Origin of the sequence: Sphingobacterium sp. UBA6645, from assembly GCF_002455685.1 — a bacterium.
Taxonomy (GTDB): domain Bacteria; phylum Bacteroidota; class Bacteroidia; order Sphingobacteriales; family Sphingobacteriaceae; genus Sphingobacterium; species Sphingobacterium hotanense.
Window position 1 is genome coordinate 1 of sequence record NZ_DKLH01000039.1, and the last position, 46,902, is coordinate 46,902.

The following is a 46,902-nucleotide window of genomic DNA, read 5'->3' on the forward strand; positions in this document are numbered from 1 at the left end:
TTTAGACACCTTCTTTTTCTTATTCTTTCATTTTCACAAATGTTTGATTAAAGCAATCATAACATTGTTCATTCATTAAAAGTAAAGTGTCTTTTCTATAAACGGATGCTTTATGTTCTCCGTTATGAATCAACCATTCCATTTTTTGCGATTCAATAACTTTTCCTAGTTGCAGGTTGTATGGAATAGCCCGTTGCAGTTCGCCATCTGCATAGGTAAATATACTGTCTTTGGTTATCTGCAGGTGGATCTGTTTACCGGAAGACTCCGGTGTGGTCGTTGTACCAGCAAAGCCCCCTGTCGTTTTTATCCAACGCCAATTTCCTTCAATTTTTGGTTTTCTAGGTCCGTTTGAAGATGTGCCGCAGGCGAATATAGTGCCGAGAAGAATTAATGGGATTATATATTTCATTTCATATCCTTTCATTGATGATATGGGTAATAAGTCGTTAATCCATCGTTTTGTTTGATAGCAAGGAAGTTTAATAGGAGATTAGTTCTTAGCAATTGGTCTGGAAAAAATAAAAGCCCCACAATTTGTGAGGCTTAAATTTAGTTTGATTCAGAATTTCTACTTTACAGCGTCTATTCCGGGCGCTTTTTATGCAAACCAAGCAAGGACTTCATCCTTTGTTGGCATGGAAATGTCTAATTTCATTTTTTTGCGCATTCCGCCAAGGTCATTGAAAACCTTGTTTGGATTGGCTTCTTTCAATGCTTCGATGGTATTGAAGCCCATTTTTTGAAGAACTGGTACCCATCCTTCTGGAATTCCTAAAGCAACGTAGTCTGCTACGGCAGCAACCTTAGCTACTTTTTCAGGGCGCATTTGAGGGAAGAACAATACTTCTTGAATCGAAGGATTGTTCGTTAAGAACATAATTAATCTGTCCATTCCGATACCTAGTCCTGAAGTAGGAGGCATACCATACTCTAATGCACGTAGGAAATCTTGATCGATGAACATCGCCTCATCGTCTCCTTTTTCGGAAAGTTTCAGCTGATCTTCGAATCTTTCGCGTTGATCGATAGGGTCGTTCAGCTCAGAATATGCATTTGCAATTTCCTTACCACATACCATCAATTCAAAACGCTCCGTCAGTTCTGGATTGTCGCGGTGCTTTTTCGTCAATGGTGACATCTCGATAGGGTAGTCTGTGATGAATGTTGGTTGGATAAAGTTTCCTTCACATTTCTCGCCAAAGATTTCATCAATCAATTTACCTTTACCCATTGTTTCATTTACGGCGATTCCCATACCTTTTGCTGCTTCGCGAATCTCGTCTTCAGACTTTCCGGTAATATCGAATCCTGTGAACTGTTTGATTGCTTCCGTCATGCTTACGCGAGGATAAGGTGCTTTGAAATCAATCTTATGCTCGTTGAAAGTAGCTTGGGTCGTTCCGTTAACCGCTAATGCACAGTGCTCAAGAAGTCTTTCGGTGAAATCCATCATCCAATTGTAGTCTTTGTAAGCAACGTAGATTTCCATTGCGGTAAACTCTGGATTATGCGTGCGGTCCATACCTTCGTTACGGAAGTTCTTAGAAAACTCGTAAACACCATCAAAACCACCAACGATTAATCTCTTTAAGTAAAGTTCGTTTGCAATTCTTAGATACAATGGTATGTCAAGCGCATTGTGATGTGTAATGAACGGACGTGCAGCAGCACCACCAGGAATGGACTGAAGAATTGGAGTTTCAACCTCCATATATCCAGCGTTGTTGAAATATTCGCGCATCGCGTTAAAGAGCTTTGTGCGCTTCACAAAAATCTCTCTATTCTGTGCATTAACGATTAAATCCACATAACGCATGCGGTATCTTTGTTCTGGATCAGTAAAGGCGTCAAATGTTTTACCATCAGCTTCTTTTACGATTGGAAGAGGGCGTAAAGACTTCGTCAATACTTTTAACTCTTCTACATGTATACTGATCTCGCCAGTCTGCGTAGTGAATACATATCCTCTAATCCCTACGATATCACCGATATCAAGAAGTTTTTTGAATACTGTATTATAAAGGGTCTTATCTTCGGTAGGGCAGATGTCATCACGTTTTACATAAGCCTGGATACGTCCGGTAGAGTCTTGTAGTTCAATGAAAGAAGCACTTCCCATCACACGACGACTCATGATCCGTCCTGCAAATTGAATGTTCTTATAGTTGAGTTTATCTCTTTCGTAGTTTGCTAATATGTCTTCTGCCGTTACATTTACGACAAATTCTTCCGCAGGGAAAGGATTGATTCCGAGGTCGATCATTCCTTGAAGGTTTAGCCTGCGCTGTTGTTCTTGTTCTGATAATACGATACTCATTTTTTTCTGAAATGTGTCTGTTTTTAAAGGCCAATAAGAAAATTCAATCTTTTTGGTATTTCGAGGAAAACATACATGTTGTTTTTCGAACTTAAATTGACTGCAAAAGTAGGAAATTAGAACTACTTAATCGATATGGGAAGGCAAAAAAAGGAGATTATTATACGATCTAGCTTGTAAAATTCAAAGCAATTTGCAATTTTTGCACGTTGAGTGCTCGACGATAATAAAGCAAAGGAATTTTATTAACACTATGTGGAATGAAATTTTATGGTTTTTTGTATTTGATGAAAAAATAAATTATCTTTGCACCTCAATTGTTGAATATATAGTAATCATAAGATAAAATGAAAAAAGATTTGCATCCATCGAACTACAGATTAGTTGTTTTCAAAGACATGTCTAACGACTACGCTTTCATCACTAAATCTTGTGTTGACACAAAAGAGACCATTACTTGGGAAGATGGTACTGAATATCCATTAGTGAAATTAGAGATCTCTCACACTTCACACCCTTTTTACACTGGTAAAATGAAATTAGTTGATACAGCCGGACGTATTGATAAATTCCGTAGCCGTTACAACAAGAAATAAGTTTTATTTCCTACAAGAAATTAAAGAAGATCCCGATAACATTAGCTTATCGGGTTTTTTTATGTATTTTTATTTAATTTATGTCCTGTTCTATCGTATTATATGATAATGCCGAATGGCGGAGGCAATTGTTGCCTTTTAGCGCCACGAGGCCTGTAGGCAATCTACGTGTTGGCATATGTACGATAGATGAAAAATGGCGCCAAATCTTCGGAAAAGAGGTTGGCTATTTGACTGTAGATTATCTTCAAGATGCATTTCCGCTGATCAATTCCGATACTACATATAATCTGATTATTAAAGCTAGTGTTCTGCCTTCAGATCAATTGGCTGAGGCGATCGATAGGTTGTCTGTCGGCGAATGTTTGGTTAAGAATGGAGCGTGGATAGCAGCAAAAACAGAAGTACTTCCTGTAGGAATAGATATTACGTTTTCTGATCTTAAACCGATAAACGTTGATTTTCCAATAGAGGAAGTTTGTTACCCTGAAGACATTTATCTGCACAATAAGAAGCAATTGCTTTTCGATTTTAATTTATTGACCAAAGGAAGGAGTACCGCCAAGTTGAGCAGTAGCAATATGATCTTTGGTGAATGGATTTTTGTTGAAGAGGGTGCTCAAGTTGAAGGCGTCAGTTTAAATAGCCTGAATGGACCTATCTATATTGGAAAGCACGCGAATCTAGAAGAGGGCAGCTTTCTTAGAGGCTATGTAGGAATTGGAGATATCGCTCGGGTTAAAATGGGGTCTCGACTGTATGAGAATGTGTCGATCGGGCCTCAAAGCACAGTAGGAGGTGAGGTCAATAACTCTGTCCTTTGGGGTAACAGCGCGAAAGGACATGACGGTTATCTGGGATGTTCGGTTATTGGTGAGGGCTGCAATTTAGGCGCCGGCACAAGTAACTCAAACTTGAAGAATAACTGGAGTACAGTCAAATTATATGACTATTTTAGCGGAGGAATGCGTGATACCAAATTGCAGAAGTGTGGATTGATGATGGGGGATTATGCAATGGCAGCTATAAATTCCTCATTTAATACGGGAAGCGTGATTGGCGTCGGTGCGCAGATAGCATTGTCGAAATTTATTCCCAAATTTGTTCCAGATTTTAGTTGGTTAACCGACAAGGAGTACACCGATTATAAGTTGGATGGATTTTTAAATATGTTGCAGCGAAAGCAGGGCTCGGCAAATAGCAATCATTTAAAAGATTATGAAATAATAAAACGTGTTTTTAAGGACACAGAGAGTTTAAGAGTGCAATTAATCAACCATTAATATATAATTTATGCGTAAGAACATCGTAGCAGGAAACTGGAAAATGAACATGGATTATGAGCAGGGTGTAAGCCTTTTCTCAGAAATTGTGAACATGGTGAAAGATGAGGTCAGAGGAAATCAAGAAGTTGTGGTATGTAGTCCTTTTATCCATTTGCCGGCTTTAGCTAAATTAAGCGCTCCTGTAGCCAACGTGGCGATAGGTGCACAGAATATTCATCAAGTGGAGTCAGGTGCCTTTACAGGCGAAATATCGGCTTCTCAAGTAAAATCTACAGGTGCGAGCTATGTTATCCTAGGCCATTCAGAGCGTAGAGCTTATTTCGGTGAAACTGATGAGTTATTGGCTGAAAAAGTAGATGCTGCTTTGAAAAATGATTTGAAGCCTATATTCTGTATTGGTGAAACAAAAGAAGAGCGCGAATCGGGTTCTTTCTTCGATATCATCAAAACGCAATTGAGCAAAGGTTTATTTCATTTAAGTCCTGAAGCGTTTAAATCGGTCGTTTTAGCATATGAACCAGTTTGGGCTATCGGAACAGGATTAACGGCTAGCCCGGAGCAAGCGCAAGAAGTTCATGCTTTTATCCGCAAAACTATTGCTGAAAAGTATGGAGAAACTATTGCTGACGATACGACTATCCTTTATGGCGGAAGTGCTAATCCATCTAATGCGCAAAGCTTATTCTCACAACCGGATATTGATGGCGGTTTGATTGGCGGTGCATCTTTGAAATCTCGCGATTTCTTACAAATTATTAGTGTATTTAACGCGTAATATATGAAATACTCAGCAGTTACTTTTACGTCTTCAAGTATTGAAGATTGGCAAAAGGATTTGCTAATTTCTGAATTAGCAGAAATTGGTTTTGATACTTTCGAAGATATTGATGGAGGTTTCGAAGCCTATATCCCTTCTGCTAATTTAGATATCCAAGCTTTGGAATCTGTGTTGCTAAGCGAAGTTGATGGATTTGACCTAGACTATCAGGTAAAGGAAATTGAGGAGAAAAATTGGAACCAGATTTGGGAAAGTAACTTCAACCCGATTCTTGTCGATAATACGTGCTATGTTCGTGCAACATTTCATGAAGATCGCTCAGAGTACCCATATCAGATAATCATCGATCCTAAAATGTCATTTGGCACAGGTCATCATCAGACGACTTCCATGATGCTTTCTTTTATTCTAGAAAACGAATTCAATGGAAAAGAAGTCTTGGACATGGGCTGTGGTACAGGAATTTTAGCGATTCTTGCCTCAAAAAGAGGAGCAAAGCAATTGCTTGCTGTTGACTACGACCCAATTTGTGTCGACAGTGTGATTGAGAATGTTCAATTAAATGATGTTAGTAATATAGACGCTAAATTGGGTTCAAAGGAAGCAATTGAAGGTTTGTCTTTTGATACTATTCTTGCTAATATCAACCGGAATATTTTGCTAGATCAGTTGGATACCTATGCTGCTTGTTTGCCTAACGGAGGCGAATTATATCTTTCCGGCTTCTATGATGGAGAAGATCTCGAAATTCTCAAACAAAAGGCCGAGTCAGTTGGTTTCCAATATGTGGAAAATAAAGTCCTCGATAATTGGTGTGCAGCCAAGTTTACTAAAGCTAATTAAATGCGTATTCATTTTATTGCCATAGGCGGAAGCATTATGCATAATTTGGCTATTAACTTAGCCGAGCAAGGCCATCAGGTTAGTGGTTCTGACGATCAAATCGTGGAACCCTCTAAATCGCATTTACTGGAAGCCGGGCTGCTTCCTAAAGAATTAGGATGGTTTCCCGAGAAAGTAAGTGAGGATATCGATGCTGTCATTCTTGGGATGCATGCCGAGGAAGAAAATCCGGAGCTTAAAAGAGCTCAGGAATTAGGTCTTAAAATCTACTCGTTTCCGGAATTCGTATATGAGCAAAGTGTGGATAAAATACGCGTCGTAATCGCAGGGACGTATGGTAAGACGACCATCACAAGCATGATTATGCATGTGTTGAAGAAGCTCGGCAAGCCATTCGACTACCTAGTAGGCGCTCAATTAGAAGGATTTGATGACTTATTGCAGCTAAATCCGGACAATAATCTCATGATCATCGAGGGTGATGAATACTATGCATCCTCCGTGGATAAGCATTCTAAATTCTTAGAATATAAACCTAATATCGCATTGATTTCCGGAGTAGAGTGGGATCACTTTAAAACTGTTATCGATGAAGAAGCTTATTATAAGCAATTTGAGGACTTTATAAGAACTATTGTTCCCAAAGGTACTCTAATCTATAATAAGGACGATGAGCGGACTAGAGCGATTGTAGAGCGCACAATGGATATCAAAATAAATCGCCATGGATATAAGCTCCCTGAGTATTCTATAAACAAAGGAGTAACCTATTTAAATCATGGCGAAGATCGCATTCCGTTAAAGATTTTCGGAAAACATAACCTCTCTAATGTCGCAGGCGCTTTTACGGTGTGTGAATGGCTGGGTGTTAAGCGAGATGAGTTTTATCATGCTATCCAGGACTTCAAGAGTTCTATTCGTTATCTGGAATTTGTCGCAAGTCAGAATGGCAGTGTAGTCTACCAAGACTTCGCCCATACGCCGTCAAAATTACGTTCAAGTATTCACGCTGTCAAAGAACAGTTTCCGAATCAAGCACTCGTTACGGTTATCGAATTGAATGCTTATGATAGTCTTGATCCACACTTTATTCAAGAGTACACAAATAGTATGAATGAGTCTGATTTCGCGGCAGTTTTTGTGAATATTTCTCTTTTAAAGGAAAAAAATATAGTATTGGATAATGCTATCGAAAATTTAACTCAAGCGTTCAACCATCCTTCATTCCAAGTGATAACGCAAATAGCTGATTTAGAGCACTTTTTAGAGGGTTTTAAGTCAGCTGGGTACAATTTGCTATTTATGAGTTCAAACAATTACAATGGGGTAAATATGTCAAGCTTTGCAGACAAATTTTTAAGAAATTTTTAAGATACTTATAAAAATTTTCTAAAATTTTAATATTGGCATTTTGAAATATACTTTATTTGTTTAAATTTGATAATTACTTAATAAATAAATATTTTACATTTTACCCATGAATGCATTAGGAAAAAAAATTAGATTACTTAGACACCAGAAGGGCTGGAGTCAGGAGGATGTAGCCAAGCGATTGGATATCTCGATTCCTGCGTTTTCAAAGATTGAAACTGGAATTACCGATGTCAACCTTTCTAGGCTAAACCAAATTTCAAAGTTATTCGGATTGTCATTAGTACAACTTTTGTCTACTTCAGATCCTGAAGAAGATAAGCAAATCCAGAACGAAGTTAATGAATTACAGAAGAGATTACAGGCTCGTGAAGCTGAAGTAATTGATTTACAGAAAAAAGTAATTGATTTATACGAACAATTACACAAGAAATAATTTTTCTTTTATCAAGATTAAAGAATTGCCTTTGCTAATAGTGAAGGCAATTTTTTTTGTCCCTGTGATAATGCCAAATGCGCATAAAAAAAGCGCAATTGTTAAATTGCGCTTTACTTATGCTTTCAATAAAATTTCTATCCTAAATACGATTTTAGAATCTTGCTTCTAGAAGTATGACGTAGTCTCTGTAAAGCTTTATCTTTAATTTGACGAACGCGTTCTCTAGTTAAGCTAAATTTTTCGCCGATTTCCTCAAGTGACAATTGATGATTAGATCCTAATCCAAAGAATAGAACGATGATTTCGCGTTCTCTTTCTGTTAATGTTGCTAACGAACGTTTGATTTCTTCGGATAAAGACTCATCAATTAAAGAACTATCTGTATCTGGGTCGCTATTTTCTAAAACGTCAAGTAATGTGTTTTCTTCTCCTTGCACGAATGGAGCATCCATAGATACGTGGCGGCCAGAATTACTTAAAGTATCAGATACCTTATCCACTGTTGTTTCTAGGATATCTGCTAACTCTTCTGGTGATGGCTCACGTTCGTATTCTTGCTCAAGTTTCGAGAAGGCTTTACTAATTTTACTTAATGATCCTACTTGGTTTAACGGTAGACGAACGATACGAGATTGCTCTGCAATTGCTTGAAGAATAGATTGACGAATCCACCAAACCGCATAGGAGATAAACTTAAATCCTTTTGTTTCGTCGAAGCGTTTTGCTGCCTTAATTAAGCCTAAATTGCCCTCATTGATCAAGTCACCTAATGTTAGACCTTGATTCTGATATTGTTTTGCAACTGAAACGACAAAGCGAAGATTGGTTTTTGTTAATTTCTCTAATGCTACTTGATCACCTTCGCGGATTCTTTGTGCTAGAATAACTTCTTCTTCTGCTGAAATTAAATCTACTTTTCCAATTTCATGTAAGTATTTATCTAACGATTGGGACTCACGATTGGTGATGGATTGCGTAATTTTGAGCTGTCTCATTTAATAATATAAACCTTTCTATTCTGAAATGTTCGCAAACATAGCGAAATTTCTTCATTAAATTCTAATATAATTGTAAATTATAAACTCATAATGAGTTACTTAGCAGTGGTGAGTTGAGGTAAAACTATTCACAAAAATCATTCCAAATATTATAGTTTACCTGATACTGCAATCATAATATTACAATCTTTACTATCTAAACTTTTAATCTCACCTTTTATTATCTAGTAACTAAAACATTTTTAGGTACATTTTGTTTTGAATGTGAAACTGAAATAAACGCAAACTTATGCCAATTATGATTCACTTGGACCAGATGATGTCTAAAAAGAAAATGTCACTCAATGAATTGAGTGACAAAGTGGGAATAACGTTATCAAATCTATCCATCATAAAGAATCAGAAAGCGAAAGCTATCCGATTAAGTACGTTGGATGCGATTTGTCGGGCGCTGGAATGTCAGCCCGGGGATATCTTAGAGTTTAAGGAACAATGATAGTTTCTTCGGATTTATAACCTCTAAGAAAGTCTGCGACATGCATTCGCTTTTTCCCCTCGATTTGAATTTCATTTAATTTAATAAAGCCATCAAGGGTTGCTACCTTGAGATAAGTTTTACCATCGCTGATAAATTTTCCTGCTTCATAATTGTGCGGAATCAGTTCCTTTTCTGTTTTGTATACCTTTAAAACTTTGTTGTCCAGATGCGTAAAAGCAGTAGGATAGGGGCTTAGGCCACGAATGAAGTTGTAAACCGTAGTAGTATCTTTTTCCCAGTTAATCTGGCAATCTTCTTTAAAGATTTTCGGAGCATGTTTAATATCCGATTCATTGATAAGCCCGCTCTGCGGAATCGGATCTATTGATCCGCGCTTTATCGCATCTACGGTTTTTACGATTAACTTAGCTCCTAGGTGCATCAGATTATCATGCACTGTTCCGGCATCATCAGTTTCCTTAATCTCAACCTCGTCCGCTAATAGAATATTTCCGGTATCTATTTCATGTTGAAGCAAAAATGTGGTTACGCCAGTTTTCTTTTCACCGTTGATTACTGCATGATTAATAGGGGCAGCGCCGCGATAATTTGGCAATAACGACCCATGAACATTTACAGTACCATTTTTTGGCATGTTCCATACGATTTCAGGTAACATTCTAAAAGCTACCACAACTTGCAAGTCTGCGCGGAAAGAGCGTAGCTCCTCTATAAATTCCGGAGATCTAAGTTTCTCCGGTTGTAGAACCGGAAGATTATTTTCTACTGCAAATTGTTTGACAGCAGACTGATGTAACTTTTGACCTCTACCTGCAGGTTTGTCAGGCGCCGTCACTACTGCCACAACCTCTTCACCTGCATCTATTAAAGCTTTTAACGAGGCAACTGCAAAATCGGGGGTACCCATGAAAATTATACGCATACTAGAATCTTGATAATGTAATTTCAATTCGCATGTGAAACGAATTTTTATAACTTTGCGAAGTTACAAATTTAATTTAAGCTTGAATTTTCCATTTTTCTTAGCCAAACGAATCACACTATCTGGAAATCGTACTTTCTCGAAACTAATCGTGCGAGTAACGATTGGAGCTTTGACGCTTGCAATTTTGGCAATTATTATGGCTGTCGCGATACTGCGAGGATTCAAGGGCGAAATCACAGATAAGCAGCGCGGCTTCTTTGGTGATGTCATTATCTTAAAAAATGATCGTAACGACTCCTATGTCAATACTCCAATTTCACTTACAAAGAGTCAAATCCAAACGCTGGAGGCAGACAGTAATGTCATCAATGTATATCCTTTTGCTACCAAAGCCGGAATAATGAACGTGAAGGGCGAAGTCGAAGGCGTTCTCCTGAAAGGAATTGATCAGGATTATGATCAGGAGTTCCTTTCCAAAACGATTATAGAGGGAGAACCTATAGACTTCAAAGCAGAGAATGCCGAAAACCAATTGCTTATCTCCAGCCTTATTGCAAATCGGCTGAACCTTAAAGTAGGGGATGATTTCATTATGTATTTCATCCAAGAACCGGTTAGAAAGCGGAAATTTACTATTCGGGGGATTTATACAACAAACTCAGAAGAGTTAGATAAGATCTATGTAATCGGTTCCTTATCGTTAATTCGCAAGCTGAACAATCTTGCAGACAACGAAGTGGGCGGCTATGAAGTACGGGTAAAGGACTTCAACCAGCTAGCAAAGACAACTCAAGACGTCAATGATCAGCTTCCTATCGAATTATATGCAACGAATGTCGTAGAACAAATGCCGGATATCTTCAACTGGTTGAATATGCTCGATATGAACGACAATATCATCTTTGTGCTGATGGTCGTCGTAGCAGTCATCAATATGATATCGGCCTTATTGATCAGTATCCTTGAGCGATCACCGATGATTGGTATCTTGAAATCGCTGGGTATGCAAAATCGAAAAATTCGAACTGTATTCCTTTATAATTCGCTTTATTTAATCGGATACGGACTTTTGTTAGGTAACTTTCTTGCGATTGCACTTTATTTTTTCCAACGCAGCACACATTTCTTCAAGCTGGACCCGTCGGTTTACTACGTTTCCTTCGTGCCAATGGATATCTCCTGGCTTACAGTTATTTGGCTCAACCTGGCTTTGATCTTTATTGCGTTGATAACTCTATTTATCCCTTCTATGCTGATTAGCCGAATATCGCCAATCAAGACCATTCAGTTTAAATAGTTCAACTGCTAACGGCCTCTTTTTTCTTAAAAATTAGAATTTTCATTATCTTTCGCTAGAAAAACAATTACGACTTTTAATAGTTGTACCATAAACAAGCGAATATATATGAACAAAGTTTTTGACCACTTAGCCCATGCTTTTGAAGCGCCATTAACCAATCCCGTCCTAATATTTTCCCTTGTCTTATTCATCATTCTCTTATCACCAATCTTATTACGCCCAATTAAAGTACCGGGTATAATCGGTTTGATTATTTCAGGGATGATCATTGGACCGCATGGTCTAAATTGGCTGGAGAAAAATTCGGCGGTTGATTTATTCTCCACTATTGGATTGCTCTATATCATGTTTATTGCGGGTTTAGAGCTTGATATGAATGAGTTTAAAAAGACCAAACATAAGAGTCTGATGTTTGGATTCTTTACTTTCATCATCCCGATTTCTATTGGATTCCCGGTCTGTTATTATGTCTTGGACTACAGTCTACTTTCGAGTATCCTCATTGCGAGTATGTTCGCAACGCATACATTGGTTTCCTATCCAATCGTTAACCGCTACGGTATTTCGAAAAATGAAGCTGTCGCTATTACCATTGGTGGTACTATCCTTACGGATACTGCTGTACTGATAATTCTGGCAGTGATCAAGGGCGCCTCGCAAGGTGACATCAATAACGAGTTCTGGGTGACATTAGGCGTATCTTTCGCCATCTTCCTTTTCATAATGTTCGGTGTGATCCCGAAGATTGCCAAATGGTTCTTCGAAAAGATCGAAGGCGAAAAAACGGCGCACTACATATTTGTACTTACTGTTGTCTTCTTTGCTGCCTTCCTGGCGGAAATGGCAAACCTTGAACCAATCATCGGCGCATTCGTTGCGGGTTTAGCACTGAATAAATTGATTCCACATTCATCTGCGTTGATGAATAGAGTCGAGTTTATCGGTAATGCGATATTTATCCCATTCTTCTTGATTTCTGTGGGCATGATCGTTGATATCAGCGTGTTTACAAAGGGAGAGGGGCTAACGGTATTTTACGTGGCAGGTGTATTGACGCTAGTTGGCGTCGTGGGTAAATTCCTGGCAGCTACCGCTACTCAATGGGTGTTTAAATACAACAACAACGAGCGAAACCTTATCTTCGGTCTTAGTAATGCCCATGCGGCCGCAACACTTGCGATCATCATGGTAGGATACAACAATGACATCATCGATGAAAACGTATTGAACGGTACGATCGTCTTGATCTTAGTAAGCTGTATCATTGCATCGATTGTTACGGAGAATGCTTCCAAAAAAAGCGTCATGGCTGGTCATCAGGATCAGGAACATATGGAGCATGTAGAAGAGCACGAGGAACAAATTTTGATTCCTATTGCAAACCTCAACAATATGGAAGCGATTTTGGATTTTGCAACATTGATCAAATCTAAGAAATCACCCCACCCATTAAATATTTTAAGCGTTGTTCCTAACGATGAACAGGCTGAGCGAAATGTACATCTCGCCAGACAGAACCTTGATAAAATGGCGAAATATGCTTCAGGTTCGGAGACCGACGTTGAATTGATTACGGCAATCGATTTCAACATTGCCAACGGTATCGGGCGAGCCTCGCGTGAAGCTTTTGCAGACTGTCTTATCCTGGGTTGGCCTTCGGCAACATCTTTCGTGGAAAAAATCGTAGGTGAGAAAACCGAAAGTATCTTGAACCGGACGGATGCCAGTCTTTTTATGTGTCGCTTAGACAAACCATTTATCACAAACAAATCCATTACTATTTTTGTTCCCCCATTGGCTGAATCGGAAGTCGGTTTTGCCTACTGGATGGAAAAGATGAGTAAATTCGCACAAGAGCTTTCGCTCCCAATCAGATATGTTTGTAATTTCAGAACCAAACAAGCTATTGAAATCATGCTAGACACGCTGAAATCCAGCATTCCGGTAAGCTATGATTTATATGAAGATTGGGATAATATCTATGGATTGGCAACATTCTCAAATGCAGACTCGCTGCTTGTCTTTGTATCTTCCCGCTATGGTGAAGTATCCTATAGAGACTCGTTAGATGGTTTGGCAAAACGCGTTGGGAAGTACTACAAAAATCAGAACTTAATCTTAATCTTTCCTGCTCGTGTGGCAGATATGCATATCGATGAGTACGAAGATGTTCAAACTGCGCCTATTTTCCGCAAAATCAGCCGTGAAATTGGTAACATGTTTGGGAAAGATAAAAACTAATAAATAATGAGCGATAAAATAACGATTAGCGGTTCAGGGAAATTGAATGTCCCAGATCAGGTAAGCATACCCTTTATTATCGGAGACGGAATCGGGCCGGACATCTGGCATGCTTCTGTACGTGTTTTCGATGCAGCGATTGCCAAAGCCTATAATAACCAACGGAAGATCAACTGGTTGGAAGTCCTTGCCGGTGAAAAAGCATTCAATGAAACAGGAAACTGGTTGCCAGAGGCAACATTAGACACATTCAAAGAATATCTTGTTGGTATCAAAGGTCCTTTAACAACACCAATCGGTGGAGGAATCCGTTCATTGAATGTTGCTTTGCGCAAGGAGCTTGATCTTTATGTTTGTCAGCGTCCTACAAAATGGTACGAAGGTGTGCCTTCTCCCGTGAAGCATCCGGAAAAAGTTGATATGGTCGTATTTCGTGAGAATACGGAGGATATTTACGCGGGGATAGAATTCGCAGCAGGCACGGCGGAAGCCAGACGCATTCAAGACTTCCTTAAAGACGATCTAAGCGTAGATTATAACTTCACTAATACAACGGGAGTCGGATTAAAGTTCGTCTCAGAGGAAGTCTCAAAACGTTTGATACGAGCAGCGATCGAATTTGCTATAGCTGAAGGAAGAAAATCCATTACCATTGTACACAAGGGTAATATCATGAAATATACCGAGGGTGCCTTTAAAAATTGGGGATATCAACTTGCGGAGTCAGAATTCGGGGATAAGCTATACACTTGGAATCAATGGGAAAAGACGAAAGAGGCTAGTGGTGCCGACGCGGCTAATGCCGAACAGAAAGCAGCAGAAGCCGCAGGAAAGATAATTGTTAAAGACATTATCGCGGACAACTTCTTGCAACAGATTCTACTCGCACCTCAGGATTATGATGTGGTAGCGACGTTAAACTTAAACGGCGACTATATTTCAGATGCCTTAGCGGCGATGGTAGGTGGTATTGGTATTGCCCCAGGCGCAAATATCAATTATAAAACCGGACATGCTATTTTCGAAGCTACCCACGGAACAGCACCAAGGTTCGCCAATACGGATAGTATGAACCCTTGTTCGGTTATTCTAAGCGGGGTCATGATGTTAGATTACATGGGTTGGAGCGAAGCAGCGGATGCCATCGTACAGGCAGTTGCTGAAACCATTAAAGAAAAAACCGTCACAGTGGATTTCTATAATTTAATGGAAGACGCAACGCTTCTTAAAACAAGCGAATTTGCCAATAAAGTTATCGAAAAACTATAAAACATTGTAATATCATTCAAAAAAGCTGAACTTTAACTGGTTCAGCTTTTTTATTCTAAAAGCAGTATATAAAAGAAGCGATAAATTAGTGTCATGATCGAAATACCAAGTTTTGTTACAGCCTCAAATATCTTCTCAGAAGAAGAGATTAATACGCTTAAAAGCGTCAAGCAACTTCCCGAGGAGACAGAAATTGATGCTTATCAATACCAACCAGAAATCCAGGAGCTGCTGAATGCCTTTATCGGAGATGAATCGACCAGACTAACTCACCAACTATTAAAAGCGAAGGAATTAATTCAACGCAACGAACTCCTGAATGCATGGAAAATCATCCTCCTATAGCTTAATTCAAATTTGATTTCATATAGTAAAATTCCATAATTATCCTTAATTTGGATATCCACTGCACGTATTAATAAAAAAAATCTAACCATTTAGAATAAACGCAGCTCGATATGTATTTACAAATTGATGAGGAGAGTTTTAGAGCGGTATTTACGAAATACTATGACCGTATATATTCTGGGTTTTATAAAAAAACAGGATCCTATGAAGTCGCGCAGGACCTAACACAACAGACCTTCATCAAATTTTGGCGATATCGAGATAGTTTTACACCAGAACTTACCGTCGAAATCCAATTATTCAGAAAAGGAAAGCTTGTTTTTATCGATTGGTTGAGAAAAGAATCGAAAGAGCGGCAAATGATCGATAGCCTCAAGCAACAGGAAAAAATCCCCATCGATGAACTCTCTACCGACCTCAAGGACTCGCTGCAAAATGCAATCAATGGACTCTCCCCGGTGCGAAAAGAGGTTTTTAATATGGCATACATCGAAGGCTATAGCCATAAAGAGATTGCTGAGAAGTTGAATGTTTCCATCCGAACCGTCGAAACACATATCTATAAATCTGTGCAACAACTTCGGAAAATACTCGCCCTAATCTACATTATGCTACATCTTTAAAAATAATTTTTCATGGAGTACGTAGTTTTAATTTTATGAGCGTATATAGATATAAAGACGCCTAAATTATAAACCGTGAAAAAGGAGATCTTAGAAAAGTTTTTGTCAAACCAATGTTCTTACAATGAATGTAAGGATGTGGCGTCCTATTTGGAAGGCAATGACGACGAACTGGATAAGATACAACTATTCGAAAATTTAGCCGACAACGAAATCATTCATATTGACCAAGTTGAAAAAGATCTCTTATGCGATGCTATTTTAGCGAAGCCTAAACAGGGACTGCTACTCAAGCGCCTGTTGATCGCAGCCGCTGTATTACTATTCGTTGCATTTTCGTTTTACAAACTAGGAAAGCACGATAGCCCTTCGCATCTGGAGTCTCCTTTATTGGTAGAAATCGTAAATGATACAGAATCAGCAGAATGGCATATCTTGCCAGACAGCAGCAGAGTAAAACTAAGTCCGGCAGCTAAGCTTACTTATCGGACCAACTTCGCTAAAGATAGAGAGTTAAACCAAGTAGCCGGCGAAATTACCTATTTCGTTCATGCAAATAAAGATCTTCCATTTCGTGTGATCAATCAAGGTGTCCAAACGCGGGCTGTTGGAACAACCTTTTCTATCGACGATTACAATAACGAAAATTTAATCATCAAGCTGTTAGAAGGAAAGATAGTTGTAGAAGATCCTACAGATAATACCGATAGTGAAATCATTTTGAATAACCCAACGGCTATAGTAGTCAGTAAGGTTAATTTTACCTATAACCATATCAACGAGAATAAGGAAGGGCATAAAAAAGCTTGGGATAAGGAGCGTAAGTCGATCCGCAATAATTATTCGGAAAGTACGATTGCCTGGTCCAATCAAGTCGTCAACTTCAGTGGCGTATCAAATGCCGACCTATTCAGCATAATGGAACGACTTTATGGTGTCTCCATTGATGTCGAAAATCCAAAGATTACCAACGGTAATTTTACAGGAGAACTATACCAGAACGATAACCTAGAAAATTTACTTACAATTTTCTGTCAAATGAATGGATGCAACTTTACTATAAAAGATAATATTATAAGAATTAAATAAACATTTTTTAGTAACCATTAACCATTATAAACAATTTATGACTATGAAAAGTAAAGTAATTTACCCATTGCTAATCTATGGGCTATCATCACTTTTCCAAGAAGCTTTAGCACAGACCAATGTACGTGCTAATGGAAAGGTGATAAGTATTGACGGTGCAGCAATACCGGGAGCAACAATCGAGGTGATAGATGTGAAAACGAAGAAAAAGGAGACTTTAGGATCGAATGATCAAGGTCTTTTCACACTAAACAATCTTAGCATAGATGGACTGTACAACATCTATGTTCACCACGTCGGTTTCCAGCGCGATTCCATCACCAATTTTGTTGCTAAAACCAACCAAACTAACAGTATTTTAATACGTCTTAAACCCGACGATAATGAACTCGATGAGGTCGTCGTTATTGGTTATGGAACAGTCCAGAAGAAAGATCTAACGGGCGCCATTTCATCGGTAGATGGAAAAGATATCGCCGTTCGTAAAACAACCCAGTTGTCCCAAGCATTACAGGGCGCAGTTCCGGGGGTTATGGCAACTAGAAATAACAATGCACCAGGTGCCGCCGCAACAATCCGCGTTCGAGGAATCACTACGATCACCGACGGCGGTCTGAATCCATTGGTCATTCTAGACGGAGTGCCAATTAGTGGCTTGGACCAAGTCAATCCTAACGATATCGAAAACGTAACGGTGCTTAAAGATGCTGCATCTGCTTCAATCTATGGATCCAGAGCTGCTGCCGGTGTTATTTTAATTACATCAAAGCGGGGTAGAGAAGGTGTGCTATCCTTGGAATATAATACGGATATAGGTTGGGAATCTCCAACAGAACTGCCAGAGTACGTAGGAGCGCAACGCTATCTGCAACTCGTGAATGAGCTTCGTTGGAATGATAATAACAACAACCAAAACGAATATCCGATCTACGCAAAAGATTTAGTGGATAACTACCTTAACTTAAATAAAGAAAACCCTAATCTATATCCTATTACCGATTGGCAAAGTATACTGCTAAAAGACAGAGCCGGCCGACAGGCACATCAATTATCCGTTTCTGGGGCTGGGAAAAATCTTAGGACTAGATTCTCATTAGGGTATGATGATACAGACGCGTTATACGTGATGCGCAATTATGAGCGATTAACTTCACGGATAAACAATAATATTGATGTAACCGACTATTTATCTGCTGTTGTTGACTTGAACTTTAAACGTACAACGGATAATCGTCCTTCTATCGATCCATTATATAGAATGGGGATTACAGCACCAATTTATGCAGGGATGTGGGATGATGGAAGGATTGCATCTGGGAAGGACGGCGATAATATCTATGGGATGTTGACTCAAGGGGGGCAAACCAAATATCAATATACCCAATTTGGCGGTAAGGTAGGAATCGACTTGAAGCCGATTGAGGGCCTTACATTGACGGGTGTGATTGCACCAATTTTCAACTTCGATCGGACTAAAGCCTTTCGAACAAAAGTTCCTTATACAGCTTGGAACAACCCAGAACAAAGATTAGGTTACATTAATGGTTATGAAACAACTAAACTTACGGAAAGTAGAGTAGAGAGTTACCAATATACAACCCAATTTTTAGGGAATTATATGAAGAGTCTCGGTAAGCACAATCTAAACCTTTTGGCCGGATACGAATTCTTCTACTACTATAACGAAGATCTATCAGCGAGCCGCGATCAATATTTGCTTAGCGGCTACCCATACCTCGATTTGGGACCTTTGGAATTTAGAGATAACTCTGGTTCAGCATATGAAAATGCATATCGTTCTTATTTCGGGCGAGCAATGTATAATTATGCCAACAAGTACTTTATTCAAGCAAACATACGATACGATGGTTCATCAAGATTCGCTAAAGAATACCGATGGGGTGTTTTCCCATCTGTTTCCGCAGGATGGTCAATCTCAGAAGAAAACTTTATGAAAGACGTCTCTTGGCTTAATTTCTTAAAACTGAGAGCATCTTATGGAACGCTTGGTAATGAGCGTATTGGGAATTACCCTTATCAATCTTTAATTCAGTTTTCTAACACAGCGTTATTTTATACCGGAAATCAAGTTACATCACAACAATCAGCTTCTCAATGGCAGTATGCAATTCGTGATATCACATGGGAAAAAACAGAGTCATATGACGTAGGTCTCGATTTCGTAGGGTTAAACAATAGATTGAATGCTACATTCGACGTCTACAATAAAATAACAAGCGACATGCTCCTTGCACTTCAAATTCCTGTTTTCATTGGTTTCGAGAATCCCAATCAAAATACTGGAAAAATGAATACGAAGGGATGGGAGTTGGCTGTAGGATGGAAGGATAACATTAATAAACTTACTTATGGTCTTTCTTTTAATATCTCAAACTTCAAATCTGTTATGGGAGATTTAGGCGGTACCGAGTTTTTGGGTAATCAAGTTAAAATGGAAGGCAGCGAATTCAATGAATGGTACGGCTATTTATCCGATGGGTTGTATCAAACTGCAGATGAAGTTGCAGGTTCCCCAGTTTTGAATGCCAATGTAAAGCCTGGGGATGTTAAATATAAAGACGTATCGGGTCCTGATGGAGTTCCTGATGGGATAATTTCCCCTGAGTATGATAGAGTGTTTCTAGGAGGTTCATTACCACAGTATTTGTATGGCGGACAGCTTAATTTGGGTTACGGCGGATTGTCATTAAATGTCGTAATTCAAGGGGTCGGTAAACAAAACGTGCGTCAAACTACCGATATGATACAACCTTATCAACAGAATTGGGGAAACTTCCTTTCAATTCTTGACGGAAATACTTGGAGTAAATATAATACTGATGCTCAAAATCTCTCCGCAAAATATCCAAGATATTCTAATACCTCAGCAACAAATAACTATGCTATGTCGGATTTTTGGATGATTAATGGAAGATATTTTCGTCTAAAATCAGTGAATGTCTCGTACCAAATTCCTGAAAACTTCTTAGCAAAGTATCATGTTAAAGGGCTTGGATTATCATTTACTGCTAATGATATTTTCACTATTAATAAGTTCCCTAAAGGTTGGGATCCAGAAATGACGTCATTTACATATCCAATAACGTCATCATTCTTATTCGGTATTAACGTCAAATTTTAAAAGCTAAGGTCATGAAAAGTAAAATAATATATTTGGTTTTGTCACTGTTTCTGTTTTCATGCCAGAAGCTTGACTTAAATCCATTATCTCAAGGTTCTAGTGAAACTTGGAATTCTGATGCTGATGAGCTCATCATGTCTCTCAATGATTTATATAGAGAGGCCCTATGGATTAAAGACGTCGACGATTGGACGGACGATTGGATTTACCGAGATGGATTAACTGATATAACGAATGCGACGATAAATGGTCAATCGGCGTTCGTTACTAGTGGTTGGCAAAATACCTACAAAGCGATTGCTAGAGCTAACACAGTGCTTGAAGGTATGGATCGAGCTGCAGATATTTTACCCGAAGCACAGATAAATGGTTATAAAGCAGAAGCAAGATTTGTTCGTGCGGCTATGTATTCATTTTTATTGAGTCATTATAGAAATGTCGTTTATCTGGATAAAACATTAAGTATCGAGGAAGCAAAAACGATAGGTCAAATGAATCCAGATGAATTATTAAAGAAAATTTATGAGGATTTCGATTTCGCAATTACCCATTTAAAAAGTTCGTATAGCTCATCGGAAGTGAAGCGTGCCACCAAGGGTGCAGCGATGGCACTGAAAGCGCGTATTGCTCTTTACATGGGCGATTTTGCGACCGCGAAAGAAGCCGCATCTGCATGTATAGCTTTAGGATTATACAACTTGCACTCGGATTACTCAGCGTTGTTCCTCTCGAAAACTAAGCAATCGCCCGAGTCAATCTTTCTTTTGCCGCGCTCGATTACTTTAGGAGTAGCATTAGGAGATCGCCAAAATTATATTCCGCGCAATAATGGTGGATGGGCTGCAAAGGATCCTTCATGGGACTTGTTTTTCTCTTACTATTGTACAGACGGTTTACCAGTAGACGAATCTCCGCTTTTCAATCCTAAGAATCCATTTGAAAACCGAGATCCTCGTTGTGAAGCTACAATTGTTCCATTCGATCAGCCGTTTTTAGACATAATCTACACACCGCATCCTTTAGCTTTGAAGACTAAAAGAGTATCTACAGGTCAAGAGATTACAAACAATGACAATAGGGCTGTCGCACAATATGCTTCATTTAATGGATTGGTTTGGAGAAAAGGCGTGGATTCAGATTGGCTTCTAAATTCTTGGCGGATTGAACCCGATAATATAATAATTCGCTATGCAGACGTACTCCTGATCTATGCGGAAGCTAAAATTGAGTTGAACGAAATTGACCAATCGGTATTAGATGCTATAAATCAAGTGAGGGCTAGAGCTTATAAAGTTGATAAATCTTCTACGAATTATCCTAAAGTTACTACAACTGCGCAAGCAGAACTCCGAAAAATTCTTCGTAGCGAACGAAGAATGGAGTTTGCGCTAGAGGGACTTCGCTATATGGATATCATCAGATGGAAAATCGCCGAGAAGGTCTTAAATAAACCAAATTTTGGTTTGTTAGATCCTGCAGACCTAGTTTCTAAGGTTGTTAATACCGGTAAATGGTTTTTACCAACTGCACCGCCTATTGATGAAGATGGCTCACCAGATTTTTCTGGATTCTATAGTCAGGGTTTAATCAAACAAATAGCAATTAGAAAATTCGACGCAAAGAAGCAATATATATGGCCAATACCGTCAACGGAAGTACTAACGAGTGGGTTAAATCAAAACCCAAATTATTAGCATTATGATAAAAGAAAATATTAAGATCTTATTTTTAGGAATTTCGTTTTTAAGTAGCAATCTATTGTTTGCACAACAAAAAAGCTTTAGCGGAATTTACCCTAATCTAGCAATGTACAATGATGAAGGTGAGTGCGGGACTGGTGCCGTTGTACCTTGGAATGATAAGCTGTATGTGATAACTTATGGGCCGCATTTACCCATTGGATCGTCCGATAAATTGTACATCATTGACAAATCAAAAAAACAACATGTCTACGAAGGAAGCGTAGGAGGTACGCCCGCGAATCGTATGATCCATAAAGAAACCAATAGTCTCTTTATTGGGCCTTACGTTATAGATAATAAAGGCGTTGTTACTACTATTTCACCATTCGATATGCCCGGACGTCACACTGGTTTAGCTAGGCATTTAACAGACCCAAAGAAGAAGATATATTTTGCGACAATGGAGGAAGGATTTTATGAGTATGACCTTACCTCAAAGAAAATTACTGAACTGTACACTGATGTTAATTTAAAAAGCGAAAGCTATTTAAAAAAGCTCCCAAAGTATCAGAATAAAAAACAGAATTTTGCTGATTTATTTGGCGCACATGGAAAAGGAGTGTATAGCGGACAAGGTGTTCTTGTCTATTCAAATAATGGCGAGTCTGGCGAAAAGGCTTTAAAGCAATATGATATACCAGCAGGCTCTCTATCTGAATGGGACGGTAAGTCTTGGAAATTAGTCCGTAGAAACCAGTTTGTTGAAGTTACAGGTCCAGGTGGAATCTACGGAAATAATGCAGACAACGATGCAATTTGGGCGACCGGTTGGGATCATAAATCAGTCTTGCTGGCGGTGAGAGATTCAAAAAAAGGTTGGTCTTTTTATAGACTTCCGAAAGCAAGCAGGAGCTACGACGGTGCTCACGGTTGGAATACAGAATGGCCGCGAATTCGCGAAATTGGTGACAGTAATGGTGATTATTTGATGACGATGCACGGAATGTTTTGGAAATTCCCTAAATCATTTACTTCATCAAACGCAAAGGGGATTAGGCCACGTTCATCATACCTTAAAGTTATTGGAGACTTCGCGAAATGGAATAATCAACTTGTATTTGGTTGCGATGACTCTGCACAAAAAGAATTTTTAAATAAAAGAAAGATCAAAGGAAATCTGGAAGGTGCTGGCCAATCTAATTCAAATCTATGGTTTGTCGATGAAGCTCAATTGGATTACTTCGGCTCGACAACTGCCGAGGGTGCTGTTTGGATAAATGATTCCTTGACAGAAAACCTAGTTTCAGAGCCGTTTCTCTTAGCTGGTTGGAAAAAGCGAAATATTTGGTTAAAAAATCATAATAATAAACCTGCAAAATTTGATCTGGAAGTAGACCTTGTCGGGAATGGAAAATGGACTCCTTACAAATCAATTAACGTAGCTGCTAACCACTCTATCAGCGAAGAAATGCCGGTTGATATCAAAGGCGAATGGATTAGGATTAAGGTTAGTGATTCTGGGAACTATTCTGCCATGTTTTCTTATCAAGGTGAAAACCTAGCAATTAAAGAGCTTGATTTATTTAACAACTTGTCGAAAATTGGAGATAACGAGTATTTGGGAGCATATCTGTACGCTTTAGGAAATAACCAGCGAAAATTGGGTGTTCTCTCAGGAAAAATTCAAGGTGAAACTTTTAATACAACTGGTTACTATGAGCTTAATAGTGATATGGAGCTAAAACCTGTTAATAATTCGGGAACCGTTGAAATCATTAAAAAGAACTTTGAAATTCCGAAAGACTTGGTTAGTGTCGAGGAAAGTTCCGTTTTGGTCGTTGATGATCTTGGACGAAGATGGCGATTTCCTAAATCAAAGGCCGCCTTTGACAAGCTAACTCGAAACGGTCTTACTAGATTAGCAAGGGAAGTAGCGACAGAGAGAGATTTGATGAATTTACATGGTACTTTTTTTGAACTTCCGGCAGAAAATGCCGACGGATTTGCAAAAGTTAGACCAATAGCGAGCCATGATATGGCGATACATGATTTTGCATCATATCGCGGATTGTTGGTTTTATCTGGAGTAAATCCAAAAGGAGATCAGGATAATATAATTCGGTCCGAGGACGGAAAAGCAGCTGTATGGGTCGGTGCAATTGATGATCTTTGGAAACTAGGGAAGCCAACAGGAAAGGGCGGGCCGTTGAGCAATACAAGCGTAAAAGCGAATGAAGTTAGTGATCCCTATCTTTTTGGATTTTACGATAAACGTAACATAGAATTATCTCATAATCTTCAGGAAGTCGTAGATTTCAAAATTCAACTTGATCCTTCGGGAAATGGAGAATGGTTCGATTATAAAACAGTTAAGGTTTTAGGTAATAAATCTGAACATTTTGTTTTCCCGTCAAACGTTGAAGCAAGATGGATGAGAGTCATCCTAAATAAAGCATGTAAGGCTAGTGCTATTTTGACATATGAATAGAATATTATTAATTGTTGCAATTGTGGGTTGTAATCTCTTTAATGTCGCGGCCCAATCTTGGACTGCCCTCAGCAAAGAGCAAGAACCCGTATTGACTCACACAGTTAATGATACCCTCAGTTTCCCTGTGTTTGTAGTTGAAGACGCTAGCACTAAAACTTTATACTACGGTACTCAACTACAAACCAATGTCTGTAACGACCAGATTTGTCTACCGATCGTGGTGAACCTATTCTGGGATCTATTGGGCAATTATCATCATTTCAGCAAAGAGGAGGATTTCCACTTCACAAAATTCGATCACCAGTATTTCGACCAAAAAGATTACGAGCGCTTGCAGGGCATCCTAATCGATAGCTTATCTCCCTTGCGTGATTACGACGTGGAAGATTTGCTGGATAAAGATGGAAAGAAATATTCTTTAGAAATCGACGCTGTGACGAAGCCTACTTCGCCCTTGTTTTCCAATGTAACAGTGCCAGGTGCCTTATACACCGTTTATACGCTTTGGCATATCGTCAATGGGCCGATTAAGCAGGAGCTACATGCGCTTGCGAATCAACAGTATCAGAAACGGAACTGGCAAAGCTATTTTGCGAAGTCGGAAATACCCGTTTATCAGGAATATTTCTTAAAGCATTTGGAGCCTACGGAAGCCACGAAGTATAAAGAAGAGATAATCAACCTTCTTTTTGCCCAAGATGACTTTATACCACACTACGCTATCGATGTTTTGGAAGCGGATGTGCTAAAAGATCCCAATCAATACAATTCTATCTTGAAACAATTGGATAGGATGAAACCACATGTAATAACTGAAATTATAAACTCTATTTCTGCTGCAAATGAGGAAACAAAAAGCATTTTAACAGCTTTTAGGGCAACTGAAAAGGCATCTCCCAAGCAGAAAGAACTAATCGCAAAAATTTTAAATTATGAAAAACAATAGAAGAGACTTTTTAAAAGCCATAGGAATTGGCTCTGGAGCTTTACTGGTGGATCCTGTAATTGCAAAATCACTCAGCGAGAAGCAAATTATAGAAAGTGAGCTGAAAGGACCAGAATCAGTATTTGCTATCCGTAATTTAGAAACCGACTATCTCGTAGCAGGAGGAGGGATGGCGGGCTTCTGTGCCGCGCTCGCTGCTGCTAGAAATGGTTTAAAGGTAATATTAATTCAAAATCGATCGAGATTAGGTGGCAATGCCAGTTCCGAGATACGTATGCATATTTGTGGCTCCACTGCTCTAGGACAAGTGTGGAGAGAAACAGGCTTGCTCGAAGAGGTGATGTTGACCGAATCGCATATCAACCCGCAGCGTTGCTGGGAAATGCTCGACTATGTGATGTATGATAAAATCGTATCGAATCCGAATATCACCTTATTGTTTGACAGCATGCTTTATAATGTCAAAACAAAAGGGAAGAAGATTGATGAAATACAAGCCTACTGTTCACAAACTGAAGAAATATACAATGTAAAGGCAAAGTACTTCGCCGATTGTACAGGCGATGGAACATTGGCAGCATTGGCAGGCGCGGAATTTATGCGCGGTCGTGAAGCAAAATCTGAATACAACGAAGCCCTCGGACTCGATGTACGCGACGATATCACGATGGGAAACAGCCTTCTCTTCCAATCGCAAAAACATGATAAACCTATGCCGTTTAAAGCACCTAGCTGGGCTCGAAAATATGAGTTCTCCGACTTTAAGCATCGTAGAATCCATTCCTGGGAGTACGGTTATTGGTGGATTGAGTTGGGTGGATTGGAAAATATTGTACATGATGGTCAAAAGATTCGCCACGATTTGATGGCGGTCGTATTTGGTGTATGGGATTACATCAAGAATTCCGGAAATCATCCCGAATCTGCAAACTGGGCTTTATCTTGGTTTGGATCCATCCCTGGAAAAAGAGAAAGCCGTCGCATTACCGGAGATTATGTCATGACACAAAACGATATCTTGAAACAAGAAAACTTCGAAGATCGCGTAGCCTATGGTGGCTGGCCATTGGATGACCACCTGCCGGCAGGGATGGACGATACTTCGCTCAGCCCATTCCGATCCATCGCTCTGAAAGGACCGTACTCTATACCATTACGTAGTTTGTACAGCAAGTCCTTCGACAATTTAATGATGGCCGGAAGGAACGTATCTGTATCTCATATCGCCCTTTCTACAACCCGTGTGATGGCAACCTGTGCGACGATGGGACAGGCGATCGGTACCGCAGCTGCCTTCTGTGTGAAGGAAAATCTGACTCCGCGAAAGCTATATGAAAACAAAGCAAAACTTAAAGAATATCAGCAGATTCTACTACGCCAAGATCAAGCGATACTGAAGGTGAAAAATGAAGATAATCTGGATTTGGCAAGGCAAGCAAAGGTTACTGCTTCTTCTGAACTAGCGGGTTTCGAAGCGAAAAAAGTTATCGATGGTTATAACCGTGACGTGCAAGATGGTGATAGCCATCAATGGCGAGCGAGCCTAGCTTCTGGCGAGCAATATATAGAGCTTAGTTGGAGCAAGCCTCAAAACTTGAAATCTGTAGAATTTACTTTCGATTCGGGTCTTAACCGTCATTTACGTTTATCCGGAGAAGCGAGTGTGATGAAAAACCAGAAGCGTGGACGACAGCCTGAAATGCTAATGGACTATAACCTAGAATTGTACGATGGCAGCACACTGGTGAAGAAAGAAGAGGTAACTGAAAATATCTTACGCAAAGTCGTACATAGCTTTGATGGTATCTCGGCAGATCGCGTCCGTTTAGTTGCAAAAAAAGCACAGGAAGACGAAAATGCACGCGTTTTTGAAATCAGATGTTATGCATAACAAATAATTCTGCTTAAATTTAGACCACAATGGAGAGCTTTACCTAAACCGTTTGCTCTCCATTTTTGTAATTGAACTACCAAAAAGAAAAATTATGATCGACTTAAATGGGATTAATGCGCTGACATTGATCTTTGCCTCGCTGCTTATTTTTGCTATTGCCTATCGATTCTATGGAATCTTTCTTGCCAATAAGGTGCTGCGATTAAACGCTAAAATTACGACACCCGCTGTCGAGTTTGCCGATGGACAAGACTATGTAAAAACAGATAAAAAGGTATTATTCGGACACCACTTCGCTGCCATCGCTGCCGCAGGACCGCTTGTAGGACCCGTTTTAGCCGCGCAGTTCGGTTATCTGCCAGGCGCCTTATGGATATTGATCGGCTGCGTATTGGGGGGTGGTGTGCACGATATGGTTGTTCTTTTCGCCTCCGTAAGGCATAAAGGGGAAAGCTTAGCGACCATTGCATCTAAGGAAATCTCTAAACCTATTGGTACAATTGCCGGACTTGCTGTATTGTTTATCTTGATATTAACCCTTGCGGGATTATCCCTTGCTTGTATTTCGGCAATGCACGAAGCGCCATGGTCCCTATTTACCATTATATTAACGATGCCAATTGCTATTATTATGGGGCTCATCATGCGTTATAGAGAAGGTTCAGTAACGTTTGCCAGTATCTTAGGCGGTGTACTTTTAATTGTCGGTATTATTTCAGGACATAACTTGATGGAGATGCCTGCCATCGCGAACCTGTTCAATTGGAGCATCGGCACCATATCTATTGCTATAGCTGTTTATGGTTTCTTCGCATCGGTATTGCCAATCTGGTTGCTTCTAGTGCCACGCGATTATCTATCTACTTACCTCAAAATCGGAACCATATTGATGTTGACCGTAGGGATTATCTTTGTTGCTCCAACCATTCAGATGCCTGCCTTTACGAGTTTTATTCATGGTGGTGGCCCAGTTATCGGGGGGCCGGTTTTACCGTTTATTTTCATTGTGATCGCGTGTGGTGCTATCTCCGGTTTTCACGCTATTATTGCTACCGGTACAACACCGAAGATGCTCGGCAATGAGCGTGAAATACTTTTTGTAGGCTATGGTGCGATGCTGGTAGAAGGCTTTGTCGCATTAATGGCTCTAATTGCTGCTTGTACATTAATGCCTGGAGATTATTTTGCAATCAATACACCTGTTGCTGCTTACGATCAATTCCTAGCCATGCATCCGGAATTACATGCAGTGGATTTACAACATTTTATCGACCGAATCGGTATTGATCTGCATGGAAGAACGGGAGGAGCCGTTTCTCTTGCTGTGGGTATGGCGCATATCTTCGACAAGGTTCCGTTTATGGACAACGTCATGGCCTACTGGTACAACTTTGCGATTATGTTTGAAGCGGTATTTATTCTAACAGCCATTGACGCCGGAACACGTGTCGGACGTTTCTTCCTTCAGGAAATGCTTGGCTCAGTAATTCCAGCATTTAAAGATAAGAACTGGTGGCCTGGTGTTATTCTATGTAGTGCTATCTTCACCTTCTCCTGGGGCTATCTGGTGTATACGGGCAACGTAAGCAGCATATGGCCATTATTCGGGATATCAAATCAATTGCTTGCTGCCTGCGGTCTGATCGTTTGTACAACGATGCTGATTCGTATGAACAGGAAGAAATACGCGCTCTGCGCCGCTATCCCCGGAATATTTATGGCAATCATCACTTTTTGGGCGGGCTATGTACAGGTGAAAGACATATATTTGCCAAATGAACAATACCTATTGGCGAGCCTTGCCGGAATAGCCATGCTGTTGATGGGAATTGTTTTCATCGGAACCTTTATCCGCTGGTCGCAACTGTTTAAAGTGAAAGAGCTGAAAGTTGATATGTATGGCGAAGAGGTAAAGGAACTGGTAGAAAGATAATCACACACATACTAAATGTTTACAATCCAACAAATTGATGACGCTCATGCGAAAGTAAAAACGGGTGCTGACTTCCCTAAGTACATCCAGGAAATCAAAGAATTAGGTGTAACCGCCTTTGATTTCCTGGTAAGCAATGGGGTAGAGGTTTATTATGGCGAAGAACCTTTTAAAGCAAATTCGCCCGTAAAATATGATCCCCTAAATATCAACGAAAACTTAAATGTTCAGCAATTTGCAAAGGAACTAAAAGAGCATCAAGAAGGAAAAACAGATTTTCCATACTTTGTGAAAATGTGCGCTGTCAATGGAATTGCTTCCTGGAAGGTGGATTTGGAAGAATATACTTGTACTTACTTTGATCTGGAAGGGGAAGAGGTGTTGCAGGAAGAGATCCCTGGGAACGGAGATGGTACTAACTACTATTCTGAACCAGGAAAGGAAGGATTTAAGGATTGGCAGGATCGGACTTCATAGGTCTTTATACTAAGTACTAACTACTAACTACTATTCTGAACCAGGAAAAAAAGGATTCAAGGATTATCAGGATCGAGAATAGCGTCGCATGACGAGGGTGATAGCGTACGTATCAGGAGACGTTTAGTGAAACGTCCCTACGCGGTTCGTCATAATTACCACCTATATAGTTCAAAACTGCATAGACGCCAATGCGTAGAAACACATCATACCCGATCCTGAGAATCCTTTAATCCTTTTTTTCCTGGTTCAGAAACAGCCACTTTTTTTCTTTCAACGTGATCCTGATAATCCTTGCATCCTTCATCACACACCATACCCGATCCCGACAATCCTTAAATCCTACCTTTCCTGGTTCAAGACCACTATTTATACCAAAGGAAAGGACAAGACACCAAACTCTTATATCTAATATCTATCATCTCAAATCTCAATTCAACTCAGTCCCAATATAAAGCCCTTTCAAACCCACTGTATAACCAATTCAGAACCCTTTCCAAAGGGCTAAACAATGGTTAAACATTGGGTCTACATAGTCATTCACCCAAACCAGTTAGGAACAAAAAAGCTGTACCATCTTTTGACGGTACAGCCCATTTTAATTACAAAAAATTATATTATGAAAATTATATTACAAGCTACTTTTTGATATCAAAGCGGTCAGCGTTCATTACTTTGTGCCATGCTGCAACGAAATCTTTAACAAATTTATCGTTAGCATCTGCTGAAGCATAAACCTCTGCAACTGCTCTTAATTCGGAATTCGATCCGAACAATAGGTCGTTGCGTGTTCCTGTCCATTTTACAGCGCCAGTTTTGCGGTCTCTGCCTTGATATAGCTCTTTGTCTGGACCAACGGCTTCCCATGCAGTATTCATGTCTAATAAATTCACAAGGAAATCGTTAGTTAATTGACCAGGTCTATCGGTGAATACACCATGCTTAGAACCGTCGTAGTTAGTTTCTAATACGCGCATACCTGCCAATAACACAACCAATTCAGGAGCTGTTAGAGTCAACAACTGTGCTTTGTCGATTAATAATTCCTCAGTGGATACCGTATATCTAGCTTTCTTGTAGTTACGGAAACCATCAGCAATAGGCTCTAAATAACCTACGGATTCGATGTCCGTTTGTTCTTGGCTGGCATCCATACGTCCCGGAGTGAATGGAACAGTAATCTGTACGCCTGCTCTTTTAGCTGCTTCTACAATACCGGTAGCACCTGCAAGGACGATTAAGTCAGCTAAAGACACTTTCTTACCATCGGCTTGTCCATTGTTGAAAGCAGTTTGGATTCCTTCTAGGGTATTCAATACTTTCTGCAGTTGAGCAGGATTGTTTACTTCCCAATCTTTCTGAGGTGCTAAGCGAATACGTGCGCCATTAGCCCCACCGCGTTTGTCAGAACCGCGGAAGGTAGAAGCTGACGCCCATGCTGTCGATACCATCTCGGCAATCGTTAATCCTGAATTCAAGATGTTGGCTTTCAATGCTGCGACATCATCTGCATTAACCAGTGGATGATTTACTGCAGGGATTGGATCTTGCCAAATCAGCTCTTCTGTAGGTACTTCAGGACCTAAGTATCTAGACGATGGTCCCATATCGCGGTGCGTTAATTTGAACCATGCACGTGCAAATGCATCTGCAAATAGATCAGCGTTTTCGTAAAAGCGTCTCGAGATCTTTTCGAATTCAGGATCTACACGAAGGGTGATATCTGTTGTCAACATCGTTGGACGTTGCTTTTTGTTCGGGTCGAATGCATGAGGGATGGTGTCTTCTGCATCTTTTGCTACCCATTGGTGTGCACCAGCAGGACTTTTAGTTAATTCCCACTCATAGCTGAATAGATTCTCGAAGAAATTATTGCTCCATTGGGTCGGAGTTGTTGTCCATGTTACTTCTAATCCACTTGTAATGGCATCTGCACCAACGCCAGAGCGGAAGCTGCTTTTCCAACCTAGACCTTGCAGTTCCATATCGGCTGCTTCTGGCTCTTTACCTACATTGTCTGCAGGACCCGCACCGTGTGTTTTACCGAAGGAGTGACCACCAGCGATCAATGCTACGGTTTCTTCATCATTCATCGCCATACGGCCAAAGGTATCACGAATATCTTTTGCCGCAGCAAGTGGATCCGGGTTACCATCCGGACCTTCTGGGTTTACATAAATAAGACCCATTTGCACCGCTGCTAGCGGATTTTCTAAGTCTCTGGAGTGAATTTTTCCGTCGGCATCATCGTCTGCTGAAAGTACGCCGTGTGCTTCTTCGACGCCTTCAGATCCATGTGAATAGCGGACGTCGCCCCCTAACCATGTTTTCTCTGATCCCCAGTATACATCTAATTCCGGTTCGAAAACATCCTCACGACCGCCGGCATAACCAAAGGTTTTGAAGCCCATAGATTCTAATGCGACGTTACCAGTAAGGATCAATAAATCGGCCCAGGAGATTTTCTTGCCGTATTTTTGTTTGATAGGCCATAATAGACGACGTGCCTTATCTAAGCTTACGTTATCTGGCCAGCTGTTTAAAGGTGCAAAACGTTGCTGTCCGGCTCCTGCACCCCCACGACCGTCGCCAACACGATAAGTTCCGGCGCTATGCCATGCCATACGGATAAATAGGGGACCGTAATGTCCGAAATCCGCAGGCCACCAGTCCTGAGAGTCGGTCATTAAATCATGAAGGTCTTTTTTTACTGCTGCTAAATCTAAACTTTCAAATTCTTTCGCATAATTAAAGTCAGTATCCATTGGATTAGACACATTTGAGTTTTGGCGAAGGAGTTCGATTTTTAGTCTATTGGGCCACCATTCCTGGTTGGAAGTGCCATCACCTGCAACCTTAATTTTGTTCATACTGCCATTATGAAATGGGCATTTGCTGATGTCGTTTGATCCGTTTTCCATTTGTGTAATTTTCTATTGAATGTTTTTATTTATTGTGTCTTATTTGGTCATAATAAGCGCATTAACGATTGTTGCGTACCTCTTTTGTAATCGCTTGATTAAAATTACCAAAAAGAACGCAAAGGATAATTATAGATTAGGCTTAAAGTATAGGATTTGCCTATTGAATCTTTAGATGTTAAATAGAGGTTATCTATATGCTTGGTTAATTAGTTCAGTCGACTCAATAGTCGAAATCGGGCAGAAGCTGGAGAATGAGAATGCAGTTTTTGAACTAGGCTTTGACTAATTCGATGTTCGGATGATCGGCAATAATTTCTAAGAGGATGTCCATATAAGTCTGTCCGTTTCCATTCTCTAGTTCATCAAGCGTTGCTTGTATGCTTTCCGTATCAAATACTTCGGGGTGCTTCAATTTTTCTTTATAAAAGTCTATCGTAAATTCTTTTCCGAATAGTTCCTTGTTGGCTTCAAAGTTTTTCCATATCAATCGGATAGGTTCATTCCCTTTGATTTTTCCAACACCGCCGTAAAGAATATCATTGATGGCGTCTAGGCTTTCGCCAATTTCCCAGTCTTCATCGCTCATAATTGCACGGTTGATTTCTTCAAACAATGACTTCTTGTTGTGTATGGCAAAACCATCGAAAATGATCTCTTTCTTCATGGTCTAGAATTTACGAAAAATTGCTGATTATGCGTAGGAATCGATATGCTTTTTCCCTCATATCGATACAAAAAGGAAAACAAGGGTAAAATAGATCCACAACAAAGTGAATAAGATATGAATGATTGTTTCTTTTACTTTTCCCCTCCATAGTTTTGGAGAGTAGATAAAAAACTGAAAGAGCAGGCGGAGGCCCAGAATATCGAAAAGCCTAGGCAGATTCGCTTTCCGAGTGAGGTTGACACGAGATCACTTGCTGATGACATACATAGAATTCCCATCAAGAAGAGGATGAAGGCAAGAAAGAAAGTATGGACCTGCATCATCTGCCGGTTGATCAGGCTTAGTCCCGCAAGTTCATTTTTCCAGTTGAAATAACGAGGAAAGATGATATGTATAGTAGCAAGCATTATTAAGAGAGCCCCGACGATGTTGATATGTACTTCCATTATAGACTAATGTGTAAGAATAAATGTTGAAATAAATGGATTATTCTTATGGAGTTCTTTCATCTTTAATCCAGCTTCTTCGAACACTGTTGTCCAATTGGCTTTACTATAGAAGTGAAAAAATCCAATTTGAAATGCTAAGAAGTTATTTGTATCTCTGAGATGTTCCGTGACCATTAATTTCCCTTCAGTAGCTAATACGCGCGATAGCTCTTTAAAAAACCTCGTCCTTTCTCGTTGTTCCCGTATTTCGTGTGCGGATAAAACGCATAAGATTAGATCGAATCTTTTATCTGAAAAGGGCAATTTATCCGTTTCTACCGAAATGGTTTCTTTCGGAGATGGATATCTTTCTCTCGCTGGTTTTATCGATACTTCCGTGTGCTTGTTTGGATTATAGAAGTCGATAATGCTTAAGGTGGTATTTGGTTTCTTGTTCTTGATCAGATCAGACGTTTCATCGAACCCCGCATTGACACTAAGTATCTGTTTTGGGTTTTCCTTTTCAATCCAGTGAAGCTGATAGAGATCTGAATAATCGTATACATAATAGGAGACAGCAAGCGACGCGAGAATGCCGAGCATGGTAAATCCAATTGTTGCATAGATGAAATATACTAGAATACCCGATAGAAACTGGCTAATGGCGATCAACAGCAGAATGCTGACAGCGGCGATAACATAGAAATGCCAGTTGAAACGAATGATATTCTTTATGCCTTGAAATGCCGTTCTGCTTACTTCCATTTCTCTATTCTTCCTTTCTTCCAATAGTAGGGTATATTATAAATGGCAAATGCGTTTGCTAGTTGATATTGGGATAATGATAGCTTTTCGAGGAAATCGAGCTGATGCTTTACTACTGCAATAGGTTTCGGATTCCAATCTTTTCTCACGCCTTCGATAATTAGAACCTCCTTCTTTGCTGCGTCAAAGCTAAAAGTGAATGGTAGCAAACCGGCATACCGCCGCGCTTCCTTCCAGGACTTAAATACTGAACCAGTAGGTAGCGGAATCTCCATGTCGGTATGGGCGATGCTGATGGAGAACTTCGACTTATCCGAAAAAATAGTTTCTTGTTGGTCGGAATGGATAGATTGAATATCGGTTGTCGTGTAACTGTACTTTGTAAAGATGTTGCCAAGGAATTCCATTCGCTTACTGTCGGTTTCAGACTTTAGGATATAAAGACCACGAAGTGTCCTTCCGCGATTATCGCGATATTTGACAAAAATGCGGTATCCGATCAGGAAGAAATCATTAGCAAATATTTTTGGAAAACCTTTGGGTTTTAAGTTCTTTGTCTGAACCATGGCTACGGCTATGAACGCCCATTGCTCGTCATATACGTCCAATTTTAAGCAGGGCGGAATGGTTTCGCTTAATTCATCTTTAGGAACTGCGAAAGTAAGCACCAGCGAGCGTTCGAAAAACGCCTCGACAGCGAAGGTGTGATTCTTTAGCGAAATCATGAGCTACTGTTGTTCTTCGTAGGTTTTAGTCTGAATTCCTTGAGGTAGATTAATACCATAAAGGCAAATGCGAAAACGATGTTCAGTCTTCCCCAAAGTAATAGATCTTTTGCGAATATTAATTCGATGATATTCATTACGCCAATGACTACAATCTGTGTGATGGCGCATAATCGTGCATTCCATCTGCTAAGTATCCACACTACCATCATAATTTCAGCTATGCCGATCAAAATGGTTAAGAGTCGGGCATGGGGTTCTCCCAAAATGCGCTCGACGATCTGCTGATGTCTCGGCACTAGGTTCAATATTTTGCATAGAAGTCCATTGATAAGCCAAACTAGCGCGATTAAACCCTGCAGTATGCTATATATAGGTAGTGATTTCAAGAATTGCTTAGCGAGGTTTAATGAGTTCTGATAAATTCTGTATAAGGGTTAAATCTGTAATGATTAAATATACAATTTTGGATTGAATGTCGCTAAGGAGTTTATTGCTCTCCGAAAGTTATCAAATTAGAATCTGGATCGAGGATGGAGAATTCCTTGCCCCAAGGTTTTTGCTGCAAAGGCGCGTTGGGGTGGATACTTATGTTTTTTTGGAGATACTGTTGATATAATGCGTCAATATTGTCGGTTCTGACATAGATCATACCGTAGTTCTCTTCTGGAATTAATTCCTTGAACTCGAAAAGGTGCAGCTCGATCTGATCTTTTTTAATCATCAGATAGCCTTCATAATCTCCACCAACCTGATTAAATCCGAGTTGATCGATGTAAAATGCTTTACTGATACGCATATCTCGCATTGGGATTTTGGGATGTATATTGGTCAGCATGGCTTAAATATTTTGGGATGTTTTGTATAGCTATTACTAATTTAATTTATTAATCGTATTTACTAGCCTCAATTGCGTAAAAAACTTTCATGCTTACATTGAAACGTCCTTCGTATTAAAGTTCTTAATAACCGTTGAAAAGAAAAACTTCCAAAATAAAATAGCACAGCCGGGATTCCTGAACGGAATTCTTTCCTCGGCGGTGCTATCTAATCTAAGCTAACGATCAGTCTTATCGTCCTAACCGCGCTCTATTTCGTTCCAAAGAGGGCTTTTTTAAGGCCCAGCGCCGCTAATTCTGTCGCGAATTTTACTGCAGGGATATGGTCTAGCGGATTAAGAAGTCCAAAATCATGGATAAAACCATTAAAGGTTTGTATTAATGTTGGGACGCCCGCTTCATCTAGCTTGCGTGCATAGTCCAGTCCTTCATCATAAAGGATATCGTTTTCTGCTAATTGAACCAAAGCAGGAGGTAGGCTTTTTAATTTGTCGAGTGGAGCATTGAAAGGTGTTGCGTAGTATTCCTTTCGTTTTTCCTCCTCAGGGAGATAATTGTCCCACATCCACTTCATCATATTGGCCGTTAAGAAACGCTCTTCCGCATACTCTTTAAATGAAGCGCGATTGAAGTCCGCATCAGTAACCGGCCATAACAACAGTTGAAACTTGATGGCAGGACCGCCTTTATCTTTCGCCATTAAACAGGTTACCGCACTCATATTACCACCAACACTATTTCCCGCGATAGCGAGATTTTTGCCATCAACGCCGATTTCATCGCCATGCTCAGCAACCCATTCGGTTACAGCATATATCTCGTTGATCGCTGTTGGATATTTTGCTTCCGGCGATCTAGAATAGTCAACAAATACAGCCGCAGCGCCAGAATGCACCACAAGATCGCGAACTAACCGCTTGTGAGTCGGATAGTCGCCCAATACCCAGCCACCACCATGGATAAAGATAAATACTGGTAGCTTTTCGTCCTTCTTGTCGCTTGGTTTGATCACAATAGATTTAACGGTTAAGCCAGCTTTGCTGATCTCCATTTCTTTTTCTATAATACCAGATACATCTACCTCAACGGATTTCTGTGCATCTTCAAGTACTTTTCGACCTTCCTCAGGAGTCATTTCTTCCATAGGCTTGCCACCTGAACTATTTAATTCTTTCAAAAATGCTCTGATATCCTTACTGATTTTCGGGTCTTTTTCTGCTTTAATTGCCATAGTTTATTGGGGTTTAGTAAAAGGATTTCAAATCGCGATTATCACAAGTTGATTTTCCTTGATCCTAAGGATATAACAAGAGGGATGAGTAATTGTTAGGGATTTTTTGATTTTTTAAGATATTCCGAAACGATTCTACCATCTTAGAACGCGCTATCTTAGCTTAATTTATGATCAATGAAATTCCTATTGGTACTGGCATGCGCTCAGTCCATCTTCCCAGAACAGCTACAATGGCATTTATATTTTGGAAGAAACGAATATTAGTTAATTATCATCTCTGTTTCCAATACGATTTTGTCAAAAGAATAAACGGGATGTCGGCTTTCAATTAGGTGGATAAGCTTTTCCATCGCCGCACGCCCCATTTCAAAAGCTGGTTGCCGAATGCAGGTAAAATCTCTATATAACATATTAAGGGTGTCAGAATTTGAAAAGCCGGCAATAGCAGGGGGAGGGTCTAAAGGTTTTACCTGATGATACGCTTGAATACAACCCATACTGAGACGGTCACTTGCAACAAATATTGCATCCACCTCTCTATCATGATTGAATAAATAACCGACTGCTTCTTCAATTTCTTGCTGATTCCTTCCTCCAGAAACGCAGTATCTAACCAGCGATTTATCGAAGGGTAGATCATTCTGCTGTAGTGCTTGCTTAAAACCTTCTAATCGTTCTTTAGTGATAGATAGATGTGGGGCGTTGGCTAAGTGAGCAATATTCTTGTACCCTCTGTCAATTAATGACTGTGTTGCCTGTCTTGCTCCTTCTTTATTATTTGCAGTTACCGTATGAGTTTCGAATTCATTGATAATCCTATCGAAGAATACAAATGGTAAACCTCGCGTATGAAGATCGACTATATGAGAGAAATCCATTGATTCTGCTGACATTGAAATCAGCAGACCATCAACCGAACTGTTTGCTAGATGTTGAATATTCAGCACCTCTCTTTCGTACGAATCGTGGCTTTGAGACAAGATCACATGATAGCCCTTACTATACGCAACAGATTCAATTCCGCTTATTACTTGTGAGAAAAAGCTGTTCTCGACTTCGCAAACTACGACGCCGATAGTATAACTCCGACCTCGACGCAAACTTGATGCGTTGGGATTCCTTTTATACATATGCTTCTCGGCATATTGAATAATACGCTTCTTGGTTTCTTCATTAATCTCATAACTATCGCTTAATGCTCGGGATACCGTAGATGGCGATATAGCTAATGCTTGAGCAATATCCTTGATCGTAATTGGCTTATACATAGATTATAGTGGTTGATTATAAGAAGATAATTAAAATTAGCGAGAACTTCACTCACTAATGCAATCGTTGCCGGTATCGATTGCGTAGATTTTGTGCGAACTATGCTGTATGCTAAAGGATAAGATTCCTTAAATTAAATTACTGTAACGAATTCGTACAGTTGCAACCTAGCTAACCGATATAAAACAATTATGATAAAAAGAACTATTAACTTTCGAGGAGTGCCCATCGTTGTATTGTTCATGATGATAGGCTTTTTATCTTTCGCCCAGGAGAGGATAATTCGTGGGAAGATTACAGATATGGAGGGAAATGCCCTAGAAGGAGTAAGTATTAAACTTAAAGATATTGCAGGTGCAGGAACTTTATCAGCAAATGATGGGTCATTCTCTTTGGAAGCATCATCTGATGCTAAAGTTTTACAAATTAGCAATGTCGGTTATAATTCAAAAGAAATCAACATCGCTCCATCCGAGTCGTTTTTAACAATTACCCTAGAAGCAACGACTCAAGATTTTGAGGAAGTTGTTGTAGTTGGATACGGCGCAATGAAGAAAAGGGACTTGACCGGAGCTGTCGCATCAGTTAATGCGAAAGATCTGAATACCATTCCTGCAGGAAATCCTTTGGAAGCGCTTCAAGGGAAAATATCTGGAGTCGACATTGGTGCTGTTACCTCTCCAGGGTCGGCGCCAAGAATCCGCATTCGCGGTAACAGGTCTTTGAATGCAAGTAATGAACCTCTTTATGTTGTCGATGGAATTCCAAGAAACTCAATTGATGATATCCCTGTGAATGATATAGAGTCTATGGAAGTATTGAAAGATGCTGCATCCACGGCTATCTATGGAAGCCGAGGTGCTAATGGTGTGGTGTTGGTCTCTACGCGACGTGCAAAAGCAAATAGCCCAACTTCAATTTCTTATAATACCTATGTCGGGATGAATAGGGCCCGTTTTCCGAATATGATGAGCGGCGAAGAGTATGTAAAGTTTCGAAGAGACGTCTTTAGAGCAAGCCATAACAATGGCTGGGAATCAGGGATTCCGAAAGACGAGGATGTATTCGCACCTGCAGAGCTTGAAATTGTTAAAGGTGGGCAGTTTGTCGATTGGCAGGATCTTATGTATAGAAAGCAAAGCATGAACCAAGAACATAACATTAGTGTTGCGCACGGCTCAGAGAAAACACAAATGATGATTTTAGCAGGATATCGTGATGAAGAAGGCTATTATAAGACAAATGATTTCAAAAGTTACAATTTAAGTGTCAATCTTGACCATCGCATCAATGACGAGTTGAAAATCGGATTGTCGTCTCGTCTTTCAAATAGCGATCGAAATTTATTCTGGGCGCCTGATGTAAATCTTTTGTATATGAATCCAACGGCCACACCGTACGATGCAGAAGGTAATATGATATGGAATCCTTCAGTGCAGCAAACGGCGGCTTGGAATATACTGGCAAACTACCAAGAACCATATATCAATAACGATAATTACATTAAAAGCTTTAACGTATTATATGCAGAGCAGTTTTTTTGATGGATTTAAGCTTCGATCTAATTTCGGACTTGATCTAGCACAACAGAAACGTCGTGAATACTATGGATCAATGACCACGTTACGTTATGGTCGTGCTGATTACGCTCGCAAGGCTGACGAATCGCGGATTGGAATCCTTTGGGACAACATATTGAGCTACGACAAAACCTTTGGTAAGCACAGTTATAATGGAACTTTCGTTGTTAGTTATCAGCAGCAGAAAACTAACGGTTTCTTTGCATCGGGAGAAGGATTCCCAGGTGAGGAACTTGAAGATTGGAATCTCAATTCTGCAACCCAAAATATCTTGATTGGAAGTGATTATGAAAAATGGACACTTGGTTCGCTACTTGGACGATTTCAATATGGATATGCTAATAAATACCTCCTTAATTTCTCTTTTAGAGCAGATGGTTCTTCTGTGTTGGCAGATGGTTCTTCTGTGTTGGCGGATGGGAATAAATGGGGCTATTTTCCGGCAGTGTCTGCAGCCTGGGTAATCAACGAAGAGGAATTCTTTGATTCGAAAATAGTGAACTCTTTAAAGTTAAGAGGAAGCTACGGTGTGGTGGGTAATTCCGCAATTGCCCCATATTCAACTTTAGCCAATACAATGCAAGCGACTTATAACTTTGGAGAAAAAACCTATTATGGATACAAGTTGGGAGGTTTGGTAAATAAAGAATTGGGATGGGAGTATTCTGGTACTTATAATTTTGGTTTAGACTTCGGACTTTGGTCCAATCGCCTTAGTGGAACCTTAGAGTTTTACAAAACAGCAACAACGGATTTACTAATGAAGAGAAGCTTACCAGATTTTTCAGGATCTGAAAGTCCTGGCTCATCAGGTGTTGGATCGTCTCCAGCTAGCGTTTTCCAAAATATTGGTAGTACAAGTAATACAGGTTTCGAAGCGATGGTTACTTCAAACAATATCGTTAGAGATAATTTTTCATGGAGTACAACTCTCAATTTCTACACTAATCGAGAAAAAATCGTCAGTCTTTTGACAGACGAGGATATGGTTGGAAATAAGTGGTTTATCGGTTCTCCTATCGGTGTGTTTTATGATTACGATAAATTAGGAATATGGCAATCCGAAGAAAAGGACGCAGCAGCGGTTTATCAAAGAAAACCTGGAGATCCAAAACTTAGAGACGTCAATAACGACGGGGTAATCGATGCTGATCACGATCGAGTAGTATTGGGCCAGACGTCTCCAAAATTTGGAGGCTTCATAAGAAATAGCTTTACTTATCGAGGTTTTAACCTTGCTATCGCCTTGGAGGGTAAATTTGGCCATCTTGTAGAGAGCAGCATGCTTGGAGGTAATATATTCTATGATGGTACAAGATGGGGACCACAGGCTCTAGCCGGTAATTATTGGACACCAGATAATCCGAGTGGCGAATACCCGTATCTAAACCGTGCCGTAGAACAGAGAGCAAATCTTTTTGGTATCCGTAAAGCAGGTTACATCAATGTTCAAGAAATCTCCTTAGGATATTCATTTAGCGAAAAAGTTGGTCCTTTCAAAACACTTAATTTGTATGGTCGTGCTAGAAATCCTTTCTATTTATATAAGCAAGATAAAGACCTGGATCCTCAATCGCCAAATTTCGATTATTCTGCATATCGTGTTTTTGTATTGGGATTAAACTTAACTCTATAAAAGTATTGACATGAAAAAAAATAAATATATAAGCTTTAATATTTGCCTTGCTATTCTTATCGGTTCCACTATTTCTTGTAGCAAAATGTTAGAAGAAGAACCGAAAGGTATGATCAACGAAACATTTTTGGCAACTGAAAGTGGGTTGAAAAACCTCTCCATTTCTCAATATTTTCAGTGTCGGAATATAGTTGAGGATTTACGATTTACTGGTGTCTACCCTTCTGATATTACGACCTATTCAGTGAACAGCGTCGATGCAATAGAAATTGGATCTGGTAATACCAGTAACATGCCTACGCTAGGAGCTTTTTCTACTTTTTGGCGACACCTATATGCTGGAGTCAACAACATGGATTTTGGATTAGAGTCTTTGGAAACTGTAGCTTTTAATGGTTCGGAAACTGTTAGAGGAGAGCTGAGTTTCTTTAGAGCGTGGTTCAATTTGATGATAGTAGAAAGCTGGGGGACAGGAGCACATTTTGCTGAAAAATCTACCAATTCAATACTTACTGATGGTAATCAACAGCCTATTGAAGTATTTTACAAGCGCATCTTAAGTGATATCAACACTGCGATAGTGGACCTGCCGCTTAGTTCTGCCGAACGCGGACGCCTAACAAAACCTGCCGCGGAGGCAATGAAAACCCGCATCTTATTGGCTTTAGCTGGATATAATCAGACCGTGATTACTGCGTCGGGATATGATAGCAAAGAGAAACTTTACACGGAAGCCAAGCAACTGGCCGACAATGTCATCAATAACTATCAGTACAGTTTATTGCCTAATTTCGAAGATATATTCGACGTGAAGAATGAAGGCAACGCTGAAACAATCTGGGCTGTTCAGTTCTCTGCAGAGGATAAATTTAACACAAGCGATTTGTCGACTGGAGGACATGGTTTACATCGATATTGGGTAGGAAATTATAATCGTTCTGCCAGAACCGGACAAATCGTACCTAGAATGTATGGACACTTCATTTATTATGGACGTGAATACCGACATGCGATGATGACGAGATACTTTTTAAAATTGTTTAACGCTTCTGAAGATAAGAGGACCGAGGGAACAATTCAAACCGCTTGGAGAGCACTCTGGAATGAAAGTACACAATCGGAGAGTGATTACGGTGTGCCTTTCAAGGATGGAAAACCCACGGATACCGTGCTTTTTAAACCTTTATACGATGTCGATGAAGCCACCGCTCAGGCTTATGCTAAGCGTGGTATTGCTATTGATGGCTTAAACCATATTTATGATGCCAATGGTACTCCAAAACCTGCTGCGAGAAGTTGGCACCATACAATGACTAAACATTTAGATCCGTCGAGAAAAGTGCCAAAAGAGGCAGCTTCGCATAAGGACGTCATCATATTGCGTTTAGGAGAAATATACTTAAATGCAGCTGAATGCGCATACAATTTGAATGACAAAGCAGGGGCAGCGAACTACATCCACAAATTAAGAGAAAGAGCACGAAAGACTTCTACATCTCTTCCTGTCAGCGCCTCTAACATTACATTAGATTTTCTGCTTGATGAGCGAGCAAGAGAACTAGGGGGCGAGATGCTTCGATGGTTTGATTTGAAACGGACTCATAAGTTGGCGGAAAGATCAAAGGCATTTAATCCTGATGCTGTCGGAGTACAAGATATTCATGAACTGCGACCTGTTCCTCAATCTGAATTGGATAAAGTGACTAATCGGGATCAATTTGTTCAAAATCCAGGTTATCCAAGCAAATAATTGTTTAAAAATTGCACAATAAATTGAAATATTCGAGAGATTGTTTTTCATATCTTGGACTCACTAAAGCTCTGAATTTTTAAATAATTGCCGTTTCATATCTTTGATAGCAAAGAAAGGTCGCTACTACTTCTAAAAAGCATTGATGAAGAATATTCTAAACATACTCCTAATACTATGTGTGATACTAAACTCATGTGCGCCATCTAAAAGCCTGCAGAACCGAAATACAAAAGCAGAAAGGTTCTCCATTATTGAGGTTCCTGCCAGCCAACGCGTTGACATTCTTTTGGATGGAAAGCGCTATACCTCATACATGTATGCCGATAGTTTGAAAAAACCAATACTTTTTCCTTTGATGACAAAAAATGGAAATTTTGTTACTAGAGGATGGCCAATCGAGCCTCGTGCCAACGAACGGACTGACCATCCTCATCAAATGGGGCTTTGGTTTAATTATGGTGATGTCAATGGTTTAGATTTTTGGAATAACTCCACATCTAGATCGCCAAATGAAAGAATGAAGTATGGTGCTATCGTTCATCAGAAGGTGAATAGCATTGCGGCCAGCAACAATAGTGCGTTGCTTCGAGTTTCGAAACTCTGGCTGTCCCCAACGTCAGAACCTCTATTGAGTGAAGAATGTACTTATAAATTCCAAGTTTCTAAGGAAGGGCAAATTATGATTAGCATTCGTGTTAGCTTGAATGCTTTGCGAGATGTTAACTTTGATGATAATAAAGAAGGATTACTCGCCATTCGAGTGGCAAGAGAACTGGAGCAACCCTATATGCAGAAAACGACCTTTACGGACGCCTACGGGATAGAAGATTCCGTAGCTAGGGTCGATAATCAGGGAGTTACAGGTGTTTATTACAGCAGCGAAGGGAAAGTAGGGGATGATGTATTTGGAACTCGAGGTCGTTGGGCAATGTTGAACGGGGTCATCCATAAAGAAGAAGTAAGTCTTATTATCCTAGATCATCCCCAAAACGTTGGATATCCAAGCTATTGGTTTGCGCGAGGGTATGGCTTATTTGCAGCTAACCCTCTCGGTCAAAGAGTGTTTAGCAAAGGCCAAGAAGAACTGAAATATAAACTCGCAAAAGGCGAGTCCGCAGTGTTTAAGTATCAAGTTGTGATCCATTCCGGAAGCCATCTCGACTCTCAAACTGCTGATCAGTTTTCGAGGGATTTTGCCAATCAGTAACCTTTTAGTTTTTCTTTCTTGCCATCCAACCCATGTAGATTGTGCTCTGAAAGAACTTGGTCGGCTCTTCGAATCCGGCTTCAGTAAAAAGCTCTATTATCCTTTGTTCCGAGACATGGTGTAGCTCACGATAAATGCGGTCCAAGCGTTTAGCAATTTCATTTTGATCCATATCGGGAGGAAGCAGTTGCTCGAGGATCTCTAAATTCTTTCTGATTTCCATGTCGTTTCCTGTAATATCTAGCATGATCAATAAAGCTTTCGGCTCTAATCGGATAGAAATATCGCGAAGTAAATCCAGCTTGCGACCATCATCCTTCAGGAAGTGAAGCACCAATATCAGTGTTGCAGCATTAAATTGATGATCTATGGTCAGTTGAGAAACCAAGACTTCTTTCAGTACGATATCTTCATAGTCTTTTAACTTATGAGTGGCCTGAGCAATCATTTCTGGGGAGGGGTTAATGCCCATAATTGAGCCATTATAACCATTCTGCTTGAGTACCAAAATCTCATTTCCTGTTCCACAACCGACTGCTAATAGTTTATCATTTGTCGAATCGTTGAAAAGATGTGGGATCATATTGAGGAAAACATTATAGTTTGGTATCCAGTTCTTGACGAAACTATCGTATACTGTTGCCCGCTCATTTTCGAATAATTCAAACTTCTCCATTTATATAAACTTAATTCATTGTAAATACAATGTAATATTAGTTAAAATATTAATACAGTTGTTCTGTTGTGGAAAATAAAACTGTTAATGTGTGAAAAGGAATCGTGAGTATAGAATATTATCTTATCTACTAGGATTAAGTGTCCACAAAATAGCTTTCTCTTTCGTTGCTCTAAAAATAGTCGCATGGCTTTCTTTAGGTTCATCAGCATAATGCCATTGGATATTGGACGATTTCTCCTTTTCGAGAATGTCAGCTAATTGTTTCGTGAATGTTGAAATATCCTCCGCACCGGAACCGGCAAACCAGATTCTTTTTCCGTCTTCGGGAAATTTAGATAGATGATCCTTGGCCGTTCCCACCAAATAATGATTATTCCACCAAAGTGAGGGGTCAAAAGCAATGTAGTTAGTGAACATAGTTGGAGCTAGAAAAAATGTCTCCATCACAAAAAGACCCGATGCTGACTCCCCAATAATGCTTCTCTCAGAGGTTCTTCGATAGCGTTTATCGATCTCTGGGAATAGTTCCTTCGCTATAAATGCTCTAAATTTATCCGCCCCGCCTACTACAGGGGCGATCTCTTTATCTTTTTCTACTTCCGTAAATCCAGTTAGGTCTCTTCTGCGTTCGGTATTTTCGATTCCAACCAGAATCAAAGGCTCTATTTTCTCTTCTTTGACAAGTTTTGCTAAGGTATTCGCGATATGAGGAAAATCTTCCTTGATTCCGCCGTCCGCCATATACATCACCGCTAAGGAATCTTGACCGGCGTTATAGGAGTCCGGCACCCAAACATTGATCGTCCTAACTTCGCCAACCTGTGAGGAATTGATTGTGAAAGTTTCGTGAGTGGGAATAGGATCGCTGGGCGCTGTCGGACCAGAACAGCTTGTAAACAGGGTGACCATTATGAGTAATAGATAGTGTAATTTCATAATAAAAGTTTTTTGAAAATTAGTTTATTTTCAAAACGTTTCCAAAAAATGAAACGTTGACATATCCATCCTCATTTATTTTATCTTTGGAAACTGCTGGATCCATATTCAAGAAAATAATATCGCTTCAGCATTTTCGTATAATTCAAAATCTTCATAGGCGCGTAAATGATGGGTTCGAAATATTTATCAATACTCTTGTATAGTTTAATTGTATTACTTTTTCAAAACGGTTGCACCAATAAGCAGGAGGTTCAAAACAACGAGAAACAATATATTTTTATTGATGGAAGAGATACAACCCGAATTAGAATCACAACCTATCCAACTCGTTTCCATGGCGAAATGACAAGTTCCGGGCCGGGCGGTTTCTTTGTTTCTGGTGAAATTCAAGGAAATGCAAAAGGAGACACCCTAGTAGGAGATTATAACTATAGGCCATACAAATGGCGAGAGAAGAAAAGGGTGCCATTCGCGATATTGTTGAAGGATGGTAAGTATCTAGAAGGAAAGGGTAAACAACTTATTTATATGGGAATTCCATATTTTGTCGAAGGAACGATTTCTTTTGACGATCCGGAAAGGGTCTTTGTCCCTGAGTGAGGGATTGGTTCAGCCCCGCAAACCCCATACACAACCCTGAACCTTCCAGAATCGAACCCCCGGCCGACGCAAGGTCCGAACCCTCACTACGCAAAAAATCCCTCATCTTGCGATGAAGGATTTTTCTGCGGAGAGTGAGGGATTGGTTCGGATCAAGCTGAATTCTT

39 protein-coding genes are annotated in these 46,902 nt (G+C 39.9%); 25 read left to right on the forward strand and 14 right to left on the reverse strand.

Features of this window, described 5'->3' with window-relative positions; genetic code table 11:
* Window positions 1-19 precede the first annotated feature (19 nt).
* Together B2400_RS06355 and lysS are read right to left on the reverse strand one after the other, a co-directional pair.
* Window positions 20-427 carry a hypothetical protein gene (locus B2400_RS06355; protein ID WP_286651983.1) on the reverse strand — a complete coding sequence of 136 codons (408 nt, stop codon included), beginning with the start codon at window positions 425-427 and terminating at the stop codon, window positions 20-22.
* 174 nt (window positions 428-601) lie between these two features.
* On the reverse strand, window positions 602-2,320 hold the full coding sequence (lysS, locus tag B2400_RS06360; protein ID WP_293931905.1) for a lysine--tRNA ligase: 1,719 nt from the start codon (window positions 2,318-2,320) through the stop codon (window positions 602-604).
* 347 nt (window positions 2,321-2,667) lie between these two features.
* On the opposite strand from lysS, the gene B2400_RS06365 reads away from it, so the two are divergent.
* From B2400_RS06365 to B2400_RS06390, 6 genes are all read left to right on the forward strand, one after another.
* A complete protein-coding gene (locus tag B2400_RS06365) occupies window positions 2,668-2,916 on the forward strand; it encodes a type B 50S ribosomal protein L31 (RefSeq protein WP_094256557.1) in 249 nt (82 codons plus the stop codon).
* A gap of 80 nt (window positions 2,917-2,996) precedes the next feature.
* Window positions 2,997-4,199 (forward strand): putative sugar nucleotidyl transferase, encoded by a 1,203-nt coding sequence (locus B2400_RS06370; RefSeq protein ID WP_293931910.1) that lies wholly within the window; start codon window positions 2,997-2,999, stop codon window positions 4,197-4,199.
* 10 nt (window positions 4,200-4,209) lie between these two features.
* On the forward strand, window positions 4,210-4,977 hold the full coding sequence (gene tpiA / locus B2400_RS06375) for a triose-phosphate isomerase (RefSeq protein WP_293931912.1): 768 nt from the start codon (window positions 4,210-4,212) through the stop codon (window positions 4,975-4,977).
* Between the two features lie 3 nt (window positions 4,978-4,980).
* Window positions 4,981-5,823 (forward strand): 50S ribosomal protein L11 methyltransferase, encoded by an 843-nt coding sequence (prmA, locus tag B2400_RS06380; protein ID WP_293931914.1) that lies wholly within the window; start codon window positions 4,981-4,983, stop codon window positions 5,821-5,823.
* Window positions 5,824-7,194 carry a UDP-N-acetylmuramate--L-alanine ligase gene (locus tag B2400_RS06385; RefSeq protein WP_293931916.1) on the forward strand — a complete coding sequence of 457 codons (1,371 nt, stop codon included), beginning with the start codon at window positions 5,824-5,826 and terminating at the stop codon, window positions 7,192-7,194.
* A gap of 106 nt (window positions 7,195-7,300) precedes the next feature.
* The gene (locus tag B2400_RS06390; protein WP_149526016.1) at window positions 7,301-7,630 is read left to right on the forward strand and encodes a helix-turn-helix domain-containing protein; all 330 of its coding nucleotides are present in this window, start codon (window positions 7,301-7,303) and stop codon (window positions 7,628-7,630) included.
* 137 nt (window positions 7,631-7,767) lie between these two features.
* On the opposite strand, the gene B2400_RS06395 is transcribed toward B2400_RS06390, so the two are convergent.
* Complete coding sequence (locus B2400_RS06395; RefSeq protein WP_093096797.1) at window positions 7,768-8,628, reverse strand: sigma-70 family RNA polymerase sigma factor; 861 nt, start codon at window positions 8,626-8,628, stop codon at window positions 7,768-7,770.
* A 292-nt stretch (window positions 8,629-8,920) separates the two neighbouring features.
* On the opposite strand from B2400_RS06395, the gene B2400_RS06400 reads away from it, so the two are divergent.
* Entirely contained in the window at window positions 8,921-9,127 is a 207-nt protein-coding gene (locus tag B2400_RS06400) for a helix-turn-helix domain-containing protein (RefSeq protein WP_149526015.1), read from the forward strand.
* On the opposite strand, the gene fmt is transcribed toward B2400_RS06400, so the two are convergent.
* Window positions 9,114-10,052, reverse strand: coding sequence for a methionyl-tRNA formyltransferase (gene fmt, locus B2400_RS06405; protein WP_293931923.1), 939 nt, complete (start codon window positions 10,050-10,052; stop codon window positions 9,114-9,116). The genes B2400_RS06400 and fmt overlap by 14 nt on opposite strands.
* A gap of 82 nt (window positions 10,053-10,134) precedes the next feature.
* On the opposite strand from fmt, the gene B2400_RS06410 reads away from it, so the two are divergent.
* The 13 genes from B2400_RS06410 (at window position 10,135) to B2400_RS06470 (ending at window position 29,490) form a co-directional block, all read left to right on the forward strand.
* Window positions 10,135-11,352 (forward strand): ABC transporter permease, encoded by a 1,218-nt coding sequence (locus B2400_RS06410; protein WP_246172202.1) that lies wholly within the window; start codon window positions 10,135-10,137, stop codon window positions 11,350-11,352.
* Between the two features lie 108 nt (window positions 11,353-11,460).
* The gene (locus B2400_RS06415; RefSeq protein WP_293931926.1) at window positions 11,461-13,596 is read left to right on the forward strand and encodes a cation:proton antiporter; all 2,136 of its coding nucleotides are present in this window, start codon (window positions 11,461-11,463) and stop codon (window positions 13,594-13,596) included.
* 6 nt (window positions 13,597-13,602) lie between these two features.
* A complete protein-coding gene (icd, locus tag B2400_RS06420; protein WP_293931928.1) occupies window positions 13,603-14,865 on the forward strand; it encodes an NADP-dependent isocitrate dehydrogenase in 1,263 nt (420 codons plus the stop codon).
* Between the two features lie 93 nt (window positions 14,866-14,958).
* Window positions 14,959-15,210 (forward strand): hypothetical protein, encoded by a 252-nt coding sequence (locus B2400_RS06425; protein ID WP_293931930.1) that lies wholly within the window; start codon window positions 14,959-14,961, stop codon window positions 15,208-15,210.
* 113 nt (window positions 15,211-15,323) lie between these two features.
* Window positions 15,324-15,836 carry an RNA polymerase sigma factor gene (locus B2400_RS06430; protein ID WP_293931932.1) on the forward strand — a complete coding sequence of 171 codons (513 nt, stop codon included), beginning with the start codon at window positions 15,324-15,326 and terminating at the stop codon, window positions 15,834-15,836.
* A 75-nt stretch (window positions 15,837-15,911) separates the two neighbouring features.
* Window positions 15,912-16,925, forward strand: coding sequence for a FecR family protein (locus B2400_RS06435; protein WP_293931934.1), 1,014 nt, complete (start codon window positions 15,912-15,914; stop codon window positions 16,923-16,925).
* A 43-nt stretch (window positions 16,926-16,968) separates the two neighbouring features.
* Entirely contained in the window at window positions 16,969-20,067 is a 3,099-nt protein-coding gene (locus tag B2400_RS06440; protein ID WP_293931935.1) for a SusC/RagA family TonB-linked outer membrane protein, read from the forward strand.
* Window positions 20,068-20,078: 11 nt separating this feature from the next.
* A complete protein-coding gene (locus B2400_RS06445; protein WP_293931936.1) occupies window positions 20,079-21,761 on the forward strand; it encodes a RagB/SusD family nutrient uptake outer membrane protein in 1,683 nt (560 codons plus the stop codon).
* Between the two features lie 4 nt (window positions 21,762-21,765).
* On the forward strand, window positions 21,766-24,237 hold the full coding sequence (locus B2400_RS06450) for a hypothetical protein (RefSeq protein WP_293931937.1): 2,472 nt from the start codon (window positions 21,766-21,768) through the stop codon (window positions 24,235-24,237).
* Complete coding sequence (locus tag B2400_RS06455) at window positions 24,230-25,186, forward strand: hypothetical protein (protein WP_293931939.1); 957 nt, start codon at window positions 24,230-24,232, stop codon at window positions 25,184-25,186. The genes B2400_RS06450 and B2400_RS06455 overlap by 8 nt, the downstream gene beginning before the upstream one ends.
* Complete coding sequence (locus B2400_RS06460) at window positions 25,173-27,077, forward strand: FAD-dependent oxidoreductase (RefSeq protein WP_293931941.1); 1,905 nt, start codon at window positions 25,173-25,175, stop codon at window positions 27,075-27,077. The genes B2400_RS06455 and B2400_RS06460 overlap by 14 nt, the downstream gene beginning before the upstream one ends.
* A gap of 94 nt (window positions 27,078-27,171) precedes the next feature.
* Window positions 27,172-29,013, forward strand: a complete 1,842-nt coding sequence (locus B2400_RS06465; RefSeq protein WP_187773828.1) for a carbon starvation CstA family protein — start codon at window positions 27,172-27,174, stop codon at window positions 29,011-29,013.
* A 15-nt stretch (window positions 29,014-29,028) separates the two neighbouring features.
* Window positions 29,029-29,490 carry a DUF1398 domain-containing protein gene (locus B2400_RS06470; RefSeq protein WP_149526003.1) on the forward strand — a complete coding sequence of 154 codons (462 nt, stop codon included), beginning with the start codon at window positions 29,029-29,031 and terminating at the stop codon, window positions 29,488-29,490.
* Window positions 29,491-30,128: 638 nt separating this feature from the next.
* Here the strand turns inward: B2400_RS06470 and katG are convergent.
* The 8 genes from katG to B2400_RS06510 form a co-directional block, all read right to left on the reverse strand.
* Complete coding sequence (gene katG / locus B2400_RS06475; protein ID WP_293931944.1) at window positions 30,129-32,411, reverse strand: catalase/peroxidase HPI; 2,283 nt, start codon at window positions 32,409-32,411, stop codon at window positions 30,129-30,131.
* A gap of 274 nt (window positions 32,412-32,685) precedes the next feature.
* The gene (locus B2400_RS06480) at window positions 32,686-33,078 is read right to left on the reverse strand and encodes a barstar family protein (RefSeq protein ID WP_149526001.1); all 393 of its coding nucleotides are present in this window, start codon (window positions 33,076-33,078) and stop codon (window positions 32,686-32,688) included.
* A 455-nt stretch (window positions 33,079-33,533) separates the two neighbouring features.
* Complete coding sequence (locus tag B2400_RS06485) at window positions 33,534-34,274, reverse strand: class I SAM-dependent methyltransferase (RefSeq protein ID WP_293931947.1); 741 nt, start codon at window positions 34,272-34,274, stop codon at window positions 33,534-33,536.
* Window positions 34,265-34,999: a DUF2071 domain-containing protein gene (locus tag B2400_RS06490; protein ID WP_293931949.1), complete on the reverse strand. Its 735-nt coding sequence runs from the start codon at window positions 34,997-34,999 to the stop codon at window positions 34,265-34,267. The genes B2400_RS06485 and B2400_RS06490 overlap by 10 nt, the downstream gene beginning before the upstream one ends.
* Window positions 34,996-35,388 (reverse strand): DoxX-like family protein, encoded by a 393-nt coding sequence (locus tag B2400_RS06495; protein WP_293931951.1) that lies wholly within the window; start codon window positions 35,386-35,388, stop codon window positions 34,996-34,998. Before B2400_RS06495 ends, B2400_RS06490 begins: the two co-directional genes overlap by 4 nt.
* 101 nt (window positions 35,389-35,489) lie before the next feature.
* The gene (locus B2400_RS06500; protein ID WP_293931953.1) at window positions 35,490-35,837 is read right to left on the reverse strand and encodes a bleomycin resistance protein; all 348 of its coding nucleotides are present in this window, start codon (window positions 35,835-35,837) and stop codon (window positions 35,490-35,492) included.
* A gap of 251 nt (window positions 35,838-36,088) precedes the next feature.
* Window positions 36,089-37,069, reverse strand: coding sequence for an alpha/beta hydrolase (locus B2400_RS06505; protein ID WP_293931955.1), 981 nt, complete (start codon window positions 37,067-37,069; stop codon window positions 36,089-36,091).
* A gap of 263 nt (window positions 37,070-37,332) precedes the next feature.
* Window positions 37,333-38,340 (reverse strand): LacI family DNA-binding transcriptional regulator, encoded by a 1,008-nt coding sequence (locus B2400_RS06510; RefSeq protein WP_293931957.1) that lies wholly within the window; start codon window positions 38,338-38,340, stop codon window positions 37,333-37,335.
* Window positions 38,341-38,532: 192 nt separating this feature from the next.
* Here B2400_RS06510 and B2400_RS06515 point away from each other — a divergent pair, with 192 nt between their 5' ends.
* From B2400_RS06515 to B2400_RS06530, 4 genes are all read left to right on the forward strand, one after another.
* Window positions 38,533-39,885, forward strand: a complete 1,353-nt coding sequence (locus B2400_RS06515; protein WP_293931959.1) for a SusC/RagA family TonB-linked outer membrane protein — start codon at window positions 38,533-38,535, stop codon at window positions 39,883-39,885.
* Complete coding sequence (locus B2400_RS06520) at window positions 39,866-41,557, forward strand: SusC/RagA family TonB-linked outer membrane protein (RefSeq protein WP_293931961.1); 1,692 nt, start codon at window positions 39,866-39,868, stop codon at window positions 41,555-41,557. The genes B2400_RS06515 and B2400_RS06520 overlap by 20 nt, the downstream gene beginning before the upstream one ends.
* 85 nt (window positions 41,558-41,642) lie before the next feature.
* On the forward strand, window positions 41,643-43,307 hold the full coding sequence (locus B2400_RS06525; RefSeq protein ID WP_293931963.1) for a RagB/SusD family nutrient uptake outer membrane protein: 1,665 nt from the start codon (window positions 41,643-41,645) through the stop codon (window positions 43,305-43,307).
* Window positions 43,308-43,452: 145 nt separating this feature from the next.
* On the forward strand, window positions 43,453-44,517 hold the full coding sequence (locus tag B2400_RS06530; RefSeq protein ID WP_293931964.1) for a PmoA family protein: 1,065 nt from the start codon (window positions 43,453-43,455) through the stop codon (window positions 44,515-44,517).
* A gap of 4 nt (window positions 44,518-44,521) precedes the next feature.
* Here the strand turns inward: B2400_RS06530 and B2400_RS06535 are convergent, their stop codons facing one another.
* Together B2400_RS06535 and B2400_RS06540 are read right to left on the reverse strand one after the other, a co-directional pair.
* The gene (locus B2400_RS06535; protein ID WP_293931966.1) at window positions 44,522-45,193 is read right to left on the reverse strand and encodes a class I SAM-dependent methyltransferase; all 672 of its coding nucleotides are present in this window, start codon (window positions 45,191-45,193) and stop codon (window positions 44,522-44,524) included.
* Window positions 45,194-45,316: 123 nt separating this feature from the next.
* Window positions 45,317-46,132 (reverse strand): alpha/beta hydrolase, encoded by an 816-nt coding sequence (locus tag B2400_RS06540; RefSeq protein WP_293931968.1) that lies wholly within the window; start codon window positions 46,130-46,132, stop codon window positions 45,317-45,319.
* Between the two features lie 198 nt (window positions 46,133-46,330).
* Between B2400_RS06540 and B2400_RS06545 the strand changes: the two genes are divergently transcribed.
* A complete protein-coding gene (locus B2400_RS06545; protein ID WP_187773826.1) occupies window positions 46,331-46,735 on the forward strand; it encodes a hypothetical protein in 405 nt (134 codons plus the stop codon).
* Window positions 46,736-46,902: the final 167 nt, after the last annotated feature.

Coding starts and splice junctions, on each gene's coding strand:
- B2400_RS06490 (WP_293931949.1), bottom strand. CDS start 34,999: ATGATTTCGCTAAAGAATCACACCTTCGCTGTCGAGGCGTTTTTCGAA.
- B2400_RS06520 (WP_293931961.1), top strand. CDS start 39,866: ATGCAGAGCAGTTTTTTTGATGGATTTAAGCTTCGATCTAATTTCGGA.
- B2400_RS06535 (WP_293931966.1), bottom strand. CDS start 45,193: ATGGAGAAGTTTGAATTATTCGAAAATGAGCGGGCAACAGTATACGAT.
- B2400_RS06510 (WP_293931957.1), bottom strand. CDS start 38,340: ATGTATAAGCCAATTACGATCAAGGATATTGCTCAAGCATTAGCTATA.
- B2400_RS06440 (WP_293931935.1), top strand. CDS start 16,969: ATGAAAAGTAAAGTAATTTACCCATTGCTAATCTATGGGCTATCATCA.
- lysS (WP_293931905.1), bottom strand. CDS start 2,320: ATGAGTATCGTATTATCAGAACAAGAACAACAGCGCAGGCTAAACCTT.
- B2400_RS06365 (WP_094256557.1), top strand. CDS start 2,668: ATGAAAAAAGATTTGCATCCATCGAACTACAGATTAGTTGTTTTCAAA.
- B2400_RS06530 (WP_293931964.1), top strand. CDS start 43,453: ATGAAGAATATTCTAAACATACTCCTAATACTATGTGTGATACTAAAC.
- B2400_RS06390 (WP_149526016.1), top strand. CDS start 7,301: ATGAATGCATTAGGAAAAAAAATTAGATTACTTAGACACCAGAAGGGC.
- B2400_RS06445 (WP_293931936.1), top strand. CDS start 20,079: ATGAAAAGTAAAATAATATATTTGGTTTTGTCACTGTTTCTGTTTTCA.
- B2400_RS06395 (WP_093096797.1), bottom strand. CDS start 8,628: ATGAGACAGCTCAAAATTACGCAATCCATCACCAATCGTGAGTCCCAA.
- B2400_RS06425 (WP_293931930.1), top strand. CDS start 14,959: ATGATCGAAATACCAAGTTTTGTTACAGCCTCAAATATCTTCTCAGAA.
- B2400_RS06415 (WP_293931926.1), top strand. CDS start 11,461: ATGAACAAAGTTTTTGACCACTTAGCCCATGCTTTTGAAGCGCCATTA.
- B2400_RS06455 (WP_293931939.1), top strand. CDS start 24,230: ATGAATAGAATATTATTAATTGTTGCAATTGTGGGTTGTAATCTCTTT.
- tpiA (WP_293931912.1), top strand. CDS start 4,210: ATGCGTAAGAACATCGTAGCAGGAAACTGGAAAATGAACATGGATTAT.
- B2400_RS06385 (WP_293931916.1), top strand. CDS start 5,824: ATGCGTATTCATTTTATTGCCATAGGCGGAAGCATTATGCATAATTTG.
- B2400_RS06400 (WP_149526015.1), top strand. CDS start 8,921: ATGCCAATTATGATTCACTTGGACCAGATGATGTCTAAAAAGAAAATG.
- B2400_RS06355 (WP_286651983.1), bottom strand. CDS start 427: ATGAAAGGATATGAAATGAAATATATAATCCCATTAATTCTTCTCGGC.
- B2400_RS06450 (WP_293931937.1), top strand. CDS start 21,766: ATGATAAAAGAAAATATTAAGATCTTATTTTTAGGAATTTCGTTTTTA.
- B2400_RS06515 (WP_293931959.1), top strand. CDS start 38,533: ATGATAAAAAGAACTATTAACTTTCGAGGAGTGCCCATCGTTGTATTG.
- B2400_RS06470 (WP_149526003.1), top strand. CDS start 29,029: ATGTTTACAATCCAACAAATTGATGACGCTCATGCGAAAGTAAAAACG.
- prmA (WP_293931914.1), top strand. CDS start 4,981: ATGAAATACTCAGCAGTTACTTTTACGTCTTCAAGTATTGAAGATTGG.
- B2400_RS06430 (WP_293931932.1), top strand. CDS start 15,324: ATGTATTTACAAATTGATGAGGAGAGTTTTAGAGCGGTATTTACGAAA.
- B2400_RS06505 (WP_293931955.1), bottom strand. CDS start 37,069: ATGGCAATTAAAGCAGAAAAAGACCCGAAAATCAGTAAGGATATCAGA.
- B2400_RS06480 (WP_149526001.1), bottom strand. CDS start 33,078: ATGAAGAAAGAGATCATTTTCGATGGTTTTGCCATACACAACAAGAAG.
- fmt (WP_293931923.1), bottom strand. CDS start 10,052: ATGCGTATAATTTTCATGGGTACCCCCGATTTTGCAGTTGCCTCGTTA.
- katG (WP_293931944.1), bottom strand. CDS start 32,411: ATGGAAAACGGATCAAACGACATCAGCAAATGCCCATTTCATAATGGC.
- B2400_RS06540 (WP_293931968.1), bottom strand. CDS start 46,132: ATGAAATTACACTATCTATTACTCATAATGGTCACCCTGTTTACAAGC.
- B2400_RS06525 (WP_293931963.1), top strand. CDS start 41,643: ATGTTAGAAGAAGAACCGAAAGGTATGATCAACGAAACATTTTTGGCA.
- B2400_RS06460 (WP_293931941.1), top strand. CDS start 25,173: ATGAAAAACAATAGAAGAGACTTTTTAAAAGCCATAGGAATTGGCTCT.
- icd (WP_293931928.1), top strand. CDS start 13,603: ATGAGCGATAAAATAACGATTAGCGGTTCAGGGAAATTGAATGTCCCA.
- B2400_RS06465 (WP_187773828.1), top strand. CDS start 27,172: ATGATCGACTTAAATGGGATTAATGCGCTGACATTGATCTTTGCCTCG.
- B2400_RS06370 (WP_293931910.1), top strand. CDS start 2,997: ATGTCCTGTTCTATCGTATTATATGATAATGCCGAATGGCGGAGGCAA.
- B2400_RS06500 (WP_293931953.1), bottom strand. CDS start 35,837: ATGCTGACCAATATACATCCCAAAATCCCAATGCGAGATATGCGTATC.
- B2400_RS06485 (WP_293931947.1), bottom strand. CDS start 34,274: ATGGAAGTAAGCAGAACGGCATTTCAAGGCATAAAGAATATCATTCGT.